The organism is Lentzea atacamensis, assembly GCF_003269295.1.
Taxonomy (GTDB): Bacteria; Actinomycetota; Actinomycetes; order Mycobacteriales; family Pseudonocardiaceae; genus Lentzea; species Lentzea atacamensis.
In genome coordinates, this window is record NZ_QLTT01000006.1 from 113,194 (window position 1) to 167,627 (window position 54,434).

The window sequence follows — 54,434 nt, forward strand, 5'->3', positions numbered from 1 at the left end:
TGACGAGATCGTCAAGGCACTCGGTGAAGCAGGCATCGAACGCACCTTCGCCATCCAGGAGCTGACGCTCCCCATCGCGCTGTCCGGCGACGACCTCATCGGCCAGGCGCGCACCGGCACCGGCAAGACCCTCGGGTTCGGCGTGCCGCTGCTGCACCGGCTCGACACGCCCGGAGACGGCACCCCGCAGGCGCTTGTGGTCGTCCCCACCCGTGAGCTGTGTCTCCAGGTCTCGCACGACCTCACCGACGCGTCGAAGCACCTGGGTGTGAAGGTCGCCGCCATCTACGGCGGCATCCCGTACGAGCGGCAGATCGCGCAGCTCCGCAAGGGCGTCGACGTCGTCATCGGCACGCCCGGCCGCCTGCTCGACCTGGCCGAACAGCGCCACCTGGTGCTCGGCAAGGTCCGCATGCTGGTGCTGGACGAGGCCGACGAGATGCTCGACCTGGGCTTCCTGCCCGACATCGAGCGCATCCTGACGATGGTTCCCGACCAGCGCCAGACCATGCTGTTCAGCGCGACCATGCCGGGCCCGATCATCACGCTGGCCCGCACGTTCCTGAACCAGCCGACGCACATCCGCGCCGAGGAGAACGACGCCGGCGCCACGCACGAGCGCACCAAGCAGTTCGTCTACCGGGCGCACTCGCTCGACAAGCCGGAGATGCTGGCCCGCGTGCTGCAGGCACGTGACCGCGGCCTGTCGATGATCTTCGCGCGCACGAAGCGGACCGCGCAGAAGATCGCCGACGACCTGACCGAACGCGGGTTCGCCGCGGCCGCCGTGCACGGTGACCTCGGCCAGGGCGCGCGCGAGCAGGCGCTGCGGGCGTTCCGCAGCGGCAAGGTCGACGTGCTGGTGGCCACGGACGTCGCGGCACGCGGCATCGACATCGACGACGTGACGCACGTCATCAACTACCAGTGCCCCGAGGACGAGAAGACCTACGTGCACCGCATCGGCCGCACCGGCCGGGCCGGGCGCGAGGGTGTCGCCGTCACGTTCGTCGACTGGGACGAGACGACGCGCTGGCAGTCCGTCAACGAACTGCTCAACCTGGGTCAGCCCGAGCCGCTCGAGACCTACTCCACCTCGGACCACCTGTTCGAGGACCTGGGCATCCCGTCCGGCTCCACGGGCAGGCTGCCGCTCAGCCACCGCACCCGCGCCGGTCTGGACGCCGAGGAGGAGGAGAAGCTCGACAACGGCAAGCGCAAGCGCCGTCGTCGTACCGGCTCCACCCGCGGCGGCGCCGAGCAGGCGGCTCCGGAGGCGAGCGAGGAGACCAGGCCGAAGCGCACCCGGTCGCGGACGCGCAGCCGTGGCGGCGTGCCGGTCGAGGGTCAGCCCGCGGAGACCGCGGCGCCCGAGACCGGGGACAAGACCGCATCGGACAAGCCGCGCAGGCGCCGTCGTCGCCGAAGCTCTGCCGAACAGGCCGCTCCTTCGGCAGACTGATCACATGTCGTCCACCGGTTCCGACGTCACCGACATCGAGGACGTCCTCGACGAGCCCGCCAACGAGACCGCGTCCGGTCCGGGGCCCGTCGAGGAACGCCCGCCCGCCCGGTCGTGGCGCACCCGCGCCGACTTCGTCGCGGTCGCGCTGATCGCCGTGGTTTCGATCGTCGCAGCCCTGCTGACCTGGGCGTTCAGCGATGCGCGGGCCACGACGTCGATCACCGGGCCCTCGGCGTGGGAGCCACTGCCCGAGGTCGTGGCGCTACCGCCGTCGCTCGCCGAGGTGTGGCGCGCGAAGAGCGGCGCGACGCAGTCACCCGTGGTCGTGCAGACCCCGGTGAAGGAGACGGGCGAGGAGAAGCCGTCGACCGTCGTCACCGGTGACGGCGGCGAGGTCAACGGGCGCGACCCGCTGACCGGTGACATCCGGTGGACGTACAAGCGCGACCTGCCGCTGTGCGTGGTCAGCACGGCGTGGGCGCGCGCGATGGCCCTGTATTCCAAGGGCACCAACTGCTCTGAGCTCACCTCGCTGGACGGCGTCACCGGGGAGCGGCGGGCGCAGCGCAACGGCGACGCGGAACCGGGCACGGCCCTGCTCAACGAGGGCTCGCACCTGATCACCACCGGGTCGAAGTTCATGGAGGTCTACCGCCGCGACGACCTGGTGCGCTCGCTCGAGTACGGCACCCTGCGCGCGATCGTGAACCCGAACAAGCAGCCGCGCGCCGGCTGCACGTACGGCTCGGTGGCGGTGACGTCGGGCAAGTTCGGGTTGATCGAGCGCTGCCCCGACGACAGCTCCGACCGGGTCTCGGTGATCAAGCCGAACCCGGACAAGTCCGACGAGCCGAAGGTGTTCGCCAGCGTTCTGACCGGGAGCAAGAACGCGCAGGTCGTTGCCGTCACGGACAAGCTCGTCGCGGTGGCGGTGCCGAACCCCGGCCGCCTCGTCGTGTTCGACGCCGAGAGCGGCAACCAGGTCGCCGAGACGCCGATCGACGTGCCCGCCGCGGACTTCGTCGACCCGCCGAACCACGTGACGCGCGCGTTCGCCACCAAGACGAACGTCTTCTGGTTCACCGGGTCCAGGACGATCGCCCTCTCGCAGGACACGCTCACTCCACTGTGGACGGCGGAGGGCACGCTCGGTGCCGGCACGACGCTTGCGGGCCGCGCGATCATCCCGGTGAAGGACGGCCTGCGGGTGTACGAGCAGGCCACCGGTGAGGTCGTGGGCACGATCCGGGTGAACCGCGAGGGCCACACCGGCCCTGTGCAACTCGCCACAGCCGGTCGCATCGTGCTCGAGCAGCGTGGCGGAACCCTGGTCGCGCTGGGATAGTTCCCTCGTGTACTCGCAGATCAGCCCGCACCGGGCGCAACGCGTCGACCTCCCGGGCCGCTACGGCACGATCGCGGCGCTGCGCGCGCCCGCGGTGGGCGACGACGCGCTGCGCACGACGGCACTGCTCGTGCCGGGCTACACGGGTTCCAAAGAGGACTTCGCGCCGATGATCGACCCGATCGCGGACGCGGGTTTCGAGGTCCTCGCGATCGACCTGCCCGGCCAGCAGGACTCGCCGGGCCCTGACGACGAGGCGCTCTACCGTCCCGGCCCGCTGGGGTCGGTGATCGCCGAGCTGATCGAGAAGGTCGCCGCCGACGGCCGCCGCGTGCTGCTGCTCGGCCACTCCTACGGCGGCCTGGTGTCACGGGCCGCGGTGTTCGCGGGCGCGCCGATCGCCGGTCTGACGCTGATGTCGTCCGGCCCGTCCGAGCTGCCGGCCGGTGAGCGCCGCACGGTGCTGGAGGTCGGCGAGCACGTGCTGAACGAGCAGGGTGTCGAGGGCACTCAACGGCTGAACGAGCTGCGGTCGTCGCAGAACCCGGCGTGGGTCGCGCTGCCGCAGGAGCTGAAGGACTTCTACCGCACCAGGTTCCTCAAGTCGCCGGCGGCGGCGTTGCTCGGCATGGGCAACGGGCTGCGCTACGAACCGGACCAGGTCGCGAAGCTGTCCCGCGCGCTGCGGTCGTCGGGCATCCCGGCGCTGGTGGTGTGCGGTGACGCGGACGACGCGTGGAGCCCAGCCGCTCAGCGCGACATGGCTGAGCGGCTGGACGCGGACTTCGCGGTGCTGCCCGGCGTGATGCACTCGCCGAACACCGAGGCACCTCACGAGCTCATGGCCACGCTGCTGCCGACGTGGCGAGCGTGGCTGAGCTCGTGAGCGTTTCAGCCGTCGGAACGACTGAAACCCTGCCTCGGAAGCGGAAGTCGATCACGCGCTCGTCGCTCGCGCTGTAGCTCGGCGGGTAGCCGTTGATGTTGGCCGCGACGAACGCGGTGCCCCACCGGAAGGCCCTGTTCTGCGCCGCGACGTTCATCGTGATCGTCTCGAACGCACCGGTGCAGTTGATGCTGCTCTTGTAAGCGCCGCCGTTGGCCACACCGCCGATCACGGTCTGGCTGACGTTCAGGTTCAGCGACGCCTGCGAGCCCTTCGGGCACGCGTACGTGACCTGGATCTCGACCGCCGCGCCGAGCGCCTTGATCTTGGCCGGCGACTCGACTCTGATCGCCGCGACCGAAGGCGACTCCGCGCTCACGTCGGCCATGACCGGCGCGATGGACGCGAGGATCGCGCCACCCGCGACGGCCACGACCGCCAGCGTCTTGCCCCCGGAGAACTTCGTCATGCTCGTACCCCCTCAACCAGTCCGTCCCGTGTGGACGGAAACCCCAGACCGGCGCAGAGGCCGGCGACGACGAGCACGACGGGCAGGTGCCACAGGAAGTCGAAACCGCTGTGCACCAGCACGACGACGACCGCCGCCATCGCCCCTGCCCACAACGAGGTTCCGCGCCCTCGCCACATGGCGATCAGCACGGCGGTCACAACTCCCAGCGCCAGCAGCAGCCCGACAGCCCCCAGTTCCACGAGCACCTGGAGGTACTCGTTGTGCACATAACGCATGACACGGGTGCCTTGGTTGCCCGAGTCGAAGAAAAAAGATCCATTTCCGGGTCCGGTGCCCAGCAGCGGCGACCGGGAGGCCAGTTCCAGCGCTGCCCCGGTGGCACCGCTGCGGTCGGGTGAGCTGAACGAGACCCGTGTGGCCAGCCGGTCGGAGAACCCGTACGCCGCCACCGCGCCACCGGCGGCGAGCAGCACGGCGATCGGCACCACGAACCGGCCCAGCCTGGGCAAACCCAGTGCCACCAGTGCGCCGCCGATCAGTCCGGCGACCGCGAGCAACGGCTGTGGCTCGTCGGCCACCCTCATCGACGGCAGCAGCGCGGCGACCGCGACCACAGCCCCGAGCAGCGGCGGCGCGGCGGCCATCACCGTCTTCTTCGGACCCTGCGACACGCAGAGCACCAGCAAGCCGGCCACCAGCGCGATCACGCCGGCGCGGCTCATCGTGGCCCCGATCCCGGTGCACAGCAGGAAACTCATCATCGCGGTGAGCTGGGTCGGCTTCAGCACCAGCGACACCATCGCCGCGGCGGCGATCACCGCGGCAGCGGCGTTCGGGTAGGTCAGCGTGGACGCGGCCCGCAGGAGTCCCTCGGCCACCGTTGTCCAGGACGGGATCCGGAACACCACGGCCACCCAGCCGGTGAACGCGACCAGCGCTCCGACCCCGGCGACAACCGTGGCGAGCAGCTCCCGTTGCGCCTGGTCTGCTTGTGCCGCAACCAGAACCGCGCCGACGAACACAGCGGCAGCTGCCGCTGTCGGCAGCCCCGCGAGCACGTCACCTTCGAGCAGTCCACGCACGAGCGCCCACACGGCGAGCGCTCCGCCAAGGGCTGCGACGAGGTTCGGCCGGGGACGCGCGAGCACGACGGCCAGGCCGACGAGCAGACCGGACATCACCCTGCCTGGCAGGTAGTAGCCGCCCTGCGCGACCACGGCCGCGGCGAACGCGGCGACCAGGAACAGGCTCGGCATCGGCAACGCGACCGATTCGCGGCGCGCGCAAACGGCATCCCCTGCAGTCATGAGGCCCCCAGCCGTGGAACCCGCCTCCCCCAGCGGATTGAGAGCACACTCTAAACGCGGGAGAGGCGTGGAGGAAGACCGAGTTCCTGTCAGATGAGCAACACCGCGGTGAACGCTCCGAGCACCATGAACGGCTCGAACGGCAAGCTGCTCTTGAGCGTGACCTTCCGCAGGAGCAACAGCACCAGCGACACCACGGCCGACAGGATGAACGCCAGTGCGGCGCCCAGCAGCAGCACCGGCCAGCCGAGCCAGGCGAGCGCCATCCCGATGACACCGGACAGCTTCACGTCGCCGTAGCCCATTCCCGCGGGGTTGACGAACTGCAGCACCCGGTAGACGAACGCGAGCATCAGCCCGCCGAGCACCGCCCTGCCGAGCGCGCCGATCGTGCCGCCGGTGACCGCGATCCTGTTGAGCGCCAAGGGAGTCATGCCATGCGAAAGCTGAGGGGTGACGACCGGGGAGCCCTCGGCGTGCTGATCGGCATCCTGCTCGGCTTCGGTGTCCTGCTCGGCATGGGTGCGATCGTCATCGACGTCGGCATGGTCTGCCAGGAACGCGCCGAGCTGCAGAACGGTGCCGACGCGGGTGCGCTCGCCGTCGCCCGCGGGTGTGCGACCGCGCCTCGACCTGCTTGGTCACCAAGGCGAACGACTACGCCAAGGACGGCGTGTCCGCTGTGGACCAGGTCTGCGGGTTCGACGGCAACAGCGTGCTGTCGGCGTGCGGTGCCTCACCGGACGTCGTCACCGTGGCCGTGGGCCTCCCCGACGCCGACGGCCTGCGCCTGGCCCGCGAGCTGCGCGACCGCTAGCCGACGCTCGGCATCGTGGTCCTGACCGCGCAGGGCGAGGACGACGTCCTGTTCCGTGCCATGGGGACAGGCGCCTCGGCCTTCGTGGGCAAGGCCGCCCCGATGGAAGAAGTCCTGTGCGCCATCCGCCACGCGGCCGTAGCGGCCTCGTCGTTCACAGCGGCAGGCCTGGCCCTGGCGATGGCCCGCCGCCAGTCCACCGCCGCCCGCCTGGCGCTGTCGCCGCGGGAACGCGAAGTGCTGATGCTGCTGCGCGACGGCGTGTCGATCCCCGCCATCGCCCGCACCTTGTACGTGTCGCCGTCGACCGCCAAGACCTGCGTGTCACGCCTCTGCGAAAAGCTCGGCGCCTCGAACCGCGCCCAGGCACTGATGGCGGCGCTGCGCAACGGCCTGATCCGCAGCGAGGCCGCCACGGCTTAGGCCCACCAGAAGGTCCACAGCGTCGCCCCGGCCACCGCCAGCACCGCCAGAGAGGCCACCGGCGCCTTCCAGTCCGCGTACCGGTCGGCCACGATCTGCCCAGCGATGACGAGCAACGCCGCCACGACGTGCGCGGTGACCGAGAGAGTGCCGGGCCCTGGCAGGTCGCGGGAGTTCGCGTAGAACTGGACGCCGATGTTCCCCAGCGCGAGCAGCACCATGCCCACCGCGAGCACACCGCTCACGGCGCGCAGGATTCCGTAGGTCCGCGACGGCCGCTTTGCTGCTTTCACGTCCACCCAGCCACCCTACGGGGCGCCTGGGGACGGCGGCTCGAGGGTCGGAGCACCGCGCAACGCCCCAGCAGCCACCGCCGTGCAGCCCGAAGCGATGAGGTCCGCACCGCCGCCAACACCCGCGACGCACGCACCGCCCAGCACCTAGGGAGCCAACAGCGCCCAAGGGTCGATCGCCGGAGCCGCCGCCTGCCCCTCAGGACAGCTGCGCCGGAAGTCGCACCACTGGCACTGCCGCCCCGTGACCGGCGGGAACAAGATTTCCTGGTCGCCGCCCGCCTTCAGCGTCTCCGTGGCCAGGTCGATCTCGTCCGCCGCCTCCTCCGCGCGCCGCACGTGCCGCGCCAGCGACTCCTCCGTGTGCTCCCACACCGCGACCGATCCCGAGGGCAGGTGGTGCAGCTCGACGCGACGGCACGGTTTGCGCAGCGTTCGGCGGGCGGCCAGGGCGTAGAGGGCCAGGGCCTGCGAGCCTCGGGCGTCGTCCGAGGTCAGGACGTGGCGGCCGGTCTTGTAGTCGACGATCACCAGTTCGCCGTCGCGGTGGTCGATGCGGTCGACCCGGCCCTCGGCCACGATGCGCTCGGTCGGCGAGGACACCCAGCGCTCCACGCCGAGCGGTTCGAAGTCCACGTCGAGCGACGCCACGTAGTCGTGCACCCAGCGACCGGCGCGTGCCCGGTACTCGGCGGCCTGGTCGACGTCGCGGAAGCCCTCGGACTTCCACTGCCGGTTCACCAGCGCGACGGCCTGGTCCGGTGTGCGGCGGTCGGCCGGCAGGTCGAAGAGCGCCTTCAGGGCGTTGTGCACCACCGCGCCCAGGGTGTTGTGCGCCCAGGCGCCGCCGCGGGGTGGGGTGGGGCGGTCGAGGTACGTCATGCGGTAGCGGCGCGGGCAGTCCGTCCACGTCGCGAGCTTCGCGGGCGTCACGCGCACGAGCCGGCGGGGTGCCGCGGTGCCGAAGTCGAAGCCGAGTTGTTCCACCCCGACCAAGTTACTCAGCACCCCTGACAGTTTCTGATGGCCCCTGCTCCGCAGATGGCGGCGAGTTCGCCTTCAAGTCGGCCGTCCGGCCGAATCGCCGGGGCCGAATTGGGCTCCGCCGAATTCGCCCCCGGCGGTTGACCGGACGGCCGACGCGAACTCGCTACATTTCACGGCATGGAGATCTGGCACAACCCGCGCTGCTCCAAGAGCCGCGCCGCCAAGCAACGCCTCGACGACGAGGGCATCGAGTACACCGAGCGCCGCTACCTCGACGACGCCCCCACCGCCGAGGAGCTCGACCGCGTCCTCGAGCTCCTGGGCAAGGAGCCCTGGGAGATCGCGCGCACCAAGGAACCCGCGTACCCCGAGCTCCTCGAACACGACCGCGCCAAGTGGATCGCGCACATGGTCGCGAACCCGAGCCTGATCGAGCGCCCGATCATCATCGACGGGGACAAGGCGCACATCGAACGCTAAGCGCCGGAGATGAAGCCCTGCACCGAGGACGCGACCAGCTGCACGGCGATCGCGGCCAGCAGCAGACCGGCGATCTTGGCCATCAGCAAGATCCCGCTCTCCTTGAACACCTTGATCAGCAGGCCGGCGGACCGCAGCGTCCCCAGCAGCACGAGGTGCACGGCCACGATCGCCGCGGCCAAAGCCAGATAAGACCCCAAAGCGCCGTCCGCCTGACGCACGAACACGATCGTCGCGGCGATGGCACCGGGGCCGGCCAGCAGCGGCGTTCCCAACGGCACCAGTGCGATGTTCACGTCCTCGACCTCGGGGTGCTGGGTGGCGCCCTTGCCGGTCAGCAGGTCCAGCGCGATCAGCAACAGCAGCAGCCCGCCCGCGCCCTGCAGGGCTGGGATGCCGATGTGCATGTACGCCAGGATCGAGTTGCCCGCCACCGCGAACAGCGTGATCACCAGGAACGACACCAGCACGCCCTGCCGCGCCGCCCGCTTGCGCTGGTCCCGCGACTTGCGGCCGACCAGGCCCAGGAACACCGGCACCGTGCCCGGCGGGTCCATGATCACCAGCAGCGTGATCGTGGCCTCGATGAACAGCCGCACGTTGAACATCGCACCCGCCTAACCCACGAGGATCTTGGCGCCCGTCGCCCGCTCGGCCAGAGCATCCAGCATCTCCGGGGCCGTCGTCTCCGCGCCGAGCCGCACCGTCTTGTTCGTACCGTGGTAGTCACTCGACCCGGTGACGATCAGGTCCAGCGACGAAGCCAGCGAGCGCAGCGAGGCACGGGTGGCGGCGTCGTGGTCCGGGTGGTCCACCTCGAGACCGGCCAGACCGGCCGAAGCCAGCGAACGCACGACGTCAGCGGTCACGATCGGGCCGCGGGACCGCGCGAAGGGGTGCGCCAGCACCGTCACGCCGCCGGCCTCGGTGATCATTTCGATCGCGCGCTCGACGGGTGTGTCCGTACGGCCCACGTAGTAGCGCCCACCGGTCAGGTAGGTCGCGAACGCCTCGTCGACGGACGTCACCACTCCGGCGCGGATCAACGCCTGCGCCAGGTGCGGCCGACCGGCCGGCGCGTCGGCAGGCAGCCGCGACATCAGGTCGTCAGGGTCGATCGGGAAGCCGTCGGCCCGCATCATCTCGGCCATCTTCTGCAGCCGGTACCGCCGCGCCTCGCGCAGCCGGGACTGCTCGGCCATCAACGCGGCGTGCGTCGGGTCGTACAGATAGGCCAGCAGGTGCACGGTGATCGTGCGGCCGTACCCGTCAGGCGACGCGCACGACAGCTCGGCTCCGCGCACGAGACGCAGGCCAGGAGGCAGCGCGGCCGCGGCCTCGGCCCACCCGGCGGCCGTGTCGTGGTCGGTGATCGCCACCGCGTCGAGTCCGGCTAGCGCCGCCGCCTTCACCAGTTCGGCAGGGCTGTCGGTGCCGTCGGACTCGGACGAATGGGTGTGCAGATCGATGACCACGTCGTCCAGTGTGGACGACGTGCCCGACGGACTCCGCTACGGGACCATCTTCTTCCCGCGCGCGGCCCGCTGTGCCTTGATCATCGAGAAGCGCTCGGCCTGCGCCTTCTTGTCGCCGAAGGTCAGCTCCGAAATGGCGTCGTACACCTCTTCGGGATCCGGCAGGTACTCCAGGCGGTTCAGCGCCTGGATCTGACCGGCCGACTCCACGATCAGCGTGCCGTAACCGAGCATGCGCCCGCCCACGGTCCGCTCATAGGTGAGGTCGGTGACCTTGCTGATGGGCATCATCGCGACCTTGGTCTCGAAGACGCCCGACGTCAGCATGAACCGCTTGTCGGTGACGACGATGCGCTCGACCCACCACTCGATGATGAAGTAGGCGAGCCGCAGCAGCACGAGCAACCCGCCGTACCACAGGACGTTCTGGATCACGCCCGCGTTGCTGGGGAGCAGGTACGAGATCATCATGAAGCCCGCGAGCAATGCCGCTGCTTCGAGCACGTCCCAGATCAGGTAGGACCAGTGCCTGCGCACCCGGATGACCCGACGCTCGCTCGACAGCAGGTAGTCGTCTGGATCACGTGGTGCGAACATGCGCTACCAGCCCTTCCTGGTACCAGCCAGTGCCTGTCCCTGCCCGCCCGCAGTGCACGGGTGAACTAGAACAATTGTCGCACGAAGGTGATCAGGGCCTCAGCCGCAGTTCGCAGCGAGTTGAGGATGTTCTGCACCAGCTGTGCCGCCTGCTGGGGCTCCGCGATGAGAAAGAACAGCAGCAAGGCGATTCCGGCGAAAGTGAGGATCTTCTTCAGGTTCACGGTGTCCACCCCGTCCGCGTTCCGCACCCGTTTGGCGCCGTTCGTGACCGTTGTACAGCACGATTCAGCGCCTTGGGAGATTTGTACCGCAGCCGGGGTAGCGGACTGCACCGCCGTTCCGGGGTGACTACGCTTCGTGTTCGTGACGGGCAGCAGCGAGCGCACGATCCGTTGTGTCGGTGCCATCGTGCATGACTCGAACGGGCGACTACTGCTCGTGCGACGAGCCAATCCTCCAGGTGAAGGCCTGTGGTCAATACCAGGAGGACGCGTGGAGCCTGAAGAGACGGACGAGGCTGCCGTGACGAGGGAAGTCGTCGAAGAAACAGGACTCTCCGTCACCGTCGGCCGACTCGTCGGCAGCGTCGAGCGTCCGGCCCCGAACGGGGTTTTCTTGATCTTCGACTACGAATGCCAGGTCACGTCAGGTGTGCTCCGGGCGGGCGACGACGCATCGGATGTCACCTGGGCGGACAGTGCGATGTTGGCCACACTTCCGACCGCGGACGGTCTCCTGCAAGCGCTTTCCGACTGGAACTGCCTGCCCAGGGCCTGATCAGGGTTCACGCGATCGGGGAGGGCGTTCAGCGCCAAACGAGACGTTGCCCGTGGGCCTCAGTCGCCGCCAGGGTGGTCCTCTCGACGTCCGAGTCACGCACACGGATGAGCCGCAGCTCACCGTCCTCGTGCGCAGCCCACCAGACAGGCCTGTCCAAAGCGGACAAGGCGGGCACGAGGTCGAGTCCCGAGCCGCTTGAGATGACCACGAGCGGCGCGTCGATCTGCTCGACCGCTTTCGCGAGGTCCGCGACCGGGTCACCGGCCACCAGCCGGGGCGGGTTCTTGCGGAGCACCCCGCACGCCACCCCGAACAGCCGCAGCCGCTCCGGTTGGTCCGCCCACACACACGCCTCCAGCCAGGCGTACGCGTCCTCATCCGCCAGATCGGCGGGTGCCACGCCGATGCCCACCTTCGCGGCCACCTTGACCGTCTTGGGCAGCTTCGGCAGCACCGCGCCCGGCGCGAGCTCCAGCGCGCAGTGCAGGCCCAGCGCGGCCTTGGCGGGCCCGGCGACGAGCTGGCCGGCCTCCCGGGTCTGGTAGCGGTACGAGTACTGGTCGAGACCGAGCAGCAGGCCGGCGGTCGTCGCGGCCTCCACGAGCCCGATCGGCCCGCCCGCCTGCTTCGCCGCCGCGGCGACGGCCGGGTAGAGCAGGGCGGCGCGCCGCACCTCGTTGGTCTGGATCACCTGCGAGCTCACCAGAGCCCGCACGCGATCGCCTCGCTCCAGCAGGAAGTCGCGGAACAACGGCCAGGTGCTCTCGTCCGCGCCGTAGGTCCCGCCGAGCGACGGGTAGTAGTTCGAGAGCTGATGGAACGGCTCGGCCTGCACGAGCCGATGCGCCGCCGCCAGCAGGAGCTCGCCCGTGGCGTTGTCCTCGCTGGCGGCGGTCAGCAGATCGGCGATCTCCGGATCCTCGGCAGCACGCGACGCGAGGTGTTCGTAGAGCGGCGAGATTCCCGCCGCCTCCGCCGCGAACGCACGCAGGCGCTGCTGTGCCAGATCCAGAGAAGTCACGTCACTCCTTGGGTTCAGGGCGCCCGGGCTGCTCGCCGCCGCGTGCGTCACCGTAGGACTTCTTCGGCACCATGACCTTGCGCCGGAAGATGCACACGACGGTGCCGTCCTGCTTGTAACCACGCGTCTCGACGTAGACCACGCCCCGGTCGTCCTTGGACTTCGACGGCGTCTTGTCGAGCACCTCCGTCTCACCGTAGATCGTGTCACCGTGGAACGTCGGCTTCACGTGCCGCAGCGACTCGATCTCCAGGTTGGCGATCGCCTTGCCGGAGACGTCGGGCACGGACATGCCCAGCAGCAACGAGTAGATGTAGTTGCCGACGACGACGTTCTTGCCGAAGTCCGTCGTCTTCTCCGCGTAGTTCACGTCCATGTGGAGCGGGTGGTGATTCATCGTGAGCAGGCAGAACAGGTGGTCGTCGTACTCCGTGACCGTCTTGCCCGGCCAGTGCTTGTAGACCGCTCCGACCTCGAACTCCTCGTAGTACCGACCGAACTGCACCGCGCCTCCAACTACGTGTGATCGAGATCTGTCTCAGGTGGGGAGACAGTCTGAACAGAGAGGGAGTACCCTCGGCAACCGGTGTGTGAGGATTTCCACCACCAGTGACCTTCGCCCCGAGGAGGTGAGGACCCCTAAATGAGCAAGGACCCCCACCCTGCCAGTACCAAGCGCGTCCTCACCGTGGCGGCTTTCTAGATCCATCTAGAACGTCCGAGTTTCACCTGGTCAGGACGCCCGTCGTGCTTCAGCACTTCCACGCCGGCGTGTGTACCTGGAGGAACTCACCATGCCCAGCCTGCCCTCGATTCGCGGCCGCGGCTCCCAGCAGCGCCCGACGCCGCACATCTCCGTGCCGTTGTCCCACTACGTGGTCGACTGCGCGGTCTACGTCGACGGCAAGCGTTTGCCCGGTCGCTGGACGCACACCGACGCCGTCAAAGAGGTGCGCAAGCGCAAGGACGGGTTCGTCTGGATCGGACTGCACGAACCCGACGCCGAGCAGATCCAGGGCATCGCGGACACCTTCGGCCTGCACGAGCTGGCGGTGGAGGACGCGGTCCACGCGCACCAGCGCCCGAAGCTCGAGCGGTACGACAACACGCTCTTCATGGTCTTCAAGACCGTCCGCTACGTGACCAACGAGTCCCCCGACACCGCCAACGAGATCGTCGAGTCCGGCGAGATCATGGTGTTCCTCGGCAAGGACTTCGTCATCACCGTGCGGCACGGCAACCACTCCGGGCTCTCCAAGCTGCGCCACGTCCTCGAAGCCGATCCCGAGCGGCTGGAGATCGGCCCCGCAGCGGTGATGCACGCGATCGCCGACCAGGTCGTCGACAACTACCTCGAGGTCACCGACCACATCGAGGACGACATCGACCGCATGGAGGAGCGGGTCTTCGCGCCGCGCACCGAGGTGAGCGCGGAGCAGATCTACATGTTCAAGCGCGAGGTGGTGGAACTGCGGCGCGCGGTGATGCCGCTCGCGAACCCGTTGCGCCGCTTGGCAGAGGGCTACACCCCGCTCATCCCCGAGCAGGTGCGGGCGTTCTTCCGCGACGTCGACGACCACCTCACCGAGGTCTCCGAGCGCGTCACGGCGTTCGACGAGCTGCTGACCACGCTGGTCGACGCGACGCTCGCGAAGATCACGCTGCAGCAGAACACCGACATGCGCAAGATCACCGCCTGGGTGGCGATCATCTCGGTGCCGACGATGATCGCCGGTATCTACGGCATGAACTTCGAGTTCATGCCGGAGCTCAAGATGAAGTACGGGTACCCGGTGGTGATCAGCCTGATCCTCGTGGCGTGCCTGACCCTCTACCGAATATTGCGCCGGAATCGCTGGCTCTAGTCCCGGTTTCGCTCGCTTGTTCGTTGTAGAAGGGCCCTGTCATGACCAGACTCCTCACCAACATCCGCTTCTGGATCCTCGCGTTCCTGCTCTGCTGGATCACCACCGTGTTCGTGCTGATCAGCGGAACTCCCTGACGTGCACCGCCAACTGACCAACCCGCGGTTCTGGATCGCGGTCTTCGCCGCGGGCTGGTTGCTGATGGTGGTCGTGCTCATCACTTTCTGGCCGGCGCCGGGAAGGGAATCGCCGGACGAGCTCGCCGTGGAAGTGACGAATGCGTTGCGCGCGCACGACTTCCACAAGTTGGAGCCGTTGCTGGCGATCGGCGGCGAGGACGTCGCCAAGTCGACCGTGGGGCACTTCCAGTCCGCGCAGATCGAACGCGGCGTCTACCGTGACGGTGCCGTCGTCATCGAATACACGCGCGACGGCACACGTGCGGAGTTCCGCCTGCCCGTCGAGAAGCAGGACGGCCGGTACGTGGTGAACGCGGTCATCACTCCCACGGGGTGACGTTCCAGGTGAACGGCGTGCCGTGGCCCTCGCCGTACCCGAGGTTCAGCGAGATCCCGGCCGGCCAGAGCTTGAGCAGCAGCTCGAACCGGTAGGTGTCGTCCGCGCGCCGCGGCTCGAACACCAGCAGTGCCAACGGTGTGGTGGGCGTCGCCTTCGCGGCGGCGTCGGCCAGGACAGCTCGTCCCATCGCCCGGTCGGCGGGCGAGACGTACTGCCACACCACCGAATGCCACACCACCGTCAACACGTCGCGTTCGACGCGGGCGAGCTGTTTCGCGAGCCATTCCGGCCCTGCCGACCGGTCGACCTTCACCGGATCCGTGGCGGCGAGGTCCAGCGCGTCGCGCAGGCGGTTCCACCGGCCGAGCTGGTCCGCCCAGACGAACGAGCTGAGGTGCAGCCGTCCGTCCTCTGTGGACACGTCGACCGGGTTGAGGTCGCAGCCAGCGCGCCCGACGACGCGCAGCCGGTGGCCGAGGTCGGCCGGCGGCCTGCCGGTCCACTCGGCATCGAGGACGAGGAGGCTGTCCGGGTCGCCGAGCACCGTGCCGTCGTCGAGCCGGTAGCCGACGTGGTGCGGGCGCAGGTTGAGCCCGCCGCTGGCGCCGACCTCCAGCAGCCGCACGCAGAACGGCACGTGCCTGTTGGCGGCCTTCGCGGCCTCCTGCGCGGCGACCATCAGGCCGCCGTAGAGGGGCGCGCTGCGGCCGGGTTCGTTGGTCTGCACGACCGTGGCACCGATGCGGTACCTGAGGAGGTCCGCGTGCGCCTTGAGAGCGGGCAGCGCGTCCTCCCACAGCGTCGGCAGATGCGGCTGGCCGCCGACGGACGGGTAGTGCTTCGCGAGCTCCGGCGCGCGTCCTTCGAGCACGAGCCGGTGCACGGCGCCCGCGAACCGCAGGCCGGGCACGCTGCCCTCCCGGTCGCGTTCGGAGCCGGCCATGATCCTGGCCGTGACGCCGCCCAGTCTCAGGTCCTCGGCAGCGTCGTTGAGGAGTCGCTGGGTCAGCGGACTGCGGTCGCGGCATCCGTGAGCGGCCGCGGCGAACAGCTCGGCAAGCACGGTGTTGACGCTAGTGGCAGCGCTGTCCCGCGTCATCCGGAGAAAGCCTTATTACGCTGCTGGAATGGTTCGGGTGCTCGCGGTGGCGGATGAGATCGTCGAACAGCTGTGGACTGATCAGGTGCACCAGCACGAGGTGGACCTGATCCTCGCTGCGGGCGACCTGCCCTTCGACTACCTGGAGTTCCTGGTCAACGCGCTGGACAAGCCCCTGGTGTTCGTCCCCGGCAACCACGACGTCGACCTCTCCGGCTACTCGAACGTGCGCGGTCTGTGGACCAAGGCGGGCGTCCCGGTGCGCTGGCCAGGTCCAGCCGGTGCGGTGAACGCGGACGAACGCGTGGTCGACGTCGCCGGCCTGCGGATCGCCGGTCTGGGTGGTTCGATCCGCTACAACAAGGGCCCGAACCAGTGGACGGAACGGCAGCAGGCCCGCCGCGCCCGCCGGGTGTCCCGGCTGGCCGGGTGGCGCAGGCTGCGGGACGGACGTGGCGTGGACGTGCTGCTGACCCACTCACCGCCGTTGGACTGCGGCGACGAACCGGACGCTCCGCACCGGGGCTTCTCCTGTCTGCACGGGCTGGTCTCGCGGTTGCAGCCGCCGTTCCTGCTGCACGGCCACATCCACCCGCACGGGGTGCCCCGGCCGGACCGTCAGCTCGGAACCACCCGCGTGGTGAACGTGGTCGGATACAAGGTGCTGGACGTTTCGGGAGCTCGCGATGAGACGTGACACCGGTTTTCCCGTGGCCGACGCCGAGAACGACTTCCTCCGGGCCCGCCGCCGGCAGGTGATGTCGCGCCTCGCGGCCTGGCTGCGCCGCGAGCCGGACGACGTGAACATCATGCTGCCGTTCCACGAGGTCGTGGACGCCCTGGGCATCGTGTCCGAGAAGCGTCTGGGCCTGCAGTCGATCCGCCTCGACTCGATCGTGGGCAGCGTCGACCGCACCCGCGACTTCGACCGCCGCTTCCGCCCGACCTCCGGACGCGTCCGTGAGCGGTGGCAGCGTCTGGCGCTGGCCGCGCGCCGCGGCGAGAACGTGCCGCCGATCGAGGTGTACCGGATCGGTGAGCTGCACTTCATCATCGACGGCCACCACCGGGTGTCCGTGGCGCACGCCCTCGGGCTGACGGTGATCGACGCCTACGTGACGCAGGTGATCACCCGGATCAACGCGGCGGGCATCCGGTTCCGCGGCGACCTGATCGTGAAGGACTACCGGCGGCTGTTCCTGGAGCGCGTGCCGCTGACCGGCGAGTCCCGTGCCGCCGTGGTCCTGTCCGACCCGTGGGACTACGCCGAGCTCGGTGAGCACGTCGAGGCCTGGGGCTTCCGGCTGATGCAGGACACCGGCGAGTTCCTCGACCGGGCGGAGATCGCCCGGCGCTGGTACGCCGAGGAGTACAAGCCGGTCGTCGCGATGCTGCGGCAGGCCGACATGATCGGCGACCGGACGGAGACCGAGGCCTACATGTGGGTGGCCGCCGAGCGGTACCGGCTGATCCGCACGCACCGGTGGGACGCCGACGTGATCAACGCCGTGCGCGAGGAGAACCGCTCGCACGGCCGCGCTCAGCGCGGTTAGCGCGGGCTCCTGTCACGGCCACGGTTCGCGAGTTCGCCAGGCGCGCAAACTCGCTCGCGAGCCGGCCGAGGCCGTCGCTAGCGTGCCCACGTGACTGATCTTGTTTCCGAACGCCTGATCCTGCGTCCCTGGGATACCTCCGACGTCAACGCCGTGGTGGAGGGTGTACGGCAACCGTCCTGGGCTGCCGACTTCCCGGCCGAGGGCGACACGGTGATCGCGGGCGTCATCGCGTCGAACCCGGAGTGGCTCTCGCCGTTCGGGCACCGCCTGATCATCGAGCGGGCGACGTCTGAAGTTGTGGGATCTCTCGGCCTGTTCTGGCCTCCTTCCGACGGTCGGGTGGAGATCGGTTACGGCGTGGTGCCGTCACGCCAGGGACTCGGCTACGCCTCGGAAGCGACCGCCGCACTGACTTCGTTCGCACTGTCGCTGGAAGAGGTGCACACCGTGCACGCCAGCGTCGAGCCCACCAACCCGGCTTCCGCCCGCGTGCTGGAGAAGGCGGGCTTCACCCGGTACGCCGACACGGCCGAGCTGATCAGCTATCGGCGCACCGTCAGCTGACCGGCCCGAACTCGCGCTCCAGCACCTCGGGCCAGCCGCCGTGCTCCAGGCCGGTGCCCATGAGCACGTCACGCCAGTCCGTGTGGCTGAGCCGGACCGCCTGCCGCAGCCGCCCCAGGTCGCCGTCCGCGGCCAGCACCACGGCGGCGTGCACGCGTTCGACGTCCTGGTTGCCGGTCTCGGCCGTCGCGAGCTCCCGCAGTGCCTGGCCGGCCTCTTCCGCGCGGAAGTCCTTGCGCACCCGAGCGGCGACGCGGCCGGTGACGCTTACAGGGACGCTCACCGCGGCGCCACCCGCGGGCCGTCCGCGTCGGGCAGGGGCCGGGCCTGGTCCAGCACCTCGTCCGTGTACTTGTCGAGCAGTCGGGTGCCGATCTGTTGTGCGTAACCGAAGATGACCGCCCACAGCAGCAGCGCCGCGGCCGACGGGATGCCGATCAGCCCGCTCGTGACACCCGCTCCCAGGGCGAGGATCCCGACCACCGCCAGTGCCGCACCGAGCATGATCTTGATCAGCGCCTGATACCCGATCATCACGTACGGCGAGAGCGATGGCCGGCGGCGTAAGAGCAGCACCACCGCGGCCAGCACCGCGCCGAACGAGCCGAGCACCTGCACCAGCCACACGTCCACAGCGGTCGCCTTGGTCGTGCCGCCTGGACACACCGTCGGCAGCGCGTTCTCCTTCGGGTCGACGCACAGCGGGATGATCCCGGGCTTCACGATGCCGACGACGCCCAGCACCGTGTTGATCACGAACAGCACCAGCGACGCCGCGATCAGCTTGTTGCGCAACGCCCGCGAGCCGGCGTGGGCGAAATCCGAGTTGTCGTAGGCGGCCCGCAGCGCGTCCACCACGATCGCGCGCTCGACCGCGGGCGCGAACTCCCCCGGCCGCAACGCTTCCAGAGCCCGGCGCCGAGGATCGTCCTCGTCCAGGTACTGCGACACCCGAGCCCGCAACCCCGGCAACCGCCCCAGAAAACCGCGCTCCGCCGAGATCGTCGCCACCTCGGCCTCGTGCAGGGCGCGCCAGGCCCGTTCGATGTACCAACCGGACCACCACGACGGCACCATCCGCCACCACGGCTCCCGATCGCTGAGCATCGCGTCGACCACCGCCGCCTGCTCCTCGGCGGTGCGCCGCCACACATCGCCCTCGGGATCCACCGGATCCGACGGGCCGAGCGCAGCCAGATCCGCGCGGACCCGGTCCAACCGGGACTGCACGACGAGTCGCCAGTCGGTGACTCTGGGTTTGCGCTCAGCCATGTCCCGATGGTGACAGCAGGGTCTGACAATTTCGGCAGCCATCCGTGTGACGTGCGAAAACGCCACCAGATAATAAATACGCTTGTGCTTATATACGCAAGAAGTTATAAACTACACCGTGGACGTTTTCGAGGCCGTGGCCGAACCGAACCGGCGGCACCTGCTGGGCCTGCTCGCCGAACGCGACCGCACCGCGGGCGAGCTCGTCGACAGCCTGCCGACGCTGACCCAGCCCGCCGTGTCCCGCCACCTCCGCGTGCTGCGCGAGGTGGGCCTGGTCGAGGTGAGGCCAGACGGCCAGCGCCGCATCTACGCACTGAAACCCGATGGCCTGCAACGCATCGACGACTGGATCACGCCGTACCGCCGCTACTGGCGCAACCACCTCGACGCACTGGAACAGCACCTGGAGAACCGATGAACGACTACGGCACCGTGTCCCTCGACGGCGACCACGCGATCCTCACCTTCCAGCGCAGGCTGCCGTTCCCGATCGACCGCGTCTGGGCCGCGATCACCGACCCCGCCGAACGCAAAGCCTGGCTCGGCACGACGCAGATCGGAGACGGCCGGATCGTCATCGAGCCGGAAGACCCGCCCGCACCCCCGGAGGCCAAGCGCGTCATCGGCCGCATCCTGACCTGGCAGCCACCGGAAGACGGTCACGCCGTCTTCGAACACGAGTGGCAGCAACGGATCGTGGAGGACAGCGTGGTGCGCTACGAGCTCGAAAGCGACGGCGGCGCGACCCTGCTGACCTTCACGCACCGCGGCCTGTCCGAACGCAACGCACTGGGCTTCGTCCCCGGCACGCACGCCTTCCTCGACCGGATGGGGGCCCATCTGAACGGCGAGGCGCTGCCCAACTGGAGCGAGCGCTATGCGGAGGTCGCGCCGGCGTACCCGGCGTGGAGGTGAACGATCAGACCCACTTGCGGGCGTCGGGATTCCAGGCCCCTCGAGGGTCTCCAGCGGTCAGCGGATCGACGAACTCGACCACAGCGGCCACGACATCCCCGAAGCTGTCGGGCAGATGGCCGGCGTCCGGTCCGAGACGCTTCTTGAACGCCGAATAAGCCTGTTGACGCATCTCCGCGAGTTCACCGACCACGGCGGAAAGCGGCCGTATTTCAACGCCACGGTGATGGGTCGTCGCATGCAGAGCCGACCGGACTGACTCGTACGACACGGCTTGTCTGCCGGTCAACGTGTAGAGATCCACGTAGTCACGAACCCTCGTGTTCGCCTCTCGAAGCGCGATGGCCGTGCTGGTCTTCTCCGCCAGAACCGTCTCGATCGGGTAACCGAGCACGGGGACCGGCGCGATTCCCGGCCGCTGCGACGGCAGATCGAGAAGCCGAGGTGCCGGGGTCACCGGGTCGCCGAAGTTGATGTCCAGCTTCAGCTTCACGCTCGCGGTGGAGATGCGGCAACTCATGGTGATCCGAACACCCGCGTAGAGGTCGTCGTCGCGAATCGACTGTGCCGTTGCTGTGTCGACCAGGAACACCACGCCGTCCTCGGGATCCAGTTCGACACGGGCCACGTCCACGACCCGCGCGATGACGCTCTCCTCGTCGTTCGCGAGGTTCCGAGCGAGCAGGTCCGCGTCGGCGGTCGGCCGTCGCGCGTCGAACACGGCGAGGAGCATGCCTCCCTTCAACACGAACTGACCCGCATGAGGGGATGCGGCCAGACGCGCGAGCCATCGCTCCAACACGTACAGCGTCTGCAGTTCCTGAGTGGAACGCCGCTCACGACGCGCCCGGTTCTGCAGGTCCAGGTAGGCGCGGCCACCCGGCGTGGTCTTGGTCGGTCGGCTCACTCTGCGATCACCGCGTCCACGGCGGTGCGCACGGCTCCGAAAACGTTGAGCTCTCGAGCGAGCGCGAGCACCTGCCCCGGCCGTGCGCCACGCCGGAGCAGGTAGCGGCGGAGCGCCGACAGTGCCAGCGGCTCACCGAGCCGGCCTCTCAACCTCATGAGGTCGACGACTGTCCTTTCCGGGTCGTAGATGCGCACGTTCTCACCTGGCGCCGCCTCGACCTCGGTGAGCCCGAGGTCGAAGGTCGCGGCGTTGAAGCGGAAAACCTCGGTTGGCGGGTACTCGATGCGAGGCGGCCGCCTCACACGCGAAACCGCGATCTGGATCTCTCGAGGAATCTCGTCGGTGAGATCGTGGACCTCGGCTGCCGACAAACAGCACACGACTGCGCGCGGCGCACGCACCGACACCGCCAGCAGATCCGGCCACGTCGGAGCCGGCGCGTCCGCCTTGCGGAAGACACCCCTGGAAAGCTCCAGCAGGTCCCCCTCGTCGCGAAGGCGGTAGAGGTCGCGAAAGTGCAGGCCAGCCGTGCTCGCCAGGCCCGTGGTGAACGTGTCCGGCAACGCCTCCAAAGCACCCATGGATAGAAGTGTCGCCAGGTTGATGCGATCTGGCAACACTTCTATCCACCCTGCGGGATCAGGCGGTCTGCGAGGGCTCCACCAGCGCACGGAGCCGGGGAGGCATCCTCTTCTCCAACCCGTACGGTTCGAGGTGGGCCTGCAGCACGCCCGTGAACGCCCGCTCCACCGAAGCGGTGTCCCAGTTGTCGCTCTCCAGAATCGGCTGCTTGAAGTACGGCTGCCCCACGATGTGGAGCTGACGCCCGTTGCAGCGGATGACCTGCCCGGTGATGCCCTCGGCGCGGTCCGAGAGCAGGAACAGCACCAGCGGCGCGACCTTGCCCGGCGTCCGGTCGGCAGGAATGGCACGCAGCGAGCGCTCCGACTTCCACACCATCCGCGTGTGCGCGACCGGGCACACCGCGTTAACGCGGATGCCTTCTGCTTCCAGGTCGAGCGCCCACGAGTAGCTCAACGACGCCACGGCGCCCTTGGTCGCCGAATAGGTCGCCAGTTTGCGCTGACCGAAGGAGGCACCGGAAGAAATGTTGATGATGGAACCGCCGCCGGACGTGCGCATCGCCCGCATCGCCGCGATTCCGACATAGATGACGCCGAGGACGTTCACCTCGACGACCTGCCTGATCGTCTCGGGATCGTCTTCCCACGGGGCGGTCTCGTAGTTCAGCCCGGCGTTGTTCACGAGGCCGTCGACGCGGCCGAATTCGTCGACGCAGAGGTCGACTATCTTGGCCGCCTCGCTCGGATCCGCGACCGTGTGAGTGGAGGCCACTGCACGGCCTCCGTAGCCGCGGATGTGCTCCGCGACCCGTTCGGCCAGGTCACCATCGTTGTCGTTGACCACGACCGACGCGCCGGCGAGGGCCGCGTGCATCGCGTAGGCCTCGCCGAGCCCTCGGCCCGCCCCCGTGATGACGACCGCTTTTCCGTCCAGGATCCCCATTGCACGCTCTCTTTCACTCGGCGGCGGTTCCCCGGAACCCCCCTGTGGTCCTGTACCCGCCTTCGACAAGCGTGCGGACCAACCGAAGCCGTGAAGAACATGTTTCGATGAGACGTCGTTGCCGAGCGCCCAATGGCGAAGCGAGTTCGGCCCGGCAGATGGCCCGCACTAATCAGTCCCTCGGAACCCGGGGCTTTGGACCTAACCCGAAAGAGTGACAAAAAGAGGCCGCCTTCCCGCGCGGGGAAGGCGGCCTCAAAAACGAGAATTCACCGTTCCGTGTAAGTCAGGTTCCTGCCGGTGGACGGGTCGAACAGCTGGACCTTGTCCGCGTCGAACCAGATGTCCGCCGGGGCTCCCTCCACCGCGCCGGACGACGACGACAGCCGCGTCACGAGCGAGATGCCTTCACCCGGCACGTCGTCCGATCCCACGTCCGCCGCCAGTTCCTGCAGCTCGGCCGACGCCGCCTGCTCACCGGTGAGGGTGAAGTAGGCGTACTTGTCCGAGCCCATCGACTCCAGCACGTCCACCTGCGAGGTGAACCTGCCGCCCGACGCCAGCGCCGTCGCCTCGACCAGTTCCGCGTCCTCGAAGTGCTCAGGGCGGATGCCCATGATCACCTCGCGGGGCGCGTCGGCACCCTCCACCAGCTGCCGCACCCGGTCCGTCAGCGTGCAGTCGCCGAGGACCGATCGCAGCGAGCCGTTCTCCAGCGACGCCGGCACGAAGTTCATCGACGGCGAGCCGATGAAGCCCGCGACGAAGAGGTTGGCCGGGTGGTCGTAGAGGAACTGCGGCGCGCCGATCTGCTGCACGACACCGCCGCGCATGACCACGACCCGGTCGCCGAGGGTCATCGCCTCGGTCTGGTCGTGCGTCACGTAGACGGTGGTCGTGCCGAGCTGCTTCTGCAGGCGCGACACAGAGGTGCGCATCTGCACGCGCAGCTTCGCGTCCAGATTGGACAGTGGTTCGTCCATGAGGAACGCCTTGGGGTTGCGCACGATCGCGCGCCCCATCGCCACGCGCTGCCGCTGTCCACCGGACAGGTTGGACGGCTTGCGGTCGAGGTGTTGCGTGAGGTCGAGGATCTCGGCCGCCTCGCGCACCTTCTTCTCGACCGTCGCGTTGTCGACCTTGGCCAGCCGCAACGGGAAGGCCATGTTCTCCTTCACCGTCATGTGCGGATAAAGCGCATAGGACTGGAACACCATCGCGATGTCGCGGTCCTTGGGCGCCTTCTCGTTGACACGCTGCCCGGCGATGCGCAGCTCCCCGTCGGTGATGTCCTCCAGGCCCGCGATCATGTTGAGGGTGGTGGACTTCCCGCAGCCGGACGGTCCGACCAGGATGATGAACTCGCCGTCGGCGATCTCGAGGTCGACCTCCTGCACGGCGAGCGCGCCGTCGGGGTACCTCTTGCTCACCTTGTCCAGAACGATCTCTGCCATTTGTCAGCTCACCCCTTGACGGCGCCGGAGGTCAGGCCCGCGACGATGCGGCGCTGGAAGAACAACACGAAGAGGATGATCGGGATGGTGATCACGACGGCGGCCGCCGCGATCGACCCGGCCGGGTCCTCGAACTGCGAACTGCCGGTGAAGAACGACAGCGCCACCGGCACGGTCCGCGACTGCTCGGTCGAGGTGAGCGAGATCGCGAACAGGAAGTCGTTCCAGCAGAAGATGAACACCAGGATCGCCGTCGTGAACACACCCGGCGCGGCCAGCGGCGCGATGACGCGGCGGAACGCCTGCCCCGGCGTTGCGCCGTCCATCTTCGCCGCCTTCTCGAGCTCCCAGGGGATCTCGCGGAAGAACGCCGACAGGGTGTAGATCGCGAGCGGCAGCGCGAACGTGATGTACGGCAGGATCAGGCCGGGCCACGTGTCGAAGAGGCCGAGCGAGCGCTCGATCTCGAACAACGGGGACACCAGCGAGACCTGCGGGAACATCGCGATCAGCAGCGAGACGCCGACCAGCAGGTTCTTGCCGGGGAAGTCCAGCCTGGCGATGGCGTAGGCGGCCATCGTGCCGAACACCACGGCGATCGCGGTCGCGATGATCGCGATGCCGATCGAGTTGATCAGCGCCCGCGTGAACTCGGACGTCGAAAAGATGTTCTGGTAGTTCTCCAGACTCCATTCGCGCGGGATGAAGTTGCCGTCCGCCAGCGTCGCGGACGACTTGAACGACAACGACACGATCCACAGCACCGGGAACAGCGCGTAGATCACGACGACCGCGTTGAGCAGGCCCCAGCCGACCTTCTTGCCGGTGGTCTCCGCTCCTCCGATGCCTGCCATCAGCGCTTCCCCCCGTCGTCGCTGCCGGGGGCAGCGGTCCCGAAGAGCTTGATGAACACGAACGCGATGATCGCCACCATGATGAAGATCAGCACGGACATCGTGGATCCGATGCCGAGGTTCAAGCCCTTGATGAGGTTGTTGTAGGTCAGCATCGACACCGACGACGTGCCCTGCGAACCCGCGGTGAGCACGAAGAGGTTGTCGAAGATGCGGAACGCGTCCAGCGTGCGGAACAGCAGTGCCACCAGGATCGCCGGCTTCATGATCGGCACGGTGATCTTGATGAACCGCTGCCACGCGCTCGCGCCGTCCATCGCGGCGGCCTTGAGCAGGTCGTCCGGCACGAGCGCGAGGCCTGCCATCAGCAGCAGGGCCATGAACGGCGTGGTCTTCCAGATCTCCGCCAGACCCACGACCATCAGCGCCGGGATCTTCTCCGTGAGCACGGGCTCGCCACCGAGCGCCTCCGCGAGATAGCCGGTGCCGGGTGTCCAGGCGAAGCGCCAGGAGAACGCGGCCACGACCGTGACGATGCCGTACGGGATCAGCGTCGTCGTCCTGACGATGCCGCGACCGACCAGCGCCCGGTGCATGATCAGCGCGAGCGCCATGCCGAGCACGAGTTCGATCGCGACCGTGACAACGGTGAGCAACACCGTCACCCACACAGCGTTCCACCAGTACGGGTTGCTGAGCACCGTGACGTAGTTGTCGAACCAGATCCACTCGGTGCGGTCGGGGAACTTCAGGTCGAACCGCTGCATCGACAACAGGATCGAGTAGAGGATCGGCCACCCGGTGACCGCGACCATGGTGATCGCGGCGGGAGCGCACAGCAGCCAGCCGAGCCTGCGCTCGGCCCTCTTGCCTTCGCTCAGCGCGACTTTCTTCTTGGGGGCAACGGGTTCTTCCGGCGCTGTCCCGGTTTTCTCCGCGGTCGTCTGACTCACGGCAGCACCCCCTTGGAATCGAGCGCGTCCTGCAGTTCCTTGCGCAGCCGATCCGCGGTCGCCTGCGGGTCGATGCTCGCCGGCGGCGACAGGATCGTGGAGATGACCGTCGAGACGTTCTGGTAGGCGGGCGTGCGCGGCCGCACACTCGCGTTCCTGAGCGTCTCCTTGATGTCGTCACGCATCGGGTACGCCTCGGCCATCTCGGGTTCGTCGTAGACGGCCTCGATGGTCGGCGGCACGCCGTCCTTGAGCGCGGCGAGCTTCTGGCTTTCCGCGCTGCGCAAGCACAACACCGCGTCGAACGACTCGTCCGGATGCGTGGTGTAGTTGCTGACGGCGTAGTTGATGCCGCCGACGGTGACCTTCGCTTCCTCACCGCTGAGCGCGGGGTACGGCGCCCACTTGAAGTTCTTCGCGAAGTCCGGCTTCTTCTGCGCCGCCGCGTAGACGTACGGCCAGTTGAGCTGGAACGCCGCGTTGCCGCCCTCCATGGCGAGGCGCGCGTTGTCCTCGGCCGCGTTGGAGAACGACGGGTCGATCGCCTTCGACGTGGCCAGCTTCTTCAACGCCGCCAACGCTTGCACGGCCTTGTCGTCGATGATGGCCTTGGTGCCGTTCTCATCGAGGATGGTGCCGCCGTTGGAATTTACGAGGGTGTTGTACAGCACGACGAGCCCCTCGTACTGCTTCCCCTGCCCCACGATCTGGCCGGGCTTCCCTTCCGCCACCAGCGCCTCGGCCATGGAGATCATCTCGTCCCACGTCTTCGGGGGCGTGGCCACGAGGTCGGAGCGGTACCAGAGGAGCTGGACGTTGGTGTTGTCCGGAGCCCCGTAGAGCTTGCCCTCGTACGTAGCCGTGTCCAGCGGCGTCTTCAGCGTGCCGCTCTCCACCTGCGACTTGACCGAGCCGGTGAACTCCTTGATCCAGCCGGCCTTCGCCAGTTCCGCGGTCCAGGTCACGTCGAGCCCGAGGACGTCCATGCTGTCGTCCTCGGCCGCGAGTCTGCGCACCATCTGCTCACGCTGGCCGTCCGCCTCACGCGGCAGCTTGTTGTAGACGATGTTGTAGCGCCCACCGGCCTTCGCGTTGCAGCTGTCGACGATGGCCTGGAAGTTCTCTTGGGGGTATTTGTAGACGTTGACGGTGATGCCGCCGCCGCCCGACCCGCACGCAGTGAGCGTTGTTGCCGCGAGCAATGCGGCCCCTGCCCCGACGGCGAGTCGATAGCGCCGTGTCGCACCCATCGGCCCTGCCTCCTTCCCGACTACACGGAGGAGCCAGACCGCTGCGCCCGGCACCTCGTCGTGCCACCGGCCGCACCGGGCGGACCGGTCAACCGAACCTAGGCCCGGTGATCAGGAGCCGCAACCAGCGGGGGCAACGATTCAGAACCAATCGGCCTCTCTCAGTCTCAGTTACCGGGACCCGCAGGTCGCATCGCCAGCTTCGCGAGCAGGTCACGGCCTTTTTCCGCCGATTTCGGATGACACAGGACGTCATACCGCCCAGCCACCAGCTGACTCGCCGACTGGAAGTCCCGCTTGCCGCGCGCCGACCCGTACCCGACCGCCGCGAACACGAGCCCGAAGAACACACCGGTGATCAGACCGGTCAGCACCGGCCCCACCGTCACTCCCGGTTCCGGGCTGAAGAGGGTCAGCAGGAGGCCGACGAAGAGACCGAACCAGGCACCCGACGCCGCTCCTGTCGCCAGCACACGCCCCCAGGTCAGCTTGCCCGTGACCCGTTCCACGAGCATCAGGTCGACACCGACGATGGTGACGTCCTGCACCGGGAAGTCTTCCAGGGCAAGGAAGTCGACCGCGCGCTGAGCTTCCTCGTACGTGGCGTACGAACCGATCGGCCACCCCGTCGGCGGGGTGGGCAGGCGGGGAGGGACGCCGGGCCGGTTCGGGTTGGCGAACGGACTCGTCACAGGGACCACCTCTGTCGGACGCGCTGATCGTTCCATCCTGCCAGTGCGGGGTGCGGTGTGCTCAGACGCCTACGGGTGTTTTGCCGGGATCTGCCGCCTGGGCGCGGTCGGCTTCCCGGTGCCAGGTGCCTCGACGTCAGCCGGCGATCCCCAGGACCGACGGCTCTGACGACTCGTCCAGACAGTCGTGCCCGGGGAAGTAGTCGATGTGCAGATGACTCATGTCGTCCCCGTCCCAGCCCTCTGCGAATCCCTGCACGTTCGCAGCCAGCAGATCGAGCTGAGGAGAGCCTCCTCGGATGTACAGCTCGCCAGAACCCGCAGCACACGTTATTGCAATCGGGCCCGACGTTAGAACGACGGTGATGCTCGACAGGCTCCGATCGTGAGGTGACGGTTCGGCAACATGGTCGAGAGCCACAGATCCGGAGCCGGAGGTCAACAAACCGGCCAACTCGGTCAATTCCGCGGCGGTACCCCGGTACCCCGCAATTCCAGCTCGCGGGTCGCGTCGCCTCGCAGAACCTGCATTCCATCTCCTTCAACCGGAACAGGTCCCGGAACCGCTTGCCGGTGTCAGCGGCGAGAGCCGGCCGAGGCTACTACGGGCGCACGCCCACAGTCACCGCAGCCAGGCGATCTCTCGCATGAGACCAGGAGCTCGTAGTGCTCTGCCTGATGTTGCCGACTTGATTTGTCGTTCAGGTTGTTCGGCACGGACTTGGTCACAGGTGCGGCAGATACCGGATTGTCCAGACAGGCGACCGATGCCCGCAGACAGCCCGGCTACCTTTTCACAACTGTCGATATGCCCTCCAACGCCGGAGAGAACATCCGCGCCAGTGCAGATAGGTGGAGAAGCATGCAATTAGAACAACGTTCGACGTATGCGACCGTCATCCTTTGGCCGCAAACACGAGTGAGAAGCGGTGCGCGAACGCGCGGTGAGACCGTGCGTAGACGTCCGCGCTGTCGGCCACTCGCTCGCATTCGCGCTTCAGGACGTCACCCGCCGCGCCGGTGTTGCCGTTGAGCACGTGCACGATCGCGAGCTTCCTGGCGCGTTCGAAGTCGAGCAGTGACTCCGGCTTCGCGACGAGCTCCTCGGCCAGCGCGTCCCACTTGGCGTACTTGTCGATGTACGGCACGCCGTGCTTCACGAAGGCACTCACCAGCGACGACGCTACCGCCGCATGGTCGCCGCCCGGCTCGAACGTCCAGCGCCAGACGGGCTTGTCACCCATCAGGTGACCCAGTGGCGCGGACACCACGGGCGTTCCGGGGATTCCGACGCCGAGCGCGCGGCACACCTCGTCGTAGCGGCGGAAGCAGACACCGGCCAGCGGCGTGAGGTCGAGTGAGCCCGCCACGCCGAAACCGAGCCAGCCGGAGACGCCGTCACCCCGGTCCTGGAGCCAGACGTGGCCGCGGCGAACGAAGCCCGTTGAGCGCAGGGCGGTGTCCACGGCTACGAGCACGTCGGTTTTCGGTGATGGCCTCACGGACGACAGGGTCCCACCGATGATCGGAGTTGGCAGGGTCAGTGCAGCACGGGCCCGAGAAACTCGGTCAACTTCTGCAGCGCGTCCGGTGGCACCTCGTCGAGGTGCTCGGTGAGCTGCAGCAGAATCCGCCCGCCGCCGAGATCCTCGACCGAGTAGCACGGCGCGGTGGCGCAAACCTGTTGCACACCACCCAAAGCAGCGACTTGACGCGGGCCGAGCAACGTCGCCCAGTGCGCACCACGAGCCAACTCCGCTGCCATGAAGAGAGATTCGTCGAGCCCCACTCCCACGGCGACCTCATGTGCGGTTCGCACTCCGACGTGGTCCAGCGTGATCCAACCACCCGATGCCCGTACCAGCGACGCTCCCGAGCGGAACATCGTCAGCCATTCCTGTTGCACGGCATGGGAAATCCAGCCGCCGAACAACGAGCGGGAGGCGGTGACCACGACCTGGTGCGGAAACGCCGGGTCGTCCTTCAGCAGGATTTCCGCGCACCAGCCACCGTCCACCAGGGGCAGTCCCTGGGAGTCGAGCTGGACGAGCTGCACTCGCAGGAACGACGGCAGCTCCGTTAGAGCCGCCTGCCACGACGGAAGGGTGAAGTCACCCGAAGAGAGCAGCAGGCGGGCGTAACCCGGTGGGCCCCAAGGCGTTGTATCCGATGGCCGGTAACCGCGGGCCACCGACACGAGCTCCTGCAGCGAGGCCGGGCACAGAGGCACGAGCAGGTCGGTGAAGAGGGCTTCGAACCACCTGGCCAGGGCGGGGCGGTCGACGCCGGAGAACGTGTCCAGCTCCAGGCGGACGACGTGTGGCGGCGACACAGGTCTCGGAAGCGTCAGATCTGTGCTCAAAGTGAGCGAACCCTATGGCTCCCAAGCAAAAATCGTTAGGGGCCAGTCTCGTGAAAGAATGACCCCTAACGGACCAACGCCTAGCCGCGCGACTGGTACTCGCGCAGCAGGCCGCGAGAGATGATCGTCTTCTGGATCTCCGAGGTGCCCTCGCCGATCAGCAGGAACGGGGCCTCGCGCATCAGGCGCTCGATCTCGTACTCCTTGGAGTAGCCGTAGCCGCCGTGGATGCGGAAGGCCTCCTGCGTCACCTCGGCGCAGTATTCGGACGCGATGAGCTTGGCCATGCCGGCCTCGACGTCGTTGCGCTGACCCGAATCCTTCAGACGAGCGGCGTTCACCATCATCAGGTGGGCCGCCTCGACCTTGGTGGCCATCTCGGCGAGCTTGAAGGCGATGGCCTGGTGCTCGGCGATGGCCTTGCCGAACGTCTTGCGCTGCTGGGCGTAGTCGATGGCGAGCTCGAACGCGCGGATCGCGATGCCGCACGCGCGGGCGGCCACGTTCACGCGGCCCACCTCGACGCCGTCCATCATGTGGCGGAAGCCCTGGCCGGAGACGCCGCCCAGGATCTGGTCGGCGGCGATCTCGAAGCCGTCGAACACCATCTCCGTGGTGTCGACGCCCTTGTAGCCCATCTTGTCGATCTTGCCGGGGATCGTGAGGCCCGGCAGGACCTCTCCGTAGCCCTCGGGCTTCTCCACCAGGAACGTCGTCAGGTTCTGGTGCGGCTTCTCGGCGCCCTCGTCGGTCTTCACCAGGACCGCGGTCAGGTTCGACGTGCCACCGTTGGTCAGCCACATCTTCTGGCCGTTGATCGTGTAGCCGGACTCGCCCTTCACCGCGCGGGTGCGGATCGCCGCCACGTCGGAGCCGAGCTCGGGCTCGGACATGGAGAACGAGCCGCGCACCTCGCCCGTGGCCATGCGCGGCAGGTACTTCTGCTTCTGCTCTGGTGTGCCGTGCTGCTTGAGCATGTGCGCCACGATGAAGTGCGTGTTGATGACACCGGAGACGCTCATCCAGCCGCGCGCGATCTGCTCGACGACCAGCGCGTAGGTCAGCAGGGACTCACCCAGGCCGCCGTACTCCTCCGGGATCGTCAGGCCGAAGAGGCCCATCTCCTTCATGCCCTCGACGATGTCGGCGGGGTACGTGTCGCCGTGCTCCAGCGTCTGGGCGTGGGGAATGATCTCCTTGTCCACGAACGTGCGGACGGTCGCGAGGATTTCTTCCTGGATGTCCGTGAGACCCGCGGTCTGGGCGAGGCGCGCCATCGCACTTCCCTTCCAACGCTTGAGTTACCGGCGAGTATGGACCGGTTAACGCCCGTTTGCGACCGCGTTGTGCTCTCCGCAACACAGTCACGCCCGCTGTACCGAGACAGCATCCCTGACTGGCGGAATCGCGCACCCCACGTACGACGAACTGCGCCGATGGACCTTAAGATCCCGGCTCACCACTTCGAGGGGGAGCAGCGATGACGTACGACCCGTACAACCCGAAGCAGCCGGGCGACCCGTACGGCCAGCAACCGGGCCAGCCCTACGGCCAGCCGATGCACGGCCAGCAGCCCATGTACGGCTACGGCTACCCGCCGCCCCCGCCCAAGCAGCAGACGAACGCGATCCTCGCACTCGTGCTGTCCTGCGTGGGTTTCGTGACCTGTGGCGTGACGGCCATCGTCGGCGTCATCTTCGGCCACATCGCGATGGGGAAGATCAGGCGAGGCGAGGAGGACGGCCGCGGCCTGGCGCTCGCGGGCCTGATCGTCGGTTACGTCGTCATCGCCGGCTGGGTGCTCTACCTGGCGATCGTCATCATCGCGATCATCGCGGCGGCCAACCAGGGCATCCGTTAGCGGAGAACTCAGCCCGCGAGGGCGATCTCCAGTGCGCCACCGCAGTGGCGGCAGACGTCGGCGAACACGTGGACGTCGGCATCGCATCCCGGGCAGCTGCGGAAGCTGCGCTCGAGCAGGTCGTCTTCGCGGCGCTTGAAGAGCCGCAACCGTCTGCCCGCCTTGCCGTTATTCGAACGTGACATGCCCCGAGCATGCACCTCACCCCGGGGCAGATCGCAAACTTCGGTGACGGATTGTGCGTCACCTCACCCATTTTGAATGCAACCTGTGACGGTCGAACACGTCCAGTAATAGTTCGGGTGAAGTAGCGCACAATCCGTAACGGAAACCGGCGTCTCAGTCCTCCGGCGGAGTCCAGACGTTCGAGCGCGACATCCCGGCCGCCCGCCCCTTGCCGGAGATCACGAGCGCCATCTTCCGCGACGCCTCGTCGATCATCTCGTCGCCGAGCATCACCGCACCGCGCTTACCGCCCGCCTCCGACGTGAAGTAGGCGTACGCGTCGAGGATGTTCTCGGCATGGTCGTAGTCGTCCTGCTTCGGGCTGAAGACCTCGTTGGCCGCGTCGATCTGGCCGGGGTGCAGCACCCACTTGCCGTCGAAGCCCAGCGCCGCGGAGCGACCGGCGACGCGCTTGTAGCCCTCGACGTCGCGGATCTGCAGGTAGGGGCCGTCGATGGCCTGCTTGTCGTGGGCCCGCGCGGCCATCAGGATCCGCATCAGGATGTAGTGGTAGGCGTCGCCGACGTCGTAGCCGGGCGGCTGCTCACCGACGACCAGGGACTTCATGTTGATGGACGCCATGAAGTCCGCGGGGCCGAAGATGATCGTCTCGACGCGCGGGGACGCGGTGGCGATCGCGTCGACGTTCACCAGGCCGAGGGCGTTCTCGATCTGGGCCTCGATGCCGATCTTGCCGACCTCGTAGCCCATCGTCTTCTCGATCTGGGTGATCAGGAAGTCCAGAGCGACGATCTGCTCGGGCGTCTGCACCTTCGGCAGCATGATGCAGTCGAGGTTCGCTCCCGCGCCCTCGACGACCTCGGTGACGTCGCGGTAGGTCCACTCCGTCGTCCAGTCGTTCACGCGCACGACGCGGGCCTTGTTGCCCCAGCCGCCCTCGTTGAGCGACGCGACGATGGTCTTGCGGGCGTCGGGCTTGGCCAGCGGGGCGCAGGCGTCTTCCAGGTCCAGGAACACCTGGTCCGCCGGCAGCGTGCGCGCCTTGTCGATCATCTTCTGGCTCGAGCCGGGGACCGCCAGACACGAGCGACGGGGACGCTGCTGGTCGACCACTGGAGTACCTCCTCGTACCGGCCGGTAACTGTGTGGGCCACAGTGGCACGCACCGCTTCCGAGCGCATATTCGCTGAGTCCCGTTTCACAAACCCTGGCAGGCTGAACCGGTGGAGATCACTCGAATCCTGGACGCTGCGCTGCGAAAGGCGGCCGCCGTGTGGATCACCTCACCCGGCCACGAACCCCGCCTCGTGCACGCGCACTGGCGTGACGACGCGCTCTGGGTCATCACCGGCGGTACCGAGCAGGAGGTGCCGGGTCTCGCGGACCAGTCGCAGGTCACCGTCACCGTGCGCTCCCCCAGCACGCACTCGCACCTCATCGACGCCACCGCCACCGCGCACCTGACCGAGCCCGACGAGGAGACGGCGCAGGCACTCAGAACGGCCAGACTCAACACCAAGCCGGACTGGGAAGCCGTGTACCGCCTGGAGTTCAGCGCATGATCACCATTCCGGACGGCTTCGGCGCGGGTCTCGGCGAAGGCGCCCCGGAATGGGTCGCGAAACTGCCGGCGCTCGCCACCAAGGCGTGCGCGCGGTGGCGGCTCACCCCGGACGGCGCGCTGATGAACGGGTTCTGCGCGGTCGTCCTCCCGGTTCGCCGGGCGGACGGGCACCCCGCCGTGCTCAAGCTGACCTGGATCGACGAGGAGACGAAGCACGAACCGCTCGCACTCCGGCTCTACGACGGCAACGGCGCCGTGCAGCTGCTCGGCTTCGACGAGGAGCTCGGCGCGTTGTTGCTGGAAAGGCTGTACCCGCACTCGCTCGACGACGAGCCGATCGAGCTGGCGGTCGCCGTGATCGGCGAGCTGCTGCGCCGCCACCGCGCGATCCAGGCGCCCGGCGAGATCCGCCGGTTCTCCGGTGAGCTGGCCGATCACCCGGCGATCCCCCGCAAGCTGCTCGACGCGGCACGTGATGTTGCCGACAGCAGGCCGATGGGCACCACCCTCGTGAACGAGGACCTGCACTACGAGAACGTGCTGCGCGGCGACCGCGAACCGTGGCTGATGATCGACCCGAAGCCGCTGTCCGGCGATCCCGAGTACTGCATGATTCCGTTGCTGTGGAACAGGTTTGACGAGATGGACGGCCGGAAGGGGCTGACCGGCCGGTTCCTGGCGCTGTGCGACGCGGGCGAGCTGGACGTGGCGAAGGCACGCGACTGGACGCTGTACCGCGCGGTCGCGAACTGGATCTGGGCGCTGGAAGAGGATTTGGGGGACGTAGCGGAGAACTGCGCCGAGATCGCCGGGTGGGCGGTCAGAACCTGATCTAGCCTGGTCATGTGGTGGCTGTGAACCGGGTTTACATCGCTCAGCTGGCCGGGCTTCCCGTCTTCGGTCCCGACGGCGAACCGATCGGCAGGGCCCGCGACGTCGTGATCAGTCTCCGGATCGACCGCCAGCCGCCGCGCGTGCTCGGCATGGTCGTGGAACTGGTGACGCGCCGGCGCATCTTCGTGCCGATGCTGCGGCTCACCTCGATCGAGCCGAACGCCGTCACGCTCGCGACGGGGTCGGTGAACCTGCGGCCGTTCCACCAGCGCGTCAACGAGGTGATGGTGATCGGCGAGCTGCTCGACGCCAAGATCCAGCTCGCCGACGGCGGCACGGCGATCGTGGTGGACGCCGCGATGGAGCTCACCCGCACCCGCGACTGGCGGGTGGTCAAGGTGGCCGTCCGCCAACGCACCGGCAGGTTCGGCTTCAAGGGCCCCACGCAGGTGTTCCGGTGGGAGGACGTCGGTGGCCTGAGCGTCAACGAGATCGCTGGCCAGCCGCAGGGCGCCCAGCAACTCGTCGCGGTGTTCGAGGGCATGCGCGCGGCGGACGTGGCGCACGCGCTGCACGAACTTCCGCCCAAACGCCGCCACGAGGTCGCGGACGCGCTGGACGACGAACGGCTCGCCGACGTCATCGAAGAACTGTCCGAAGAGGACCAGAAGGACATCCTGTCGCACCTGGACGAGGAACGCGCCGCGGACATCCTGGAGGCGATGAACCCGGACGACGCGGCCGACCTGCTCGGCGAGCTGTCCGAGGGCACCAAGGACAGGCTGCTCGAGCTGATGGAGCCGGAGGAGTCCGAACCGGTCAGGCGGCTGCTCGAGTACTCGTTCGACACCGCCGGCGGTCTGATGACGCCGGAACCGATCATCCTCACGCCGGACGCGACGATCGCGGAAGCGTTGGCACGGGTGCGAAATCCCGACCTGACACCGGCGCTGGCGTCGATGGTCTTCGTGTGCCGGTCCCCGTCCGCGACACCGACCGGCCGCTATCTCGGCTGCGTCCACATCCAGCGACTGCTGCGCGAGCCGCCGTTCGACCTGGTCGCGGGCGTGCTCGACTCCTCACTGGTGCGGCTGCCGCCATCGGCCTCGCTGAGCGACGTCACCCGCTACTTCGCCACCTACAACCTGGTGTGCGCACCGGTCACCGACGACGACGAGCACCTGCTCGGCGCGGTGACCGTCGACGACGTGCTGGACCACCTGCTGCCGGACAACTGGCGCGAGACGGGACTGAGCCATGCCTGAACTGCTGCCGCGGCGCCGGCTCGACCAGCCTCGTGAGCCACGCGGCTTCCGCCTGTCGATCGACCCCGACGCGTTCGGTCAGTTCTCCGAACGGCTCGCGCGCTTCCTCGGCACGGGCAAGTTCCTGTTCTGGCAGACGCTGCTCGTGGTCGCCTGGATCGCGTTGAACCTGTTCGCCGTGACCCTGCAATGGGACCCGTACCCGTTCATCCTGCTGAACCTGGCGTTCTCGACGCAGGCCGCTTACGCCGCGCCGTTGATCCTGCTGGCGCAGAACCGGCAGGACGACCGGGACCGGGTGTCGCTGGAGGAGGACCGCGCGCGGGCGGCGCAGACCAAGGCGGACACCGAGTTCCTGGCCCGTGAGCTCGCGGCCTTGCGGCTGGCGGTGGGCGAGGTGGCGACGCGGGACTTCATCCGGGGTGAGCTGGAGAAGCTGGTGAGGGAGCAGAACAACGTCCGGAAGGTCCGGCAGTGACGGTTGTGCCCGGCGTCACACGCTGATCTGTCCGCTCTCGACCAGATCTGACAGAACCTCGTGGATCGCGGGTGCCGTCTCGGCGTGCGACCGGTACTCGTCGCGCGTCACGTAGGTCAGTTCGGCGATCTCGCTCGTGGGCTGCGGCGTGCCCAGCAGATCAGCCGTGAAGCACGTCATGTCGACCATCGCGCCCTCGCCCTCCCCGTAGGCGGGTGCGACGTAGCGCTTCAGCACCGACGGCTGCTCCAGCTCGATCCCGAGCTCCTCCCTGACCTCCCTGCGCAGGGCGTCGGCGGGGGACTCACCCGGTTCGATCTTGCCGCCGGGGAGGTAGAAGGCCTTCTTGTTGCGTGCGCGCACAACGAGGAGGCGGCCAGCCTCGACGTGCACAAGTCCCACCACGGTGATCACGGATACACGTCGTCCGCTGCCAGGCGGTCGCACGTGCGGCCGAAGGCCTCGAGCTCACCAGGCCCGAAGCTCTCCCCGAAGTGTTCGGCGACGCCCGCGAGGTGGGTCGCGGACGCGCTGCGCAGACGTTCCGCGCCGAGCGGTGTGAGCACGGCCACGATGCCGCGTCCATCACCGTCAGCGCGTTCCCGACCGACCAGGCCGGCGCGTTCCAGGCGGTCCACCAGGCGGGTCACGCCGGATCGGGACAGCAGGACGGCGTCGGCCAGTTCTGTCATGCGCATGCGCATGGAAGGCGACTCGGCCAGTTGAACCAGCACGTCGTACGCCGCGAGCGATAGGCGCTGCTCAGCAATCAGTTCGGCCTCGAGGACCCTCGTGATCCGTGCATGCGCGCGGAGGAACGATCGCCACACCCCTAGCTCGACACGGGTGGGCAACCGGGAACTACCCGATTCCGGCACGGACGTCGATGTTACGGACAGCTCCGACACCGCTACGACCTGGGCCTGTGCTCTCAAGTGACCGGCCGGTAGGACACGGGCGAACCGGACGTAGCATGGCTGGGTGACCACCACGCAGCCCCTCCCCACCGTCGAGGACGTCCGCAAGGCGCTCGCCGGTGTGCAGGACCCCGAAATCCGCCGTCCGATCACCGAGATCGGCATGGTCAAGGACGTCGAGGTGGGCGCGGACGGTGCCGTGGTCGTCGGGGTGTACCTGACGGTCGCGGGCTGCCCGATGCGGGACAAGATCACCAAGGACGTCACCGGTGCCGTGCAGGCGCTCGACGGCGTCACCTCGGTCAGGGTCGACCTCGACGTCATGAGCGACGCCCAGCGCACCGAGCTGCGCAAGACGCTGCGCGGTGGCGCCGAGGAGCCGGTCATCCCGTTCGCCCAGCCCGGCTCGCTGACGCGCGTGTACTGCGTCGCGTCCGGCAAGGGCGGCGTCGGCAAGTCGTCGGTCACGGTCAATCTGGCCGTGGCGATGGCCGAGCGCGGGTTGTCGGTCGGCATCGTCGACGCGGACATCTACGGCCACTCGATCCCGCGCATGCTGGGCGTCGACGGTCGTCCCACGCAGGTCGAGAAGATGATCATGCCGCCGCAGTCGCACGGCGTGAAGGTCATCTCCATCGGCATGTTCACGCCGGGCAACACGCCCGTGGTGTGGCGCGGGCCGATGCTCCACCGCGCGTTGCAGCAGTTCCTCGCGGACGTGTTCTGGGGTGACCTGGACGTGCTGCTGCTCGACCTGCCGCCGGGCACCGGTGACGTGGCGATCTCGGTGGCGCAGCTGGTGCCGAACGCCGAGATCCTGGTCGTGACGACGCCGCAGCAGGCCGCCGCCGAGGTGGCCGAGCGGGCCGGGTCGATCGCCCTGCAGACCCGTCAGCGGGTCGCGGGCGTCATCGAGAACATGTCGTGGATGGAGATGCCCGACGGCTCGCGCATGGAGGTCTTCGGTTCCGGCGGCGGCGCGGCCGTCGCGGAGTCGCTGTCCAAGACCATCGGGTCCGAGGTGCCGCTGCTCGGCCAGGTGCCGCTCGACCCGCGGCTGCGGGAGAACGGCGACACGGGCACGCCCATCGTCAAGGCGGTGCCGGAGGCGGCAGCGGCTCAGGTGCTGGCGGACGTCGCCAAGAAGCTGACCGTGAAGTCGCGCGGCCTGGCGGGTCGTCTGCTCAACGTCTCCCCCGCGGGTCGCTAGGAGCCGGATCGCGAACTCAGGGCGCGCGCCATCTCGACCTGCCACTCGGCCTCTGTCAACGGTGGCGGCTCTTCGGCCTGCACGAATCCCTGCGGAGCGCCCAGTTCACGCATCAGCCGGACCAACCACTTCTCGGCCATCGTCATCGCTGCGTCTTCATCCGGTTCGAGGTCGACCGACACGCCCAGGACGACACCCGAGTCCCGGGGGAACGCGAGCATCACGAAGCTCAGGCCGGTGTCGCGGACTCCGCTGGACGGCGAGGCGTACAGCGTCTCGCCGGACGGAGAGCCGGAAAGACCAGCTCGCAGGATGTCGGAGGCGTTCTCCGACAACCACGCGGCCGACTCCCGCCAGCTCGTCACGTGGGCGTCGAGGAAGCTCTCCAGTCGAAGCCGGTCCAGGTGCGGTAACCGCACGTAGACGTCCGGACAAGGTGCCATGCGACCTGCCCGGCCACTCGTCCGCTCAGGTCGCGTCCGGGTCGTACGGCGGGCGCTCGCCAGGTGCGAGCGGCCGCTGCTCGGGCGCGGACGGCGTGGCCGGCGTCGGATAGCCGTTCGACTTGGGCTCCGGGTCGTCGAACAGGTGCTTGGTGACCGCGCGCTTCGGGTCGAAGTTGCGCAGCTCCCGCAGGTCCTCGAGGGGCTTGCGGAGCTGCTCGAACTCCGGCCCCATCTCCTGCTTGAGCTGTTCGCGCGCGCCCGTCGCGTACTCACGGACCTGGCGCACCGTCTTGCCGAGCCAGGCCGCGGCGGACGGCAGGCGTTCGGGCCCCAGGACGAAGAGACCCGCGACGACGATGATGAGGATCTCTACCCATCCGATGCTGTCGAACACAGGTCTCAGCCTACTTCTCAGTCGCTCTTGAGTGTCACGTCGAGTTTGAGTTCACGACCCTGACGGGCGAGCGTGACCTGGACCGTCTGGCCGATCTCGTGCTCGCGGACGGCCACCACCAGCTCGGCAGCGTTGCGGACCATGCGGTTGCCCACCTTGGTGATCACGTCGCCCTCCTGGATGCCCGCGGCGGCCGCGGCTCCTCCGGCGGGAACGTTCTGCACCTGTGCGCCCTCGGAGGTCTCGGCGGACACGGACTTGACGTTGACGTTCATGTCCGCGTGCTTGACCTGCCCGCTGCGGATCAGCTCCTGGCTGATCTTGCGGGCCTGGTTGCCGGAGATCGCGAAGCCCAGGCCGACGGAACCGCCGGTCTCGGTGCGGATCGAGGAGTTGATGCCGACCAGGGCACCGCGCGAGTCGACCAGCGCGCCACCCGAGTTGCCGGGGTTGATGGCCGCGTCCGTCTGGATCGCGTCGTAGGTGACCTGCGGGCCGCCGTTCTCGCCCGCCGCCGTCACGGGCCGGTGCAGCGCGGAGACGATGCCCTCGGTGACGGTGTTGGACAGCTGCAGCGGCGAGCCGATGGCGATCACGCTGTCGCCGACCTGGAGCTCGTCGGAGTTGCCGAACTGCAGGACCGTCGGGTTCGTGACCTCGACCTTGATCACGGCGAGGTCGGTCTTGGGGTCGCGGCCGACGACGCGGGCCTGGGCGCGCGTGCCGTCGGTGAAGACGGCGCTGAGCTTTGCCGACGAGTCCTGGGCCGCCGGGGCGACGACGTGGTCGTTGGTGAGGATGTAGCCGCCCGACTCGATGACGACGCCGGAACCGACGCCCGCCACGTTGGCGCCCTTGAACTCGATCGACACGACGCTCGGCGTGACGCGCTTGGCGATGTCGGAGATCGAACCGGCTGGGCGTTCCTTGCCCTCGGTCACCTCGGCCAGCGTGACCGTCGAGTCGGTCAGCGGGTTGCCGGCGCGGCCGATCAGCCACCCGACGAGGCCACCGGCGGCACCGACGAGCAGTGCCACCAGCACCAGCGCCGTGAGGGCCGTCGGCTTCACGCGACGGCCGAACAGCAGCTCGGGAATGCTCAGCTGCGGACCGGGCTCCTGCTTGCGCTCGGGTTCGCCCGGTGGGTCCTCGCCCACGGCGGGCGGGCCGATCACGGCGCCGGACGCGGGATCGCGCCACGGGTCACCGGCGGGCTTGTCACCCCAGAAGACGGGGTCGATGTCCGGATCCGGCTCGCTCACCGGCTGCGGCGGGCGCTGCAGCAGCTCGGACGAACCCTGGCGGCCGAACGCGGTCGCGAGGGACTCGGGAGGCGGCGGCGCCGACTGAACGGAGGGGACGGGCACGTCGCGCGTGGCGAACGCGCCGGAGACACCTTCCGGGCGGCCGAACGCGGTGGCGTACGCGGGGTCGACCGGCGGCTGCACCAGGGGCCGTGGCCGGAGCCTGCGATGCGCTCCGTCGTCCACTCCGGAAACGGGTGTGGGCGTCTGGCCGTTGGGCGACTGCTGGCTCATCTCTCCCCGAGTTTTCCGCTAGGAGTGCTGAACTACAGCGTGCCCCACGAACAGTGAAATGACTGTCAGGGGGTGGTCGCGAAGACCGCGCCGGCGTTCTGCGGCACGAAGGAAGGCGCGGCGGGCGGGTCGCTCTCCGGCGTGGTGAACGCGAGCGCGCCGAGCAGCATGCCGCTCACGACGACACCGGCACCCTGGCGGGCTCTGCGGCCGCTGAACCAGCCGTTGCTGCCCAGGGGCCGGGACGAGCCCAGCACCGGACCCGCGCCGAACGCGGGCTTGTCGGTGCGTTGCACGGCGACGAACTGACCGTCCTCGGTGATCGCGAGCCCGTCCGGAGCGGACGGCAGGTCGACCTCCTGCGGGATGGCACCGAGCCTGTCGAGCAGCGACGCCGACGCCGTGGGGGCGCTGGCGGTGCGCACGGCTGCGCGCGCCTGCTGCTGCGTGTAGGTCTCGAAAGCGCAGAAGCCGCAGCGCTGGATGTGCGCTGAGGCTCGCTCATGTGCGACCGAGGACAGCTCTCCGTCCACGAACGCGACCACGGCATCCGGCAACAGGTGCTGCTCAGGCAGGCCCCAACCACGGAGGTCGGTCATGCAGAGTCCTCCAGCAACGATTCCTGACGACGGCGTTCGAGCGCGACCTTCAGAGCCTGGCGGCCCCGATGGATCCTGCTCCTCACGGTACCCATCTTCACCCCGAGCGTGGCACCGATCTCCTCGTAGGAGAGTCCTTCCACGTCACACAGGACCACCGCGGCGCGGAACTCCGGCGGGAGCTCGTCCAGCGCGGCCTGCAGGTCGGGGTCGAGATGGTTCTCGTCGTAGATCTCTTCAGGGGACAGGTCGTCACCCTCAAGGCGGTCGTTGTCCTCGGGCAGCGCCTCCATGCGAACGCGGCTGCGGCGGCGAGCCATGTCGAGGAAGAGGTTGGTGGTGATGCGGTGCAGCCACCCCTCGAAGGTGCCCGGCTTGTACGACGCGAGCGACCGGAAGACGCGGATGAAGGTCTCCTGCGTCAGATCCTCGGCGTCGTGCTGGTTGCCGGTAAGGCGGTATGCGAGCCGGTAGACCCTGTCCGCGTGCTCGCGGACGATGGCGTCCCACGAGGGCGGCGTCCAGTCGGCCGTCTCGATGGGCGCGACGGCCTCCGGCGAACTCGACTGCGTGCGCATCAGGTGTTTCGGCACCTCCATGTGGGCCGCCCGGCGACCCTTATGCGGCTCAACGGACGACGGGTCCGGCTTGTTCCCGTCTAGAGCCTGGCTTCTTGCTGCCTTACCTTCTCCTGCTCCCTTAAAACGATCGTGAGAGCTGGCTGAGAGCACCCTGAGAATCTCGGTTCGGGCCGTGTTCACCCGTTTTGGCCACGCGGGGCACTAACCTGCTACCCCGTGACCACGGAATCGGCCCTGCGGGAGTACGTCGAGCAGTACCTCCCCGAGGACGACGTGCACCTGGCAGCTCGAGCACGCGGCCAGGAACTGGGCTGTGTGCCCATCGGCGCCGGCGGAGGCGCCGCCCTGCGGTTCCTCGCGACCGCCCTCCAGGCGAAAGCCGTCGTCGAGATCGGGACGGGCGCGGGCACCAGCGGCCTCTACCTGCTCGCGGGCATGCCCCAGTCGGGCATCCTGACCTCGATCGACGTGGCTCCCGAACACCAGCGCGCCGCCCGCGAGGCCTACACGGCCGCGGGCATCTCGCCCTCGCGCACCCGCCTGATCATGGGCAAGGCGCTGGACGTCCTCCCCCGCCTGACCGACGCGGCCTACGACCTCGTGTTCGTCGACGCCTACAAGCCGGAGTACCCGCAGTACCTCGAACACGGCGTCCGCATGCTGCGGCCCGGTGGCGTCATCGCGTTCGACAACGTGCTGTGGCACGGCGCCGTCGTCGACCCCAGCAAGCGGGACGAGTCGACCCAGGCGATGCGGGACATCGCGCGCCTGGTGAAGGAGGACGACCGGCTGGTGCCGGTGATCCTTCCGCTGGGTGACGGTCTTCTGGTCGCCGCCCGCCGTCCATGAGCAATTCGGTTGGCCGGCGAGCCGCACCCCGAGGACACGAACCGAGCCAACGACGTCCGTTCGATCCGCTGGGTGCCGGCGGACGTGAAGCCGCGCAGCTTCCCGAGTTCGATCAACGTCAAGAAGGAGGGCCTGATCCCGGTCGCGATCCTTTCCACCGCGGAGTTCGACGCCGTGGCGGAGGTCGACCGGACCAGCCTCACCTTCGGGGCGACCGGTCTCGAGCAGGGCTTCGTCCGGTGTGGATCGCCGGGTGAGGACGTCGACGACGACGGCCGCGCCGATCTGGTGTGCCAGTTCGACACCGCGAAGACCGGCCTGACCTGTGGCATGACGACGGCGACCCTGATGGGCCGCACGGTCGACGGTCGCCGGTTCGAGGGTCAGGACGACATCAAGCTGACGGGCTGTTAGTGGTGTGGCCCGGAAGGTTGCCGGGGGAATTCGCGGTCAGACGGGGCGGTGCCGCGAGGCGCCCTGCTGAGCGTGAATTACCTCGCCGACGTTCCGGGATGCGCCACTAGTACGCCCGGACGCCCTTGCCGAGGACCGTGACGCCGCCCGCTGAAACGGTGTAGCGCTCACGGTCCATCGGCGCGTCCACGCCGATCAACGCCCCGTCCGGCACCACGACGTTCTTGTCCAGGATCGCCCGCCGGACAACAGCGCCCTTCCCGATCCGCACACCGGGCAGCAGCACCGACCCCTGCACGACCGATCCCACCTCGACAGTGACGTCCGAGGAGATCACCGACCCGTGGATCTTCCCGGAGATGATCGAACCGGGCCCGACCATCGAGTCCTCAGCGGACCCGCCGGCGATGAACTTGGCCGGCGGAAGCGGCGGCGTCGCGGTCCGGATCGGCCAGAGCTGGTTGTACAGGTTGAAAATCGGATTGACCGAGACCAGATCCATGTGTGCGTCGTAGTAGGCGTCGATCGTCCCGACATCGCGCCAGTACCCGCGATCCCGGTCCGTGGCGCCGGGCACCTCGTTGTCCTGGAAGTCGTAAACGTGTGCTTTCCCGCGATCCACGAGCATCGGGATGATGTCGCCACCCATGTCGTGGTCCGAGTCGGGATTCAACGCATCCCCGCGCAGCGCGTCCAGCAGCGCTTCGGTGGTGAAGACGTAGTTGCCCATCGAAGCGAAAGTCACATCGGGATCGTCAGGCACGTGCGGTGGCTCGGACGGCTTCTCCAGGAACCGCGTGATCTTGCCGGAGGCATCCGTGTCGATGCAGCCGAACGCCTTGGCCTCGGTCCGCGGCACCCGGATGCCGGCGACGGTCACCGCCGCGCCGGACTCGACGTGCTGCGAGATCATCTGACCGGGGTCCATCCGGTACACGTGGTCGGCACCGAAGATCACCACGTGGTCGGGCTTCTCGTCGTGGACGAGGTTCAGCGACTGGAAGATCGCGTCGGCGGAGCCCGTGTACCAGCGGGGACCCAGGCGTTGCTGGGCCGGCACAGGCGTCACGTACTGACCGAGCACATTGGACAGGCGCCACGTCGTCGAGATGTGGCGGTCCAGCGAGTGCGACTTGTACTGCGTCAGCACGCAGAGCTTCGCGAGCCCCGCGTTGACCAGGTTCGACAGCACGAAGTCGACCAGCCGGTAGTTGCCCCCGAAGGGCACAGCCGGTTTCGCGCGGTCGGCCGTCAGTGGCCACAGGCGCTTGCCTTCACCACCGGCAAGCACAATTCCGAGAACGTGCGGCTGCCCCTTCACGGTATGTGACCCTATCTGTGCGATCGCGCTTCAACCAGACGCAAACTGGTTCGTCCCAACAAGTACCGCAGTGATCTACGGTGGGGGCGTGCGAGTTGCGCTCATGACGCGGGAGTACCCGCCTGAGGTCTACGGTGGCGCTGGTGTGCACGTGGGATTCCTCGTGCCCCATCTTCGCGAACTGGTCGACGTCGACGTGCACTGCTTCGGTGCACCGAGATCGGACGCGACCGCTCACAATCCCCCGCACAGCCTGGAGCAGGCGAACGCGGCCCTCACGACCCTCGCGGTCGATCTTGAGATGGCCTCGGCGGTGTCCACGGCGAACCTCGTGCATTCGCACACCTGGTACGCCAACATGGGCGGTCACCTGGCCAAACTCCTGCACGGCATCCCGCACGTGGTGACGGCGCACTCGCTGGAGCCGCGCCGGCCGTGGAAGGCCGAGCAGCTCGGCGGCGGGTACCGGATCTCGTCGTGGGCGGAGCGGACCGCGTACGAACACGCGGACGCGATCATCGCCGTGAGCGACGGCATGCGCGCGGACGTGCTCGACGCCTACCCCGCGCTGGATCCGGCCAAGGTGCACGTGGTCCGCAACGGGATTGATTCCGCGGCCTACCGCCCGGTGACCGAGACGGACGCGCTCACCTCGCGCGGCATCGATCCCGAAAAACCGGTCGTGGCGTTCGTGGGACGGATCACCCGGCAGAAAGGTGTCGGCCACCTCGTCGCCGCCGCGCACCACATCGACCCCGCCGCGCAGATCGTGCTGTGCGCGGGAGCGCCGGACACCCCGGAGATCGCCGAGGAGACGAAACGGGCCGTGACGGAGCTCGCGGCGACGAGGGAAGGCGTCTTCTGGATCCAGCAGATGCTGCAGCCGGCCGAGGTGCGGCAGATCCTCAGCCACGCGACCGTCTTCGTGTGCCCGTCGGTCTACGAGCCGCTCGGCATCGTGAACCTGGAGGCGATGGCGTGCGGCACAGCCGTCGTCGCGAGTGACGTCGGCGGCATCCCGGAGGTCGTCGCGCACGGCGAAACGGGGCTCCTGGTCCACTACGACGACCGCGATTTGTCGACATATCGACTTCAACTCGCCGAGTCGATCAACGAACTCCTCGCCGATCCCGGGCGCGCACGGCGTTTCGGTGCGGCCGGACGCAAGCGCGCTGAGCAGGAGTTCTCGTGGTCCGCCATGGCTGAGCAGACCGTGGAGGTCTACCGCAGTGTGATTTGAGCCACACCCGACTGGGGCAACCCCAAAGTGTGAACGCCGCCTTTAACCAGTAGTGACCTGATGGTTTCAAATGGTGAGGGGCGCGAGACTGTGCGGTGTGCGGTGCTGGGTCTGACGGTCCTCCTCGCAGTGACTGGATGCGCCACAGCCGCCAAGCCACAACCGACGGCCGTGCAGCTCACCGTCGACGGCATGAAGCTCGCCGACGCCTCCGACCTGCAGGCACAGGCCGAGGCCCAGCTGGCGTACACGCTGGAGTACGGCTACGTGGCCCGGGCTGGCGCGGCGGCGGTCAGCTGCTGGTTCGCCAGGACCGGCCTCGAGTCCGAGGTGGACAAACGACTGTGGTGCGGACCGGTCCAGGTGCCGGGCACCGGTGCGTCCACCGACTGGGTGCCCGTGCCGTTGAAGAAAGTCACCAAGAACGGTGACGAGGTCCGCTACGAGGTGCAGTCGCCGCAGGTGCCGGAGAAGGGCCACCGCAGCACGCCGGACGGGAAGCTCGTCCGCACCGACGGCAAGGAGTTCGACCCGAAGAAGCAGCAGGACCTCACCGCCGGCCGCGACTTCCTCGCCGTGCTGCCCGACGACGGCAAGCGCTCCAACCCGGACCTCGGCCTTGGCAACGTTGACATCAAGCTGCGCGACGACCTGCTCGCCACCGCGATCAACGGGTGGGCGAACCCGGACATCTGGTACACGGCGGAAGGCACCCTGCGCGCCGAGCCCGGCTCGCGGCTGCGCGTGCTCAGGATGAAGGTCGAGAAGCCCTACGAGACGGACAGCGGCTTCCACCGCACCAACTGGCAGGGTTTCGCCCCGCAGCCGTCCGAGCTCGCGCTGGAGCTGCCGGGCAAGCGCCAGCCGCTGCCCGCCGACCGCCTCCCCGCCAACGGCTCGGTGTTCGTGGTCTACACGGTCCCCGACCCGCAGCAGGGCACCGAGACGCTCGCCCTCGGCTCGCTCGGCGCCAAGTCTCTGGAGCAGCGCGTCGAGCTCCCGTCCGGCAGACGCACCGACAACCCTCCGCACGTGCTGCAGCGCGCCGCCGCCCCCGGCCAGTTCCACGAGGCGACGCAGAAGATCCGCTTCGGCGACCGCGAGCTCGGCATGAAGGTCACCGGTGTCCGGCTCGGCCGGCAGCGCCCGATCAAGCTCGGCGAGAGCCAGTACGACGTGGCCACGATCTCCGCGCAGGACAAGGCGTTGCTGGAGGTGCGGCTCGAGGCCACCGGCAACCTGCCCGACACCGCGGGCGGCAGCATGACCAAGGACCTGATCACCGTCAAGCTCCAGGACGGTTCCACCGCGCCACAGGTCGGCGCCCGCTACGACGGCGGCCCGCTGCCGTTCGCAATCGTGGTCGAGGTGCCCGCCGACACCCGCTCGGTCTCGGTCGGCGTGGAGACGGGCGAACCGGTGCTGCCGCGCGTGGGCAAGACCGCGGTCTCACCCGTCGACTCGCGCATCACCCTCGCCCTGGAGTTCTGAACTGGTGGTGTGTTCACGAACCCTCGTCGGTCCATTTCGTGTCCAGGAGGTGCCCCACTGGGCGCGAAACTGACTGGCGAGGATTGTGAACACACCACCAGCATCGCGGCGAGCGCCAGCCAGCCGACGATCACCAGCACGAGCCCGCCCCAGCCCCACTCGCCGTACGCGGTGCTGCCGGACGTGCCCCCGACGCTGCTGCCGACGTAGAACCCGCACAGGTACAGCCCGGACGCGTGGCCGCGGGCGTGGGCGGGAGCCCGCGCGCCGACCCAGCTGCTCGCGATGGCGTGCGAGGCGAAGAAGCCGGCGGTGACGACGGCCAGCCCGAGCGGCACCCACAGCAGGCTCGCGACCGTGCCCACCGCCACCACCCCGATGGTCATGAGCAGCACGCGTCCGCGTCCGAGCCGGTCGGCCAGCCTGCCCGCGAACGCCGCCGACGTGCTGCCGAACGCGTAGAAGAGGAAGACCAGCGACTCCAGCCACGACGGGCCGGTCAGCTGGAAGCCCGCGACGTTGTAGAACGAGATGAACGCGCCGACCATCAGCACGGAGACCACGTACAGCGAGAGCAGCACCGGGTCCTTCAGCGCCGCCTTCATGCCGCGTGGCGCCCGCTTCGGCGCTACCCGGGCACGAGGCAGGAAGAAGACGACGACCAGCGCGGCCGCGAGCCCTACGACACCGCTGAGCAGGATGGATCCGCGCCAGCCCAGCCAGTCCGCGGTCGTGCCCGAGAGCAGGCGGCCGACCATGCCGCCCACGCTGTTGCCGGCGATCATGGCGCCCATCGCGGCGCCGAGCCTGCCCTTGTCGAGCTCGTCAGCGAGGTACGCCATCGACGCCGCGGGCACACCGGCCGCCGCGATGCCCTGCAGCACCCGCAGCACGAGGAAGACGTCGTAGTCCGGCGCGAACGGCAGCACCACGCCCAGCACACCCGCCAGCAGGACGCTGACCACGATCACCCGCCGGCGCCCCACCCGTTCCGACAGCATCGCCACCGGCACGACCACCACGGCCAGCGCCAGCGTCGCCGCGGACATCGCGAGCGACGCGCCACCCGGTCCGAGGCCGTACTCGGCGGCGATTTGCGGCAGCACCGGTTGCGGCGCGTACAGCAATGCGAAGCATGCGAGCCCCGATGCGGCGATGGACGCGGTCAACCTGTTCACGCCTTCGACGCTAAGCCATACGTCCAATACGGAAATGCGGCAAAATCAATACGTGGACGAATTGGATCTGGCCCCGAAGCTGGCAGTGCTGAAAGCGCTTGCCGCCGACGAGCACGTGACCCGTGCCGCAGAACGCGTCGGACTCCCCCAGCCGACGGTCAGCCGCTGGCTCGCGGAGCTCGGCGACCAGCTCGGCGCGCCGATCGTCGTCAGAACCGGGCGGCGCGTCCGGCTCACCCGCGCAGGGCGTCTGCTGGCGGAGGCCGCGACGAGATCACTCGCGGCGCTCGAACCCGGCCTGCGCGCGGTGGAGGAGGAGCTCGACCCGGAGAAGGGCCGGGTGGTGCTGGGCTTCCTGCACATGCTCGGCCGGTCCGTGGTGCCGGAGCTGGTCCGCGGGTTCCGCGCGGAGCACCCGCACGTCCGGTTCGGCCTGGTCCAGAACGCCCGCTACACGGTGGTGGAGAAGCTGCTGCAGGGCGAGATCGACCTCGCGCTGGTCGCCCCGCCGCCCGACGGCCCCGAGTTCTCCTCCGAGGTCCTGTTCGAGCAGGAACTGATCGTCGTCGTGCCGTCCACGCACCGCCTCGCCACCAGGAAGGCCGTGCGGCTCAAGGACCTGGCGGACGAGGAGCTCATCGTGCTGGAGCACGGCTACGGCCTCAGGCAGATCACCGACGACATGTTCGCGAAGGCCGGCTTCACGCCCAGGATCGCGTTCGAGAGCCAGGAGATCGAGACGGTCAGGGGCCTGGTCGCGGCGGGTCTCGGCGTCGCGCTCCTCACGCACGCCGAGACCACGCCGCCTGCCGGGCTGCGGGAACTGCCGCTGACCCCGCGGGCGGGCCGCGTCTTCGGGCTGGCCTGGCTGAAGGACCGCCCGTTGCCGCCCGCGGTACGCGCTTTCCGCGACCACGCCCTCAGCGGCTCACGAGGTCCAGCGCTGAGTCCCTGACCACGTCCGCAGGTACGACTCGGCCCCGCCGAGCAGCTCCTGCACGAGCTGGTCACCACCGAGCCTGCGCACCTGCTCGACCCAGTCCGGCACGAGCCCGACGTGCGCGCCACCGTCGGTGTTGATGTCCCACACGCGCTCACCGGTGCGCTGCCGGTCGACGAGAGGCCCGTCCGGGAAGCTCCGGAACGGGTAGGTGACGCCGGTGCGCGGCGACGGGTGCGAGCCCACGCCGTTGTAGTCGGTGCCGAACCCGAGACCCACGCCGTACTTCTGGCGCAGCGCCGCGGTGGAGGCGGCCTGCGAGACGAACCCTTCGGCGTCGAACTCGTACGACGCGACGAAACCGCCGAGCTGGTAGACCTTCTCGGTCCACTGCGCGTCCATCCAGCTGTGGCTCGACAGGATGCCGGGGTAGCGGGCCCGCGTCGCCAGGTCCAGCGTGCGAGACGCGGCCTTCACGCTCATGTGGTCGATCTCGATCATCATGTGCCGCTTCATCATGCCCTGCACGGCGTACTCGCCGAGCGACGTCAGCCCGCGCACGTTGCACCGCTTCGCCGGGTCGTACGCCGGTGCGACGGCGCTGGCCGGGATCAGCGCGTTCGCCGGGGCGACGCCGATCGGGTTGTCCTGCTGCGGGCCCGCGCACTTCTCGGTCTTCCACCACGTGCCCGTGCGGAGGAACTGCGCCGCGTTGATCACGCCGCCCTGCACACCGGAGTCGAACCGCACGCCGCACAACGCGTTGTCGTACTTGTGGCACAGGAAGATGCTGCGGACACCGAGCGCGTGGACCTCGTCCAGCCCGCGGTCGATGGCGGCCTTGCTGCACAGCGGGAGGTCGAGCACCTGCCGGCAGCCGAAGAGCTCAGAGGTCTCGATGCCGAGCACGACGGCGAGCTTGCCCTGTTCGATCACGTCCCTGGCCTGCTCCGGCGAGGTGACGATGCGGAACCAGCCCTTGCCGGGCCCGCCGAACTGCTTGTCGACGAAGGCCTGGAGCTCGTACGTGCGCTGGGCCTGCAGCCGCACCGACGTCATCTCGTCGCACGAGCGGTCCTTGAACGGGTAGATCACGCACAGCTCGGCGTTGCTGGTCAGGTCGGTGACCAGCACGCGCTGCCCGCCGCGCCACGCCCGTTCCAGCCAGGCGTAGTAGTTCTGCTGGTGCGAGACGGTCTTGTAGGACGGCCAGTCCCTGAACGTCGGCCAGCCCACCGGGTCGTGCCCGTCGAAGTCCGACGTCACCAGCGCCTCGAAGATCGCGCCGAGCCCCGCGGGGTGGTGCTCGGGGCAGTCCTTCAACGCGTCGGCCGCCCCCTGCTCGGAGAACGGCTTGCCGCAGATCAGCCGACCGCCGAACGCCTCGTTGGTCATCAGGTGGTTGTGCGCGTCGACGAACCCGCGCACCCGGCCCTGGTCGTCAGTGCCCTTGAACGGCTCCCCGGTCACGTTGATCTGCGAGTCCTGCGCGGGCCTCGCCACCGGCTCCCACCAGGGGCTGCTCGCCGAGGCAGGGGCTAAGGCGGCGACGAACAGCGTCGCGGCGAGGACGAGTCGAAGGATCACGAGTAGCTCCAGGGGGCGTGAGGGAGACCACATCATGCCCCGGAACTGCCGCGTCTCATATGGTCTGATCGTCGGTAACTCAGTGCCGCGCGAACCTGTCGGCCAGCTCGACGAGCGTGCGCGCGCTGAAGCCCGTGGCGCCCGCGACGACCTCGTCGTAGACCTTCTCCGAACGGGCGGGGCCCGCGATGTCGAGGTGCGCCCACGGCACGTCACCCGCGAACTTCTGCAGGAACAGCGCCGCCGTGATGCCACCGGGGCCGGGCGGGCACTGCTTGTAGTCCGCGATCTCGCTGTTGACGGCCTCGACGTGCTCTTCCAGCAGCGGCATCCGCCACCACTTCTCCCCGGCCCGCTCACCCGCGTCGATCACGTCCACGGCCAGCGAGTCGTCCGCGGTGAACACGGCACCCGTGCGCAGGCCGAGCGACACCTTCATCGCGCCGGTCAGCGTCGCCACGTCCACGAGCAGGTCCGGCTTGAGGTTCTTCACCGCGTACGCCATCGCGTCGGCCAGCACCATGCGGCCCTCGGCGTCGGTGTTCTGCACCTCGGTGGTCGCGCCGCCGTAGTGCCGCACGACGTCGCCCGGCCGGTACGACGAGCCGCTCACGTGGTTCTCCGCACACGGCACGAGCCCGGTGACCTTGATCGGCAGCTGCCTGCGGGCCACGGCCATCAGCGCGGAGATCACCGCGCCGCCGCCGGCCATGTCGGTGCGCATCAGGTGCATGCCGTCGGCGGGCTTCACCGAGATGCCGCCGGTGTCGAACGTGATGCCCTTGCCGACGAACACCAGGTGCGGAGCGTTGCTGCCGCCGCCGTCGTAGGTCAGCTCCAGGAACCGCGGCGGACGGGAGGAACCGCCACCGACCGCGAGCACGCCGCCGAAGCCCTGCTGCCGCAGCCACTTCTCGTCGCGCACGACGGCGGACAGCCCGTCGACCTTCTCGGCGAGCTTGGCGGCGGTGGTCGCGAGCCAGCGCGGGTCCTTGACGTTGGACGGCGCGTTCGCGAGATCTCGGGCGAGCGAGGTGGCCGTGGCCAGCGCGTGGGCCTTCAGCGCGGCCGAGGTCAGCACCTCTTCGAAGCCGGTGTCGCCGGTGACGAGCCGCAGCGAACCGACGCGCTTCGGGGCGACCTCGCCGGTGACCTTGAAGCGGTAGCCGCCGAGCGCGGCGCCCAGCACGAACGCACGCACCTTCTCGGCGTCGAAGTCCGGGGTCAGCAGCACGTCGGTGGTCCTGGGGGCGTCCTCGCCGCTCAGCGCGCGAACCAGCGCCGCACCCGCCACGCGGTAGTCGCTGAGCGTGCCCGTGCCGACACCGAGCGTCCACGACTCGCCGTGGCGCACCGTCTCACCGGCCTTGCCGGTGAGATCGGACACGTCGATGCCGTCGCCACCCGGCCCCAGCGCCGGACCCGTGGCCGCGAGCACGACCGCAGGGACGTTGCGGCGCGAGGTGGTGGCCACCTCGACGTCCACGAGCTTGGTTGGCACTGACGGAACCGTCGACCCCACGACTGACCCTCTCCCCATGAATTTGTGACCGCCAAGTTTCCCCCAGGTGCTGTGGCCGTCTGCTTTCGCCCCGTATTTCGACGTTCAGACGGGTGCGTCGAGGTGCCCTGCAGAGCGTCGGGCGCGGGCTGTCACAGCACCGCCGGAACGAAGCGATGCCCCGGCCTCCACTGTGGAACTCACAGCGGAAACCGGGGCTCGGTGTTTCTGGTGCTTCTCGCCGGGAGGCCTCAGCCGGCGGCGGCCTTCAGCGCGTCGCCCAAGGCGCTGGCCTCGTCCGCCGACATTTCGACGACGAGGCGCCCACCACCCTCGAGCGGCACGCGCATGACGATGCCGCGTCCCTCCTTGGTGACCTCGAGGGGACCGTCGCCGGTCCGGGGCTTCATGGCCGCCATCGCGTGCTCCCTCCGTCAACATCTTCCCCGTCCGGCCAGGCCGGATCTGCTCCATTCTCCCCTATCGCGACTCAGGGGCGAAACCGAACCGATCTTTTGGCGAGTTCGGGTGACATTTGTTGATCTTGCTTTCACCCTGATCAGTACCCCTTTTCACGACAACGCAACACTTTCGGCACGGCCGGTCGTGTCGTGACAGACTGGGCCGGGTGCGAGCCCGTTCCGCGCTCTTCGACGTCTACGGCGGCCACCTGCGCGAACGAGGTGGTGCCGCCACCATCGCCGCCCTCGTCCGGCTGCTCGAGCCCCTGGGATTCGCCGCGCCGGCCGTGCGCACGGCTGTTTCCCGGACGGTCAGGCAGGGCTGGCTGCATCCCGTGCGGCTGCCCGACGGGCCTGGCTACGCGATGACACCTCGCGGGGAACGAAGGCTCGACGAGGCCGCCGCCCGCATCTACCGCACCGGGCCGTCCACGTGGGACGGTCGCTGGCACGTCGTGGTGCTGGAGGAGATGCCCGGCCGCGACTCGCGGGACCACCTGGCTTCGGAGCTGCAGCTGCTCGGCTACGGCGCGCTCGGCCCTGTGACGTGGATCGCGCCCCGCCCGTCGCCGGAACTGGCCGACGTGCTCGCCGCCGAGGGAGTTCTCGCACGAACTTTTCACGGTTCACACGACGGCGGGGACGCCGAGCTCGCGGCGAAGGCCTGGGACCTGGCCGAACTCGGCCGCGACTACGCCGCCTTCGTCGCGCACTGGCAGCCGCAGGTGTCCGTTGTGGACGAAACCGACGACGCGGCGGCGTTCGCGGCGTCACAGCAGCTGCTGCACGCGTGGCGCAAGTTCCTGTTCCGCGATCCCGGTCTTCCTGCTGAACTGTTGCCACCGGACTGGCCGGGGCACGCGGCAGCGTCGTTCTTCGACGAACAGACACTGCGGCTGGCACCGGGCACGAGTCGTTTCGTCGACGAGTGCCTGCGGCCGGTTCGCAACGTTTCCACTGCTTGATGGAGGTTCAGTGTCCGAGCTCCTCGTCGACGACGCCGATGGTGTGCGCACGTTCACGTTCAACCGCCCCGAGTCGTTCAACGCCTTCACCATCGCGCTGAAGGAGTCGTTCCTCGACGCGCTGCGGGAGACGTCGGCCGACGCCTCGGTGCGCGCGGTGGTGATCACGGGTGCGGGCAGGGCGTTCTGCGCGGGTCAGGACCTCAAGGAGCACATCGGGTTGCTGCAGGCGGGTGACCCGGCGCCGCTGCACACCGTGGAGAAGCACTACAACCCCATCGTGCGCGAGCTGATCGGCATGCCGAAGCCGGTGATCGCCGCGGTCAACGGCAGCGCGGCCGGCGCGGGCGCGTCCTTCGCCTACGCGGCTGATCTGCGCATCGCCGGCGCGTCGGCGAAGTTCCTGATGGCGTTCGCGAACGTCGGCCTGACCGCGGACTCCGGTGCCTCGTGGACGCTGCCGCGGCT

66 protein-coding genes and 1 pseudogene (2 of these 67 only partly in view) are annotated in these 54,434 nt (G+C 68.6%); 27 read left to right on the plus strand and 40 right to left on the minus strand.

All coding sequences use genetic code 11. The features are described from left to right. The 3 genes in view from C8D87_RS26145 to C8D87_RS26155 are tightly spaced (at most 7 nt apart) and all read left to right on the plus strand, a layout consistent with a single transcriptional unit that may run on beyond the window. Positions 1-1,462: the 3' portion of a DEAD/DEAH box helicase gene (locus C8D87_RS26145; RefSeq protein ID WP_112228770.1), read on the plus strand. 170 nt of this gene lie to the left of the window's left edge; only the last 1,462 of its 1,632 coding nucleotides appear in the window; the start codon falls outside the window, past its left edge; its stop codon occupies positions 1,460-1,462. A 4-nt stretch (positions 1,463-1,466) separates the two neighbouring features. Next, the gene (locus C8D87_RS26150) at positions 1,467-2,810 is read left to right on the plus strand and encodes an Rv3212 family protein (RefSeq protein ID WP_215732494.1); all 1,344 of its coding nucleotides are present in this window, start codon (positions 1,467-1,469) and stop codon (positions 2,808-2,810) included. A gap of 7 nt (positions 2,811-2,817) precedes the next feature. Beyond that, positions 2,818-3,696: an alpha/beta fold hydrolase gene (locus C8D87_RS26155; RefSeq protein ID WP_109632527.1), complete on the plus strand. Its 879-nt coding sequence runs from the start codon at positions 2,818-2,820 to the stop codon at positions 3,694-3,696. On the opposite strand, the gene C8D87_RS26160 is transcribed toward C8D87_RS26155, so the two are convergent. From C8D87_RS26160 to C8D87_RS26170, 3 genes are all read right to left on the minus strand, one after another. Continuing rightward, complete coding sequence (locus tag C8D87_RS26160) at positions 3,650-4,165, minus strand: hypothetical protein (RefSeq protein ID WP_112228771.1); 516 nt, start codon at positions 4,163-4,165, stop codon at positions 3,650-3,652. The genes C8D87_RS26155 and C8D87_RS26160 overlap by 47 nt on opposite strands. Further along, positions 4,162-5,475: an O-antigen ligase family protein gene (locus C8D87_RS26165; protein WP_146771877.1), complete on the minus strand. Its 1,314-nt coding sequence runs from the start codon at positions 5,473-5,475 to the stop codon at positions 4,162-4,164. Before C8D87_RS26165 ends, C8D87_RS26160 begins: the two co-directional genes overlap by 4 nt. Before the next feature lie 89 nt (positions 5,476-5,564). Beyond that, positions 5,565-5,900: an A24 family peptidase gene (locus C8D87_RS26170; protein ID WP_170166595.1), complete on the minus strand. Its 336-nt coding sequence runs from the start codon at positions 5,898-5,900 to the stop codon at positions 5,565-5,567. Positions 5,901-5,912: 12 nt separating this feature from the next. Between C8D87_RS26170 and C8D87_RS49250 the strand changes: the two are divergent. The 3 genes and pseudogenes from C8D87_RS49250 to C8D87_RS26180 form a co-directional block, all read left to right on the plus strand. Next, positions 5,913-6,074: pseudogene (locus C8D87_RS49250) on the plus strand (TadE/TadG family type IV pilus assembly protein); the annotation flags it as partial. A gap of 38 nt (positions 6,075-6,112) precedes the next feature. Continuing rightward, complete coding sequence (locus C8D87_RS47955; RefSeq protein WP_233442295.1) at positions 6,113-6,292, plus strand: hypothetical protein; 180 nt, start codon at positions 6,113-6,115, stop codon at positions 6,290-6,292. A 15-nt stretch (positions 6,293-6,307) separates the two neighbouring features. Next, entirely contained in the window at positions 6,308-6,715 is a 408-nt protein-coding gene (locus tag C8D87_RS26180; protein WP_215732495.1) for a response regulator transcription factor, read from the plus strand. On the opposite strand, the gene C8D87_RS26185 is transcribed toward C8D87_RS26180, so the two are convergent. Together C8D87_RS26185 and C8D87_RS26190 are read right to left on the minus strand one after the other, a co-directional pair. Next, the gene (locus C8D87_RS26185; protein ID WP_146231417.1) at positions 6,712-7,008 is read right to left on the minus strand and encodes a hypothetical protein; all 297 of its coding nucleotides are present in this window, start codon (positions 7,006-7,008) and stop codon (positions 6,712-6,714) included. The genes C8D87_RS26180 and C8D87_RS26185 overlap by 4 nt on opposite strands. Before the next feature lie 147 nt (positions 7,009-7,155). Continuing rightward, positions 7,156-7,995, minus strand: coding sequence for a RecB family exonuclease (locus C8D87_RS26190; protein WP_112228775.1), 840 nt, complete (start codon positions 7,993-7,995; stop codon positions 7,156-7,158). 177 nt (positions 7,996-8,172) lie between these two features. Here C8D87_RS26190 and C8D87_RS26195 point away from each other — a divergent pair, with 177 nt between their 5' ends. Further along, positions 8,173-8,475, plus strand: coding sequence for an ArsC/Spx/MgsR family protein (locus C8D87_RS26195; RefSeq protein WP_109632513.1), 303 nt, complete (start codon positions 8,173-8,175; stop codon positions 8,473-8,475). Here C8D87_RS26195 and C8D87_RS26200 read toward each other — a convergent pair. The 4 genes from C8D87_RS26200 to C8D87_RS46185 all read right to left on the minus strand — a co-directional run bounded on the left by C8D87_RS26200 (position 8,472) and on the right by C8D87_RS46185 (position 10,771). Further along, positions 8,472-9,083: a MarC family protein gene (locus tag C8D87_RS26200; RefSeq protein WP_109632511.1), complete on the minus strand. Its 612-nt coding sequence runs from the start codon at positions 9,081-9,083 to the stop codon at positions 8,472-8,474. The genes C8D87_RS26195 and C8D87_RS26200 overlap by 4 nt on opposite strands. A gap of 9 nt (positions 9,084-9,092) precedes the next feature. Further along, the gene (locus C8D87_RS26205) at positions 9,093-9,950 is read right to left on the minus strand and encodes a PHP domain-containing protein (RefSeq protein WP_211337158.1); all 858 of its coding nucleotides are present in this window, start codon (positions 9,948-9,950) and stop codon (positions 9,093-9,095) included. Between the two features lie 36 nt (positions 9,951-9,986). Next, positions 9,987-10,547 carry a PH domain-containing protein gene (locus C8D87_RS26210; protein ID WP_109632507.1) on the minus strand — a complete coding sequence of 187 codons (561 nt, stop codon included), beginning with the start codon at positions 10,545-10,547 and terminating at the stop codon, positions 9,987-9,989. A 65-nt stretch (positions 10,548-10,612) separates the two neighbouring features. After that, a complete protein-coding gene (locus C8D87_RS46185) occupies positions 10,613-10,771 on the minus strand; it encodes a hypothetical protein (RefSeq protein ID WP_170067890.1) in 159 nt (52 codons plus the stop codon). 142 nt (positions 10,772-10,913) lie between these two features. On the opposite strand from C8D87_RS46185, the gene C8D87_RS26220 reads away from it, so the two are divergent. Beyond that, positions 10,914-11,327 (plus strand): NUDIX hydrolase, encoded by a 414-nt coding sequence (locus C8D87_RS26220; RefSeq protein ID WP_112229039.1) that lies wholly within the window; start codon positions 10,914-10,916, stop codon positions 11,325-11,327. A 28-nt stretch (positions 11,328-11,355) separates the two neighbouring features. On the opposite strand, the gene C8D87_RS26225 is transcribed toward C8D87_RS26220, so the two are convergent. Further along, positions 11,356-12,351 (minus strand): DUF2332 domain-containing protein, encoded by a 996-nt coding sequence (locus tag C8D87_RS26225; RefSeq protein ID WP_112228776.1) that lies wholly within the window; start codon positions 12,349-12,351, stop codon positions 11,356-11,358. A gap of 1 nt (position 12,352) precedes the next feature. After that, the gene (locus C8D87_RS26230; RefSeq protein ID WP_109632501.1) at positions 12,353-12,856 is read right to left on the minus strand and encodes a MaoC family dehydratase; all 504 of its coding nucleotides are present in this window, start codon (positions 12,854-12,856) and stop codon (positions 12,353-12,355) included. A 289-nt stretch (positions 12,857-13,145) separates the two neighbouring features. On the opposite strand from C8D87_RS26230, the gene corA reads away from it, so the two are divergent. Next, positions 13,146-14,216: a magnesium/cobalt transporter CorA gene (corA, locus tag C8D87_RS26235; protein WP_109633251.1), complete on the plus strand. Its 1,071-nt coding sequence runs from the start codon at positions 13,146-13,148 to the stop codon at positions 14,214-14,216. A 138-nt stretch (positions 14,217-14,354) separates the two neighbouring features. Next, positions 14,355-14,732 carry a hypothetical protein gene (locus C8D87_RS26240; RefSeq protein WP_109632499.1) on the plus strand — a complete coding sequence of 126 codons (378 nt, stop codon included), beginning with the start codon at positions 14,355-14,357 and terminating at the stop codon, positions 14,730-14,732. Here C8D87_RS26240 and C8D87_RS26245 read toward each other — a convergent pair. Next, positions 14,716-15,798 carry a DUF2332 domain-containing protein gene (locus tag C8D87_RS26245; protein WP_112228777.1) on the minus strand — a complete coding sequence of 361 codons (1,083 nt, stop codon included), beginning with the start codon at positions 15,796-15,798 and terminating at the stop codon, positions 14,716-14,718. The two genes, C8D87_RS26240 and C8D87_RS26245, sit on opposite strands and share 17 nt — an antisense overlap. Positions 15,799-15,862: 64 nt before the next feature. Here C8D87_RS26245 and C8D87_RS26250 point away from each other — a divergent pair, with 64 nt between their 5' ends. From C8D87_RS26250 to C8D87_RS26260, 3 genes are all read left to right on the plus strand, one after another. Continuing rightward, positions 15,863-16,531 (plus strand): metallophosphoesterase family protein, encoded by a 669-nt coding sequence (locus C8D87_RS26250; protein WP_109632497.1) that lies wholly within the window; start codon positions 15,863-15,865, stop codon positions 16,529-16,531. Then, a complete protein-coding gene (locus tag C8D87_RS26255; protein ID WP_109632495.1) occupies positions 16,521-17,387 on the plus strand; it encodes a ParB N-terminal domain-containing protein in 867 nt (288 codons plus the stop codon). Before C8D87_RS26250 ends, C8D87_RS26255 begins: the two co-directional genes overlap by 11 nt. A 90-nt stretch (positions 17,388-17,477) precedes the next feature. Continuing rightward, positions 17,478-17,954, plus strand: coding sequence for a GNAT family N-acetyltransferase (locus C8D87_RS26260; protein WP_112228778.1), 477 nt, complete (start codon positions 17,478-17,480; stop codon positions 17,952-17,954). On the opposite strand, the gene C8D87_RS26265 is transcribed toward C8D87_RS26260, so the two are convergent. Together C8D87_RS26265 and C8D87_RS26270 are read right to left on the minus strand one after the other, a co-directional pair. After that, positions 17,947-18,237 (minus strand): hypothetical protein, encoded by a 291-nt coding sequence (locus C8D87_RS26265; RefSeq protein WP_146231416.1) that lies wholly within the window; start codon positions 18,235-18,237, stop codon positions 17,947-17,949. The two genes, C8D87_RS26260 and C8D87_RS26265, sit on opposite strands and share 8 nt — an antisense overlap. Beyond that, positions 18,234-19,226 carry a hypothetical protein gene (locus C8D87_RS26270; protein ID WP_109632489.1) on the minus strand — a complete coding sequence of 331 codons (993 nt, stop codon included), beginning with the start codon at positions 19,224-19,226 and terminating at the stop codon, positions 18,234-18,236. The genes C8D87_RS26265 and C8D87_RS26270 overlap by 4 nt, the downstream gene beginning before the upstream one ends. 118 nt (positions 19,227-19,344) lie before the next feature. On the opposite strand from C8D87_RS26270, the gene C8D87_RS26275 reads away from it, so the two are divergent. Continuing rightward, positions 19,345-19,647, plus strand: coding sequence for an ArsR/SmtB family transcription factor (locus C8D87_RS26275; RefSeq protein ID WP_109632488.1), 303 nt, complete (start codon positions 19,345-19,347; stop codon positions 19,645-19,647). Beyond that, entirely contained in the window at positions 19,644-20,144 is a 501-nt protein-coding gene (locus C8D87_RS26280; RefSeq protein WP_109632486.1) for an SRPBCC domain-containing protein, read from the plus strand. The genes C8D87_RS26275 and C8D87_RS26280 overlap by 4 nt, the downstream gene beginning before the upstream one ends. Before the next feature lie 4 nt (positions 20,145-20,148). Here the strand turns inward: C8D87_RS26280 and C8D87_RS26285 are convergent, their stop codons facing one another. From C8D87_RS26285 to C8D87_RS26335, 12 genes are all read right to left on the minus strand, one after another. Continuing rightward, complete coding sequence (locus C8D87_RS26285) at positions 20,149-21,051, minus strand: nucleotidyl transferase AbiEii/AbiGii toxin family protein (RefSeq protein WP_112228779.1); 903 nt, start codon at positions 21,049-21,051, stop codon at positions 20,149-20,151. Further along, entirely contained in the window at positions 21,048-21,674 is a 627-nt protein-coding gene (locus C8D87_RS26290; RefSeq protein WP_215732496.1) for a type IV toxin-antitoxin system AbiEi family antitoxin domain-containing protein, read from the minus strand. Before C8D87_RS26290 ends, C8D87_RS26285 begins: the two co-directional genes overlap by 4 nt. A 19-nt stretch (positions 21,675-21,693) precedes the next feature. Continuing rightward, a complete protein-coding gene (locus C8D87_RS26295) occupies positions 21,694-22,581 on the minus strand; it encodes an SDR family NAD(P)-dependent oxidoreductase (RefSeq protein ID WP_109632479.1) in 888 nt (295 codons plus the stop codon). Positions 22,582-22,850: 269 nt separating this feature from the next. Beyond that, complete coding sequence (locus C8D87_RS26300) at positions 22,851-24,035, minus strand: ABC transporter ATP-binding protein (RefSeq protein ID WP_112228781.1); 1,185 nt, start codon at positions 24,033-24,035, stop codon at positions 22,851-22,853. Positions 24,036-24,043: 8 nt separating this feature from the next. Next, on the minus strand, positions 24,044-24,889 hold the full coding sequence (locus C8D87_RS26305) for a carbohydrate ABC transporter permease (RefSeq protein ID WP_109632474.1): 846 nt from the start codon (positions 24,887-24,889) through the stop codon (positions 24,044-24,046). Continuing rightward, a complete protein-coding gene (locus C8D87_RS26310) occupies positions 24,889-25,842 on the minus strand; it encodes a carbohydrate ABC transporter permease (protein ID WP_109632472.1) in 954 nt (317 codons plus the stop codon). The genes C8D87_RS26305 and C8D87_RS26310 overlap by 1 nt, the downstream gene beginning before the upstream one ends. Then, the gene (locus C8D87_RS26315; RefSeq protein WP_109632470.1) at positions 25,839-27,092 is read right to left on the minus strand and encodes an ABC transporter substrate-binding protein; all 1,254 of its coding nucleotides are present in this window, start codon (positions 27,090-27,092) and stop codon (positions 25,839-25,841) included. Before C8D87_RS26315 ends, C8D87_RS26310 begins: the two co-directional genes overlap by 4 nt. 167 nt (positions 27,093-27,259) lie before the next feature. Next, complete coding sequence (locus C8D87_RS26320) at positions 27,260-27,820, minus strand: YflT domain-containing protein (protein ID WP_170166596.1); 561 nt, start codon at positions 27,818-27,820, stop codon at positions 27,260-27,262. Positions 27,821-27,920: 100 nt separating this feature from the next. Next, positions 27,921-28,205 (minus strand): Imm32 family immunity protein, encoded by a 285-nt coding sequence (locus tag C8D87_RS49415; RefSeq protein ID WP_459178198.1) that lies wholly within the window; start codon positions 28,203-28,205, stop codon positions 27,921-27,923. A 475-nt stretch (positions 28,206-28,680) separates the two neighbouring features. After that, positions 28,681-29,286 (minus strand): hypothetical protein, encoded by a 606-nt coding sequence (locus tag C8D87_RS26325; RefSeq protein WP_146771878.1) that lies wholly within the window; start codon positions 29,284-29,286, stop codon positions 28,681-28,683. A gap of 38 nt (positions 29,287-29,324) precedes the next feature. Further along, positions 29,325-30,116, minus strand: a complete 792-nt coding sequence (locus tag C8D87_RS26330; protein WP_112228784.1) for a hypothetical protein — start codon at positions 30,114-30,116, stop codon at positions 29,325-29,327. 110 nt (positions 30,117-30,226) lie between these two features. After that, positions 30,227-31,423 (minus strand): acyl-CoA dehydrogenase family protein, encoded by a 1,197-nt coding sequence (locus C8D87_RS26335; RefSeq protein WP_109632461.1) that lies wholly within the window; start codon positions 31,421-31,423, stop codon positions 30,227-30,229. A gap of 203 nt (positions 31,424-31,626) precedes the next feature. Between C8D87_RS26335 and C8D87_RS26340 the strand changes: the two genes are divergently transcribed. Next, positions 31,627-32,007 carry a DUF4190 domain-containing protein gene (locus C8D87_RS26340; RefSeq protein WP_109632459.1) on the plus strand — a complete coding sequence of 127 codons (381 nt, stop codon included), beginning with the start codon at positions 31,627-31,629 and terminating at the stop codon, positions 32,005-32,007. Between the two features lie 8 nt (positions 32,008-32,015). Here C8D87_RS26340 and C8D87_RS46190 read toward each other — a convergent pair whose 3' ends face one another. Beyond that, the gene (locus C8D87_RS46190) at positions 32,016-32,192 is read right to left on the minus strand and encodes a hypothetical protein (RefSeq protein ID WP_170154753.1); all 177 of its coding nucleotides are present in this window, start codon (positions 32,190-32,192) and stop codon (positions 32,016-32,018) included. Between the two features lie 154 nt (positions 32,193-32,346). Then, positions 32,347-33,306, minus strand: coding sequence for an HpcH/HpaI aldolase/citrate lyase family protein (locus C8D87_RS26345; RefSeq protein ID WP_109632457.1), 960 nt, complete (start codon positions 33,304-33,306; stop codon positions 32,347-32,349). Positions 33,307-33,416: 110 nt separating this feature from the next. Between C8D87_RS26345 and C8D87_RS26350 the strand changes: the two genes are divergently transcribed. From C8D87_RS26350 to C8D87_RS26365, 4 genes are read left to right on the plus strand one after another with little or no spacing between them, the layout of a single operon-like run. Continuing rightward, on the plus strand, positions 33,417-33,755 hold the full coding sequence (locus tag C8D87_RS26350) for a hypothetical protein (protein ID WP_233439215.1): 339 nt from the start codon (positions 33,417-33,419) through the stop codon (positions 33,753-33,755). After that, positions 33,752-34,588, plus strand: coding sequence for an aminoglycoside phosphotransferase family protein (locus C8D87_RS26355; RefSeq protein WP_112228785.1), 837 nt, complete (start codon positions 33,752-33,754; stop codon positions 34,586-34,588). Before C8D87_RS26350 ends, C8D87_RS26355 begins: the two co-directional genes overlap by 4 nt. A 14-nt stretch (positions 34,589-34,602) precedes the next feature. Next, on the plus strand, positions 34,603-35,856 hold the full coding sequence (locus tag C8D87_RS26360; protein WP_109632453.1) for a magnesium transporter MgtE N-terminal domain-containing protein: 1,254 nt from the start codon (positions 34,603-34,605) through the stop codon (positions 35,854-35,856). Then, complete coding sequence (locus tag C8D87_RS26365; RefSeq protein WP_109632451.1) at positions 35,849-36,334, plus strand: DUF1003 domain-containing protein; 486 nt, start codon at positions 35,849-35,851, stop codon at positions 36,332-36,334. The genes C8D87_RS26360 and C8D87_RS26365 overlap by 8 nt, the downstream gene beginning before the upstream one ends. Positions 36,335-36,349: 15 nt before the next feature. On the opposite strand, the gene C8D87_RS26370 is transcribed toward C8D87_RS26365, so the two are convergent. Both C8D87_RS26370 and C8D87_RS26375 read right to left on the minus strand, forming a co-directional pair. Further along, positions 36,350-36,748 (minus strand): NUDIX hydrolase, encoded by a 399-nt coding sequence (locus C8D87_RS26370; RefSeq protein ID WP_109632449.1) that lies wholly within the window; start codon positions 36,746-36,748, stop codon positions 36,350-36,352. Continuing rightward, a complete protein-coding gene (locus tag C8D87_RS26375; protein ID WP_233439214.1) occupies positions 36,745-37,242 on the minus strand; it encodes a MarR family winged helix-turn-helix transcriptional regulator in 498 nt (165 codons plus the stop codon). The genes C8D87_RS26370 and C8D87_RS26375 overlap by 4 nt, the downstream gene beginning before the upstream one ends. A gap of 73 nt (positions 37,243-37,315) precedes the next feature. Here C8D87_RS26375 and C8D87_RS26380 point away from each other — a divergent pair, with 73 nt between their 5' ends. Continuing rightward, complete coding sequence (locus C8D87_RS26380) at positions 37,316-38,461, plus strand: Mrp/NBP35 family ATP-binding protein (RefSeq protein WP_109632447.1); 1,146 nt, start codon at positions 37,316-37,318, stop codon at positions 38,459-38,461. Here the strand turns inward: C8D87_RS26380 and C8D87_RS26385 are convergent. From C8D87_RS26385 to sigE, 5 genes are all read right to left on the minus strand, one after another. Continuing rightward, on the minus strand, positions 38,458-38,904 hold the full coding sequence (locus C8D87_RS26385; protein WP_112228786.1) for a hypothetical protein: 447 nt from the start codon (positions 38,902-38,904) through the stop codon (positions 38,458-38,460). The two genes, C8D87_RS26380 and C8D87_RS26385, sit on opposite strands and share 4 nt — an antisense overlap. Before the next feature lie 25 nt (positions 38,905-38,929). After that, entirely contained in the window at positions 38,930-39,301 is a 372-nt protein-coding gene (gene tatB, locus C8D87_RS26390) for a Sec-independent protein translocase protein TatB (RefSeq protein WP_109632443.1), read from the minus strand. A gap of 17 nt (positions 39,302-39,318) precedes the next feature. Continuing rightward, a complete protein-coding gene (locus tag C8D87_RS26395; protein ID WP_109632441.1) occupies positions 39,319-40,839 on the minus strand; it encodes a S1C family serine protease in 1,521 nt (506 codons plus the stop codon). 65 nt (positions 40,840-40,904) lie between these two features. After that, positions 40,905-41,438: an anti-sigma factor gene (locus C8D87_RS26400; RefSeq protein ID WP_233439213.1), complete on the minus strand. Its 534-nt coding sequence runs from the start codon at positions 41,436-41,438 to the stop codon at positions 40,905-40,907. Next, positions 41,435-42,037, minus strand: coding sequence for an RNA polymerase sigma factor SigE (gene sigE / locus C8D87_RS26405; RefSeq protein WP_030472993.1), 603 nt, complete (start codon positions 42,035-42,037; stop codon positions 41,435-41,437). The genes C8D87_RS26400 and sigE overlap by 4 nt, the downstream gene beginning before the upstream one ends. Before the next feature lie 198 nt (positions 42,038-42,235). Here sigE and C8D87_RS26410 point away from each other — a divergent pair, with 198 nt between their 5' ends. Next, positions 42,236-42,868 carry an O-methyltransferase gene (locus C8D87_RS26410; RefSeq protein ID WP_109632439.1) on the plus strand — a complete coding sequence of 211 codons (633 nt, stop codon included), beginning with the start codon at positions 42,236-42,238 and terminating at the stop codon, positions 42,866-42,868. Positions 42,869-42,877: 9 nt separating this feature from the next. Further along, positions 42,878-43,282: a hypothetical protein gene (locus C8D87_RS26415; RefSeq protein WP_112228787.1), complete on the plus strand. Its 405-nt coding sequence runs from the start codon at positions 42,878-42,880 to the stop codon at positions 43,280-43,282. Positions 43,283-43,388: 106 nt separating this feature from the next. On the opposite strand, the gene glgC is transcribed toward C8D87_RS26415, so the two are convergent. Further along, a complete protein-coding gene (gene glgC / locus C8D87_RS26420; RefSeq protein WP_109632435.1) occupies positions 43,389-44,603 on the minus strand; it encodes a glucose-1-phosphate adenylyltransferase in 1,215 nt (404 codons plus the stop codon). Between the two features lie 88 nt (positions 44,604-44,691). On the opposite strand from glgC, the gene glgA reads away from it, so the two are divergent. Continuing rightward, the gene (glgA, locus tag C8D87_RS26425; RefSeq protein ID WP_109633242.1) at positions 44,692-45,843 is read left to right on the plus strand and encodes a glycogen synthase; all 1,152 of its coding nucleotides are present in this window, start codon (positions 44,692-44,694) and stop codon (positions 45,841-45,843) included. Positions 45,844-47,171: 1,328 nt separating this feature from the next. On the opposite strand, the gene C8D87_RS26430 is transcribed toward glgA, so the two are convergent. Next, positions 47,172-48,512: an MFS transporter gene (locus tag C8D87_RS26430; protein WP_233439212.1), complete on the minus strand. Its 1,341-nt coding sequence runs from the start codon at positions 48,510-48,512 to the stop codon at positions 47,172-47,174. 52 nt (positions 48,513-48,564) lie between these two features. On the opposite strand from C8D87_RS26430, the gene C8D87_RS26435 reads away from it, so the two are divergent. After that, positions 48,565-49,467 (plus strand): LysR family transcriptional regulator, encoded by a 903-nt coding sequence (locus tag C8D87_RS26435; RefSeq protein ID WP_233439211.1) that lies wholly within the window; start codon positions 48,565-48,567, stop codon positions 49,465-49,467. Here C8D87_RS26435 and C8D87_RS26440 read toward each other — a convergent pair. The 3 genes from C8D87_RS26440 to C8D87_RS26450 all read right to left on the minus strand — a co-directional run bounded on the left by C8D87_RS26440 (position 49,441) and on the right by C8D87_RS26450 (position 52,959). Continuing rightward, positions 49,441-51,039, minus strand: coding sequence for an amidohydrolase family protein (locus C8D87_RS26440; protein ID WP_215732497.1), 1,599 nt, complete (start codon positions 51,037-51,039; stop codon positions 49,441-49,443). The genes C8D87_RS26435 and C8D87_RS26440 overlap by 27 nt on opposite strands. 79 nt (positions 51,040-51,118) lie before the next feature. Next, positions 51,119-52,540 (minus strand): leucyl aminopeptidase family protein, encoded by a 1,422-nt coding sequence (locus C8D87_RS26445; protein WP_411711464.1) that lies wholly within the window; start codon positions 52,538-52,540, stop codon positions 51,119-51,121. A gap of 251 nt (positions 52,541-52,791) precedes the next feature. Next, on the minus strand, positions 52,792-52,959 hold the full coding sequence (locus C8D87_RS26450; protein ID WP_065914675.1) for a DUF3117 domain-containing protein: 168 nt from the start codon (positions 52,957-52,959) through the stop codon (positions 52,792-52,794). Between the two features lie 209 nt (positions 52,960-53,168). Here C8D87_RS26450 and C8D87_RS26455 point away from each other — a divergent pair, with 209 nt between their 5' ends. Together C8D87_RS26455 and C8D87_RS26460 are read left to right on the plus strand one after the other, a co-directional pair. Further along, positions 53,169-53,966, plus strand: a complete 798-nt coding sequence (locus C8D87_RS26455) for a PaaX family transcriptional regulator (RefSeq protein WP_109632422.1) — start codon at positions 53,169-53,171, stop codon at positions 53,964-53,966. A 10-nt stretch (positions 53,967-53,976) separates the two neighbouring features. After that, positions 53,977-54,434 carry the 5' portion of an enoyl-CoA hydratase-related protein gene (locus tag C8D87_RS26460; protein WP_112228790.1) on the plus strand. The gene runs 328 nt beyond the window's last position, so only the first 458 of its 786 coding nucleotides appear in the window; the start codon lies at positions 53,977-53,979; its stop codon lies off the right edge, out of view.

Excerpts from the sequence above, each read along its gene's own strand:
- C8D87_RS26210 (WP_109632507.1), bottom strand. The coding sequence starts at position 10,547 with ATGTTCGCACCACGTGATCCAGACGACTACCTGCTGTCGAGCGAGCGT.
- C8D87_RS26270 (WP_109632489.1), bottom strand. The coding sequence starts at position 19,226 with ATGGCTGAGCGCAAACCCAGAGTCACCGACTGGCGACTCGTCGTGCAG.
- sigE (WP_030472993.1), bottom strand. The coding sequence starts at position 42,037 with ATGGAGGTGCCGAAACACCTGATGCGCACGCAGTCGAGTTCGCCGGAG.
- C8D87_RS26355 (WP_112228785.1), top strand. The coding sequence starts at position 33,752 with ATGATCACCATTCCGGACGGCTTCGGCGCGGGTCTCGGCGAAGGCGCC.
- C8D87_RS26365 (WP_109632451.1), top strand. The coding sequence starts at position 35,849 with ATGCCTGAACTGCTGCCGCGGCGCCGGCTCGACCAGCCTCGTGAGCCA.
- C8D87_RS26395 (WP_109632441.1), bottom strand. The coding sequence starts at position 40,839 with ATGAGCCAGCAGTCGCCCAACGGCCAGACGCCCACACCCGTTTCCGGA.
- C8D87_RS26280 (WP_109632486.1), top strand. The coding sequence starts at position 19,644 with ATGAACGACTACGGCACCGTGTCCCTCGACGGCGACCACGCGATCCTC.
- C8D87_RS26250 (WP_109632497.1), top strand. The coding sequence starts at position 15,863 with ATGGTTCGGGTGCTCGCGGTGGCGGATGAGATCGTCGAACAGCTGTGG.
- C8D87_RS26335 (WP_109632461.1), bottom strand. The coding sequence starts at position 31,423 with ATGGCGCGCCTCGCCCAGACCGCGGGTCTCACGGACATCCAGGAAGAA.
- C8D87_RS26340 (WP_109632459.1), top strand. The coding sequence starts at position 31,627 with ATGACGTACGACCCGTACAACCCGAAGCAGCCGGGCGACCCGTACGGC.
- C8D87_RS26400 (WP_233439213.1), bottom strand. The coding sequence starts at position 41,438 with ATGACCGACCTCCGTGGTTGGGGCCTGCCTGAGCAGCACCTGTTGCCG.
- C8D87_RS26295 (WP_109632479.1), bottom strand. The coding sequence starts at position 22,581 with ATGGGGATCCTGGACGGAAAAGCGGTCGTCATCACGGGGGCGGGCCGA.
- C8D87_RS26300 (WP_112228781.1), bottom strand. The coding sequence starts at position 24,035 with ATGGCAGAGATCGTTCTGGACAAGGTGAGCAAGAGGTACCCCGACGGC.
- C8D87_RS26195 (WP_109632513.1), top strand. The coding sequence starts at position 8,173 with ATGGAGATCTGGCACAACCCGCGCTGCTCCAAGAGCCGCGCCGCCAAG.
- corA (WP_109633251.1), top strand. The coding sequence starts at position 13,146 with ATGCCCAGCCTGCCCTCGATTCGCGGCCGCGGCTCCCAGCAGCGCCCG.
- C8D87_RS26255 (WP_109632495.1), top strand. The coding sequence starts at position 16,521 with ATGAGACGTGACACCGGTTTTCCCGTGGCCGACGCCGAGAACGACTTC.
- C8D87_RS26150 (WP_215732494.1), top strand. The coding sequence starts at position 1,467 with ATGTCGTCCACCGGTTCCGACGTCACCGACATCGAGGACGTCCTCGAC.
- C8D87_RS26160 (WP_112228771.1), bottom strand. The coding sequence starts at position 4,165 with ATGACGAAGTTCTCCGGGGGCAAGACGCTGGCGGTCGTGGCCGTCGCG.
- C8D87_RS46190 (WP_170154753.1), bottom strand. The coding sequence starts at position 32,192 with ATGTCACGTTCGAATAACGGCAAGGCGGGCAGACGGTTGCGGCTCTTC.
- C8D87_RS26320 (WP_170166596.1), bottom strand. The coding sequence starts at position 27,820 with ATGGAACGATCAGCGCGTCCGACAGAGGTGGTCCCTGTGACGAGTCCG.
- C8D87_RS26305 (WP_109632474.1), bottom strand. The coding sequence starts at position 24,889 with ATGGCAGGCATCGGAGGAGCGGAGACCACCGGCAAGAAGGTCGGCTGG.
- C8D87_RS26385 (WP_112228786.1), bottom strand. The coding sequence starts at position 38,904 with ATGGCACCTTGTCCGGACGTCTACGTGCGGTTACCGCACCTGGACCGG.
- C8D87_RS26165 (WP_146771877.1), bottom strand. The coding sequence starts at position 5,475 with ATGACTGCAGGGGATGCCGTTTGCGCGCGCCGCGAATCGGTCGCGTTG.
- C8D87_RS26200 (WP_109632511.1), bottom strand. The coding sequence starts at position 9,083 with ATGTTCAACGTGCGGCTGTTCATCGAGGCCACGATCACGCTGCTGGTG.
- C8D87_RS26450 (WP_065914675.1), bottom strand. The coding sequence starts at position 52,959 with ATGGCGGCCATGAAGCCCCGGACCGGCGACGGTCCCCTCGAGGTCACC.
- C8D87_RS26315 (WP_109632470.1), bottom strand. The coding sequence starts at position 27,092 with ATGGGTGCGACACGGCGCTATCGACTCGCCGTCGGGGCAGGGGCCGCA.